At 43.7% G+C, this 57,671-nt stretch carries 49 protein-coding genes and 1 tRNA gene (2 of these 50 cut by a window edge); 21 read left to right on the top strand and 29 right to left on the bottom strand.

Annotated features, from left to right (window positions below; all coding sequences use genetic code 11):
• Positions 1–255, top strand: the 3' portion of a protein-coding gene (locus tag AC3WJC_RS00730) for a winged helix-turn-helix transcriptional regulator (protein WP_492397149.1). It extends 123 nt beyond the left edge of the window; the window shows 255 of its 378 coding nt (coding positions 124–378); its start codon lies off the left edge, out of view; its stop codon occupies positions 253–255.
• A gap of 460 nt (positions 256–715) precedes the next feature.
• Here AC3WJC_RS00730 and bla read toward each other — a convergent pair whose 3' ends face one another.
• Complete coding sequence (gene bla, locus AC3WJC_RS00725; RefSeq protein WP_492398978.1) at positions 716–1,570, bottom strand: subclass B3 metallo-beta-lactamase; 855 nt, start codon at positions 1,568–1,570, stop codon at positions 716–718.
• A gap of 168 nt (positions 1,571–1,738) precedes the next feature.
• On the opposite strand from bla, the gene AC3WJC_RS00720 reads away from it, so the two are divergent.
• The 8 genes from AC3WJC_RS00720 to AC3WJC_RS00685 all read left to right on the top strand — a co-directional run bounded on the left by AC3WJC_RS00720 (position 1,739) and on the right by AC3WJC_RS00685 (position 11,079).
• Positions 1,739–2,089 carry a transmembrane 220 family protein gene (locus AC3WJC_RS00720; protein WP_492397148.1) on the top strand — a complete coding sequence of 117 codons (351 nt, stop codon included), beginning with the start codon at positions 1,739–1,741 and terminating at the stop codon, positions 2,087–2,089.
• Between the two features lie 4 nt (positions 2,090–2,093).
• Complete coding sequence (locus AC3WJC_RS00715; RefSeq protein WP_492397147.1) at positions 2,094–2,819, top strand: EboA domain-containing protein; 726 nt, start codon at positions 2,094–2,096, stop codon at positions 2,817–2,819.
• Between the two features lie 24 nt (positions 2,820–2,843).
• Positions 2,844–3,824 carry a TatD family hydrolase gene (locus AC3WJC_RS00710; RefSeq protein ID WP_492397146.1) on the top strand — a complete coding sequence of 327 codons (981 nt, stop codon included), beginning with the start codon at positions 2,844–2,846 and terminating at the stop codon, positions 3,822–3,824.
• Between the two features lie 5 nt (positions 3,825–3,829).
• A complete protein-coding gene (gene eboC, locus AC3WJC_RS00705) occupies positions 3,830–4,726 on the top strand; it encodes a UbiA-like protein EboC (protein WP_492397145.1) in 897 nt (298 codons plus the stop codon).
• Positions 4,727–4,761: 35 nt separating this feature from the next.
• A complete protein-coding gene (locus AC3WJC_RS00700; protein WP_492397144.1) occupies positions 4,762–5,925 on the top strand; it encodes a 3-dehydroquinate synthase in 1,164 nt (387 codons plus the stop codon).
• A 13-nt stretch (positions 5,926–5,938) separates the two neighbouring features.
• Positions 5,939–7,144: a metabolite traffic protein EboE gene (eboE, locus tag AC3WJC_RS00695; RefSeq protein WP_492397143.1), complete on the top strand. Its 1,206-nt coding sequence runs from the start codon at positions 5,939–5,941 to the stop codon at positions 7,142–7,144.
• A gap of 12 nt (positions 7,145–7,156) precedes the next feature.
• Positions 7,157–8,506 carry an alkaline phosphatase family protein gene (locus AC3WJC_RS00690; protein ID WP_492397142.1) on the top strand — a complete coding sequence of 450 codons (1,350 nt, stop codon included), beginning with the start codon at positions 7,157–7,159 and terminating at the stop codon, positions 8,504–8,506.
• Positions 8,507–8,589: 83 nt separating this feature from the next.
• Positions 8,590–11,079: an AsmA family protein gene (locus AC3WJC_RS00685; protein WP_492397141.1), complete on the top strand. Its 2,490-nt coding sequence runs from the start codon at positions 8,590–8,592 to the stop codon at positions 11,077–11,079.
• Positions 11,080–11,081: 2 nt separating this feature from the next.
• On the opposite strand, the gene AC3WJC_RS00680 is transcribed toward AC3WJC_RS00685, so the two are convergent.
• The gene (locus tag AC3WJC_RS00680; protein WP_492397140.1) at positions 11,082–11,369 is read right to left on the bottom strand and encodes a GNAT family N-acetyltransferase; all 288 of its coding nucleotides are present in this window, start codon (positions 11,367–11,369) and stop codon (positions 11,082–11,084) included.
• 94 nt (positions 11,370–11,463) lie between these two features.
• On the opposite strand from AC3WJC_RS00680, the gene AC3WJC_RS00675 reads away from it, so the two are divergent.
• Together AC3WJC_RS00675 and AC3WJC_RS00670 are read left to right on the top strand one after the other, a co-directional pair.
• Complete coding sequence (locus tag AC3WJC_RS00675; RefSeq protein WP_492397139.1) at positions 11,464–12,033, top strand: Crp/Fnr family transcriptional regulator; 570 nt, start codon at positions 11,464–11,466, stop codon at positions 12,031–12,033.
• A 71-nt stretch (positions 12,034–12,104) separates the two neighbouring features.
• Positions 12,105–12,830 carry an SDR family oxidoreductase gene (locus tag AC3WJC_RS00670; RefSeq protein WP_492397138.1) on the top strand — a complete coding sequence of 242 codons (726 nt, stop codon included), beginning with the start codon at positions 12,105–12,107 and terminating at the stop codon, positions 12,828–12,830.
• A 67-nt stretch (positions 12,831–12,897) separates the two neighbouring features.
• On the opposite strand, the gene AC3WJC_RS00665 is transcribed toward AC3WJC_RS00670, so the two are convergent.
• From AC3WJC_RS00665 to AC3WJC_RS00655, 3 genes are all read right to left on the bottom strand, one after another.
• Complete coding sequence (locus tag AC3WJC_RS00665; protein WP_492397137.1) at positions 12,898–13,479, bottom strand: 50S ribosomal protein L25/general stress protein Ctc; 582 nt, start codon at positions 13,477–13,479, stop codon at positions 12,898–12,900.
• A gap of 116 nt (positions 13,480–13,595) precedes the next feature.
• A complete protein-coding gene (locus AC3WJC_RS00660; RefSeq protein WP_492397136.1) occupies positions 13,596–14,540 on the bottom strand; it encodes a ribose-phosphate pyrophosphokinase in 945 nt (314 codons plus the stop codon).
• Between the two features lie 139 nt (positions 14,541–14,679).
• A tRNA-Gln gene (locus tag AC3WJC_RS00655) sits at positions 14,680–14,750 on the bottom strand.
• 216 nt (positions 14,751–14,966) lie between these two features.
• On the opposite strand from AC3WJC_RS00655, the gene AC3WJC_RS00650 reads away from it, so the two are divergent.
• The gene (locus AC3WJC_RS00650; RefSeq protein WP_492397135.1) at positions 14,967–18,098 is read left to right on the top strand and encodes a DUF2723 domain-containing protein; all 3,132 of its coding nucleotides are present in this window, start codon (positions 14,967–14,969) and stop codon (positions 18,096–18,098) included.
• A 72-nt stretch (positions 18,099–18,170) separates the two neighbouring features.
• Here the strand turns inward: AC3WJC_RS00650 and AC3WJC_RS00645 are convergent, their stop codons facing one another.
• The 9 genes from AC3WJC_RS00645 to AC3WJC_RS00605 form a co-directional block, all read right to left on the bottom strand.
• Complete coding sequence (locus tag AC3WJC_RS00645) at positions 18,171–19,172, bottom strand: acetyl-CoA carboxylase carboxyltransferase subunit alpha (RefSeq protein ID WP_492397134.1); 1,002 nt, start codon at positions 19,170–19,172, stop codon at positions 18,171–18,173.
• 50 nt (positions 19,173–19,222) lie between these two features.
• The gene (locus AC3WJC_RS00640; protein WP_492397133.1) at positions 19,223–19,723 is read right to left on the bottom strand and encodes a hypothetical protein; all 501 of its coding nucleotides are present in this window, start codon (positions 19,721–19,723) and stop codon (positions 19,223–19,225) included.
• Between the two features lie 47 nt (positions 19,724–19,770).
• On the bottom strand, positions 19,771–20,469 hold the full coding sequence (locus tag AC3WJC_RS00635) for a fatty acid desaturase (RefSeq protein ID WP_492397132.1): 699 nt from the start codon (positions 20,467–20,469) through the stop codon (positions 19,771–19,773).
• Between the two features lie 49 nt (positions 20,470–20,518).
• On the bottom strand, positions 20,519–21,295 hold the full coding sequence (locus AC3WJC_RS00630) for a M90 family metallopeptidase (protein ID WP_492397131.1): 777 nt from the start codon (positions 21,293–21,295) through the stop codon (positions 20,519–20,521).
• A gap of 12 nt (positions 21,296–21,307) precedes the next feature.
• The gene (locus tag AC3WJC_RS00625) at positions 21,308–22,999 is read right to left on the bottom strand and encodes a DUF262 domain-containing protein (protein WP_492397130.1); all 1,692 of its coding nucleotides are present in this window, start codon (positions 22,997–22,999) and stop codon (positions 21,308–21,310) included.
• A gap of 123 nt (positions 23,000–23,122) precedes the next feature.
• Complete coding sequence (locus AC3WJC_RS00620; RefSeq protein ID WP_492397129.1) at positions 23,123–24,781, bottom strand: dihydrolipoyl dehydrogenase family protein; 1,659 nt, start codon at positions 24,779–24,781, stop codon at positions 23,123–23,125.
• Positions 24,782–24,803: 22 nt separating this feature from the next.
• Positions 24,804–25,799, bottom strand: a complete 996-nt coding sequence (gene pdhA, locus AC3WJC_RS00615; RefSeq protein WP_492397128.1) for a pyruvate dehydrogenase (acetyl-transferring) E1 component subunit alpha — start codon at positions 25,797–25,799, stop codon at positions 24,804–24,806.
• Positions 25,800–26,019: 220 nt separating this feature from the next.
• On the bottom strand, positions 26,020–27,699 hold the full coding sequence (gene ettA, locus AC3WJC_RS00610; protein WP_492397127.1) for an energy-dependent translational throttle protein EttA: 1,680 nt from the start codon (positions 27,697–27,699) through the stop codon (positions 26,020–26,022).
• A gap of 69 nt (positions 27,700–27,768) precedes the next feature.
• Positions 27,769–28,182 carry a hypothetical protein gene (locus AC3WJC_RS00605; RefSeq protein ID WP_492397126.1) on the bottom strand — a complete coding sequence of 138 codons (414 nt, stop codon included), beginning with the start codon at positions 28,180–28,182 and terminating at the stop codon, positions 27,769–27,771.
• A 498-nt stretch (positions 28,183–28,680) separates the two neighbouring features.
• Here AC3WJC_RS00605 and AC3WJC_RS00600 point away from each other — a divergent pair, with 498 nt between their 5' ends.
• Complete coding sequence (locus AC3WJC_RS00600) at positions 28,681–31,212, top strand: ATP-dependent Clp protease ATP-binding subunit (protein WP_492397125.1); 2,532 nt, start codon at positions 28,681–28,683, stop codon at positions 31,210–31,212.
• 96 nt (positions 31,213–31,308) lie between these two features.
• Here AC3WJC_RS00600 and nadD read toward each other — a convergent pair whose 3' ends face one another.
• The 3 genes from nadD to AC3WJC_RS00585 form a co-directional block, all read right to left on the bottom strand.
• Positions 31,309–31,881 carry a nicotinate (nicotinamide) nucleotide adenylyltransferase gene (nadD, locus tag AC3WJC_RS00595; RefSeq protein ID WP_492397124.1) on the bottom strand — a complete coding sequence of 191 codons (573 nt, stop codon included), beginning with the start codon at positions 31,879–31,881 and terminating at the stop codon, positions 31,309–31,311.
• A gap of 54 nt (positions 31,882–31,935) precedes the next feature.
• Positions 31,936–32,502: a guanylate kinase gene (gmk, locus tag AC3WJC_RS00590; RefSeq protein ID WP_492397123.1), complete on the bottom strand. Its 567-nt coding sequence runs from the start codon at positions 32,500–32,502 to the stop codon at positions 31,936–31,938.
• 89 nt (positions 32,503–32,591) lie between these two features.
• Entirely contained in the window at positions 32,592–33,455 is an 864-nt protein-coding gene (locus tag AC3WJC_RS00585; protein WP_492398977.1) for a YicC/YloC family endoribonuclease, read from the bottom strand.
• Positions 33,456–33,568: 113 nt separating this feature from the next.
• On the opposite strand from AC3WJC_RS00585, the gene AC3WJC_RS00580 reads away from it, so the two are divergent.
• A complete protein-coding gene (locus AC3WJC_RS00580) occupies positions 33,569–34,324 on the top strand; it encodes a hypothetical protein (RefSeq protein WP_492397122.1) in 756 nt (251 codons plus the stop codon).
• 11 nt (positions 34,325–34,335) lie between these two features.
• On the opposite strand, the gene rnc is transcribed toward AC3WJC_RS00580, so the two are convergent.
• Genes rnc through AC3WJC_RS00565 form a run of 3 tightly spaced genes read right to left on the bottom strand, consistent with a single transcriptional unit; the run spans position 34,336 to position 36,583 of the window.
• On the bottom strand, positions 34,336–35,061 hold the full coding sequence (gene rnc, locus AC3WJC_RS00575) for a ribonuclease III (protein ID WP_492397121.1): 726 nt from the start codon (positions 35,059–35,061) through the stop codon (positions 34,336–34,338).
• A gap of 9 nt (positions 35,062–35,070) precedes the next feature.
• Positions 35,071–36,327: a beta-ketoacyl-ACP synthase II gene (fabF, locus tag AC3WJC_RS00570; protein WP_492397120.1), complete on the bottom strand. Its 1,257-nt coding sequence runs from the start codon at positions 36,325–36,327 to the stop codon at positions 35,071–35,073.
• A gap of 19 nt (positions 36,328–36,346) precedes the next feature.
• Positions 36,347–36,583 carry an acyl carrier protein gene (locus AC3WJC_RS00565; protein ID WP_008508386.1) on the bottom strand — a complete coding sequence of 79 codons (237 nt, stop codon included), beginning with the start codon at positions 36,581–36,583 and terminating at the stop codon, positions 36,347–36,349.
• A gap of 146 nt (positions 36,584–36,729) precedes the next feature.
• On the opposite strand from AC3WJC_RS00565, the gene AC3WJC_RS00560 reads away from it, so the two are divergent.
• Positions 36,730–37,155, top strand: coding sequence for an IPExxxVDY family protein (locus AC3WJC_RS00560; protein WP_492397119.1), 426 nt, complete (start codon positions 36,730–36,732; stop codon positions 37,153–37,155).
• A gap of 69 nt (positions 37,156–37,224) precedes the next feature.
• Positions 37,225–38,658 carry a pyruvate kinase gene (gene pyk, locus AC3WJC_RS00555; RefSeq protein WP_492397118.1) on the top strand — a complete coding sequence of 478 codons (1,434 nt, stop codon included), beginning with the start codon at positions 37,225–37,227 and terminating at the stop codon, positions 38,656–38,658.
• Positions 38,659–38,876: 218 nt separating this feature from the next.
• Here pyk and AC3WJC_RS00550 read toward each other — a convergent pair whose 3' ends face one another.
• Entirely contained in the window at positions 38,877–39,569 is a 693-nt protein-coding gene (locus AC3WJC_RS00550) for a response regulator transcription factor (RefSeq protein ID WP_492397117.1), read from the bottom strand.
• Between the two features lie 17 nt (positions 39,570–39,586).
• The gene (locus AC3WJC_RS00545; protein WP_492397116.1) at positions 39,587–41,404 is read right to left on the bottom strand and encodes a sensor histidine kinase; all 1,818 of its coding nucleotides are present in this window, start codon (positions 41,402–41,404) and stop codon (positions 39,587–39,589) included.
• A gap of 344 nt (positions 41,405–41,748) precedes the next feature.
• Here AC3WJC_RS00545 and uvrA point away from each other — a divergent pair, with 344 nt between their 5' ends.
• Entirely contained in the window at positions 41,749–44,613 is a 2,865-nt protein-coding gene (uvrA, locus tag AC3WJC_RS00540; RefSeq protein WP_492397115.1) for an excinuclease ABC subunit UvrA, read from the top strand.
• A gap of 119 nt (positions 44,614–44,732) precedes the next feature.
• Here uvrA and AC3WJC_RS00535 read toward each other — a convergent pair whose 3' ends face one another.
• The 4 genes from AC3WJC_RS00535 to AC3WJC_RS00520 form a co-directional block, all read right to left on the bottom strand.
• Complete coding sequence (locus AC3WJC_RS00535; protein WP_492397114.1) at positions 44,733–46,190, bottom strand: hypothetical protein; 1,458 nt, start codon at positions 46,188–46,190, stop codon at positions 44,733–44,735.
• A gap of 71 nt (positions 46,191–46,261) precedes the next feature.
• Complete coding sequence (gene bshA / locus AC3WJC_RS00530) at positions 46,262–47,395, bottom strand: N-acetyl-alpha-D-glucosaminyl L-malate synthase BshA (RefSeq protein WP_492397113.1); 1,134 nt, start codon at positions 47,393–47,395, stop codon at positions 46,262–46,264.
• A gap of 118 nt (positions 47,396–47,513) precedes the next feature.
• Positions 47,514–48,431, bottom strand: coding sequence for a hypothetical protein (locus AC3WJC_RS00525; RefSeq protein WP_492397112.1), 918 nt, complete (start codon positions 48,429–48,431; stop codon positions 47,514–47,516).
• An 11-nt stretch (positions 48,432–48,442) separates the two neighbouring features.
• Positions 48,443–48,655 (bottom strand): DUF2442 domain-containing protein, encoded by a 213-nt coding sequence (locus tag AC3WJC_RS00520; RefSeq protein WP_492397111.1) that lies wholly within the window; start codon positions 48,653–48,655, stop codon positions 48,443–48,445.
• A 250-nt stretch (positions 48,656–48,905) separates the two neighbouring features.
• Here AC3WJC_RS00520 and AC3WJC_RS00515 point away from each other — a divergent pair, with 250 nt between their 5' ends.
• Positions 48,906–51,173 (top strand): aconitate hydratase, encoded by a 2,268-nt coding sequence (locus AC3WJC_RS00515; RefSeq protein ID WP_492397110.1) that lies wholly within the window; start codon positions 48,906–48,908, stop codon positions 51,171–51,173.
• A gap of 430 nt (positions 51,174–51,603) precedes the next feature.
• On the opposite strand, the gene AC3WJC_RS00510 is transcribed toward AC3WJC_RS00515, so the two are convergent.
• The gene (locus AC3WJC_RS00510; RefSeq protein ID WP_492397109.1) at positions 51,604–51,906 is read right to left on the bottom strand and encodes a hypothetical protein; all 303 of its coding nucleotides are present in this window, start codon (positions 51,904–51,906) and stop codon (positions 51,604–51,606) included.
• A 319-nt stretch (positions 51,907–52,225) separates the two neighbouring features.
• Here AC3WJC_RS00510 and AC3WJC_RS00505 point away from each other — a divergent pair, with 319 nt between their 5' ends.
• The 3 genes from AC3WJC_RS00505 (at position 52,226) to AC3WJC_RS00495 (ending at position 56,500) form a co-directional block, all read left to right on the top strand.
• Positions 52,226–52,687, top strand: coding sequence for a peptidylprolyl isomerase (locus AC3WJC_RS00505; protein WP_492397108.1), 462 nt, complete (start codon positions 52,226–52,228; stop codon positions 52,685–52,687).
• A gap of 82 nt (positions 52,688–52,769) precedes the next feature.
• A complete protein-coding gene (locus AC3WJC_RS00500; protein WP_492397107.1) occupies positions 52,770–53,276 on the top strand; it encodes a DUF5606 family protein in 507 nt (168 codons plus the stop codon).
• Between the two features lie 107 nt (positions 53,277–53,383).
• Positions 53,384–56,500 carry a T9SS type B sorting domain-containing protein gene (locus AC3WJC_RS00495; protein WP_492397106.1) on the top strand — a complete coding sequence of 1,039 codons (3,117 nt, stop codon included), beginning with the start codon at positions 53,384–53,386 and terminating at the stop codon, positions 56,498–56,500.
• On the opposite strand, the gene AC3WJC_RS00490 is transcribed toward AC3WJC_RS00495, so the two are convergent.
• On the bottom strand, positions 56,497–57,414 hold the full coding sequence (locus AC3WJC_RS00490; RefSeq protein ID WP_492397105.1) for a cation diffusion facilitator family transporter: 918 nt from the start codon (positions 57,412–57,414) through the stop codon (positions 56,497–56,499). The genes AC3WJC_RS00495 and AC3WJC_RS00490 overlap by 4 nt on opposite strands.
• A 70-nt stretch (positions 57,415–57,484) precedes the next feature.
• On the bottom strand, positions 57,485–57,671 hold the final stretch of the coding sequence (gene rlmH / locus AC3WJC_RS00485) for a 23S rRNA (pseudouridine(1915)-N(3))-methyltransferase RlmH (RefSeq protein WP_492397104.1). It continues 287 nt past the right edge of the window; 187 of the gene's 474 nt are visible here — the last part of the coding sequence; the start codon falls outside the window, past its right edge — the gene reads right to left on this strand; it ends in the stop codon at positions 57,485–57,487.

The raw sequence follows: 57,671 nt of genomic DNA, 5'->3' as shown, positions 1-57,671 counted from the left end.
GCCGTGTTATGTGATAGCCCGATGCGCTACTCAGATATATTGCGCGAGGTGGACGGCATATCAGGCAAAATGTTGAGCAGGCAGTTGAAGGAGATGGAGTTGAACAAACTGGTTACACGCAATGTTATTAACACCCAGCCTTTAGTGGTTGAATATGAGCTTACCGAATACGGCCTGAGCTTTAAAGATGTTTTAGCCCAACTGGCGCTTTGGGGCGAAAGGCACCGCAAGCATATACTTGCGAATGATAAGTAGTAGTTTAAAGAATACTTTTCGCTCTTTACTATTTATGCGTGACAGATAAAGCATTCGTAATTACGTTTACTCTGATTAATTGAGTAATCAGCAATGCAAATATTCCATAATAAAAAATTGGCAGATTATATGTTATACCTAAAAACAAATATGGCACACTAATAATAGCCCATTCTACAAGCAACTTAGTTTTAAGCCTATTTACTTTTTGAGTAATAAGTAATATATCCAGTATAATTAAACTTAATAGTAGCCCAAACCAAAATAGTATTCCATAAGCTAATACCAAAAACAAAGCGGCTACTATTGATTGAATTATAGTTTTTTGAGTATTGTAATCAGTTAAATTCAAATATATTGCATAAACATACACGATCACAAATACGCCTAACAGATTAATCCAATTTGTTATTATCAATTTCATGGAGCTATTTAATTTGAACAATTGATAGGCAAACGTCTACTTTACTTCACGTTTCTTTTTAAACGCAGCTTCAAGTTCATTGAGGTAGCTGTCATACACGGCCCTGTCCACAAATGCTTCGGGATTGTAGCCATCGCCCGGTTTATGCTTTTTTTGCAGATCAAACTGACTGGCGTGCGATGCCAGCCATATATCAAACGTCAGCTTTTTCATGGCATCAAAAGTATAAGCGTAATCCTTTTCAATCGTTGGATATTCGCTCACCTCGTTAAACGCCTTTTCAGTAACAATACTGGGCATGTTGGCAATCAGCACACGGTAAGTGCGCACGGCATCCTTTATATCAAACAAAAAACTACATGAGCCCTTGGTATGCCCGGGGTGGTGCAGCATTACCAGTTTAGTGCTGCCAAGTACAATGCTATCCTGATCGTGCAATATCCTGTCGGCCTTTACAGGCGCATAGGTACTAACGCCATTGCCTAAAGCATAATCACTGCTGCCGCCATCGGCCATAACCTGCGCATCGGCTTCATCAACCATCATTTTAGCGCCGGTAAGTTTTTTGATGGATGCCATAGCCCCCAAATGATCGTAATGCGCTTGTGTGGTGAGCAATATTTTTGTATCCTTTAGTTTAAAGCCCAGTGTAGTGATATTCTTGCTGATGATATCCGCCGAGTTGGCCAAACCGGTATTGATCAAAATATTGCCTTGAGGAGTTACGATCAAATAGCTCGCCAAATCATACGTACCTACATAATACAAATTACCCGCAATGCGGAACGGCGGATAAGGCTTTGACCATTCGGCCGGCGTATCTTTAGGTTCAAGCACTTTTTGTGCCGATGACGTAAAAGAAACAATAGTACAAAAGACTATCAACAGCATTATTTTATATAGGTAACGTAGCATGCCTCAAATATAAAAGCCCTTGTAACATTTATGAATATTTACATTGGGAAAACTTAATATTCTTTAATTTAGCTTTATTGCGATCGATAACACAGTGCTGACTTAAACTTTATCGGTTCCCCCTTAAGTATGTTTTTAATAATATTGAATATAATATTCTGCATCGCTTTTATTGGCTTTGCTTATTTGAACTTTAATGATATTGACTGGTACCTGTGGGTACCTATTTACCTGAGCGCTGCAGCATGTTGCGGGTTTGCCGCGGCGGGTTCGGTTTTTCCAAACCTGTATATTTTATTGATCGCCTTTTATTTGGTGTATGCTGTATTGCTGTTTTTTCAAAAGGATGGTGTGCGCGATTGGATAAGCAAATACAACAAACCAAGCCTGGTTGAAAGCATGCAAGCCGAAAAGCCTTACATCGAAAAAACACGCGAGTTTTTCGGGCTGCTGATTATTGCCGGGGCATTATTAATTAACTTTTTGGCCGTTTAAAACTATGTTCGGGTACGATACTGAAGCATTAAGAAATTTGCTTGCCACCATCATCCAAAATAATGTTACACCTGACACCTGGGCCTGGTTAAGCCGGCAGGGCGATATTAGTAACACCGCGGCGTTTAACGCGGCGTTTGCCATGATGCCCCGCAAAACAGGCAAGGCAACCATCACCATAACCCCTGAACAGGCCGAACAACTCAATACCATACGCCCCGGTTTTACTGTTAAGGGCTGGAGCGCAGACAGGCTTGGCCGGGTGTACCTGCTGTCGCAAGCGGATGCCAACAACAAGGAACATTATTTCGCCGTAATAGAGAATCTGTTTTTAGCCGCCGAGATGAATGAACTGGTAGCTTTATATTCAGCATTACCAATTTTAGCTTATCCGGATTTTTTGGTAAAACGTTGTGCCGAGGGTATACGTAGCAATATCGGTATTGTTTTGGAAGCTATTATGTACCATAACCCTTACCCTGCCGAATACTTACCGGATGCAGCCTGGAACCAACTGGTGATGAAAGCCATTTTTACTGACAAGCAACTGGATTTGATAACCGGCCTTAACGAGCGCAACAACCCCGAGCTTGCCCGCATACTGATGGATTTTGCCCGTGAGCGCGGTGCAGCAGGCCGCAGCGTTGTGCCTGAGCTATGGCACCTGGCTTCGCCGTTTACCGATGCCGGAATTGTGAACGCCGTTAAACAACAATACAGTACCATTTGATAACTCCATTATAAACAGAAAGATATGTGCTGCAGCCATTCATTTGAAGATAAACCGCTACCGGGCCAAAAACCCGAGGCATTTGATATAAGCGCCGTTAAAGGCATGAAGTTTTTTGACCCGCATGTGCACATGACATCGCGCACTACGGATGATTACCAGGCCATGGCCGATGCCGGTGTGGTAGCACTGATAGAGCCCGCATTTTGGCTGGGCCAGCCCCGTACGGGTATTGACAGTTTTAGAGATTATTACAGCAGCCTTGTTGGCTGGGAACGTTTCCGTTCGTCGCAATTTGGTATCAAGCATTATTGCACCATCGGCCTTAATTCGCGTGAAGCTAACAACGAAGCCTTAGCTGAACAAGTGATGGAAATACTACCGCTGTTTGTTTATAAAGATGGTGTGGTTGGCGTTGGCGAGATAGGCTTTGACGACCAAACCGCCGCCGAAGAAAAATATTACCGCCTGCAACTGGATCTGGCAAAGGAAGCCGGTTTACCCGTGCAGGTACACACACCCCACCGCGATAAAAAACATGGCACCCAGCGTAGCATGGATATCGCCCTCGAGCATGGCCTCGACCCATATACTGTTATCATCGACCATAATAATGAGGAAACGGTAAAAGAAGTGCTTGATCGTGGCTTTTGGGCGGCGTTTACTATCTACCCTTTTACTAAAATGGGTAACCAGCGCATGGTTGAGGTGGTGAAGCAATACGGCTCTGAACGGATCATGATCAACTCTGCCGCCGATTGGGGTATCAGCGATCCGCTGGCGGTACCAAAAACTGCCGCTCTGATGAAACTAAACGGCATCAGTGCCGAATATATTGAACTGGTTACCTACCGCAACGCCATAACCGCATTTGCCCAAAGCGGACAAATTGACGAGGCCGACTTTGGCGTAAACATTGACCAAAGCGCCCGGTTTGAGGGTAATAGCATTTTACGTGGCGGCCAGCAGCCTCGGGTAGATAAATCGTCCATCATCATCAGTTAATTGTTTTGAGTAAAACCATCAGTTACCTGCGCATGATGCGCCCTGCCAACATCGTTACCTCGGTAGCTGATGTGCTGGCGGGCATAGCCATCACCGGTATTTTTGCCGATTCGGGTGCTTTTATGATGCAGGGTTATCTGTCAACTACCCTGCTGTTATGCTTTTCAACCGCCTGCCTGTATGGCGGCGGCATTGTATTTAACGATGTTTTTGACGCCGAACTGGATAAAATTGAACGCCCCGAGCGCGCCATACCAAGCGGAATCATCAGCAAAGCATCCGCCGCTACATTAGGCAGTGTATTGCTTATAACAGGCATTGCAGCCGCTGTATTTTGCGGAGGCGTGTCGGGTATATTAGCTGTGGGCATTGCATTTTTTGCTTTGCTTTATAACAAGGTCAGCAAACACCATCCATTTTTCGGGCCGCTTAATATGGGGCTATGCCGTGGATTGAACCTGTTGTTAGGCATCAGCATATTGCCTGATGTTTTGCAGCATTGGTATCTGCTGGCTGTGGTGCCTGTAATTTACATATTCTGTATTACCATGATCAGTCGTGGTGAGGTACATGGCGGCAGCAAGGGCAACCTGTATATAGCATCGGGTTTGTATGGTATTGTGGCGGGCATCATCGCTTACTTTGGTTATCGCAACGGAACCTTGTTACTAACCGCTGTGTTTCTGATCCCTTTTATATGGATGATATTCCGCCCGTTACTAAAAGCTATTCAGCAACCGGTGGGTAAAAATATAGGCGCGGCTGTAAAGGCTGGCGTAATATCCCTTATATTGATGGATGCGGCATGGGCGGCAACATTCAGCACAGTTTTTGTAGCTTTATTGATAGCCTGCCTGTTACCCTTATCCATGTGGCTGGCAAAAATATTCGCCGTCACCTGATTTTATTTTTTAACGTTTTTTGATTTGGAGCTGTAATGGAGCATTTACAACAGTCGTTCACTGTAAAATTTGAATATAAAGTACTTTTTACCGCCGGGCTTTTTGAAGCCGGCAATAGCATTTTCAACCAATTTTCGTCGCAGGTAAATACTGCCGTTCAGCGTAAAATATTTTTCGTAATTGACAAGGGTGTGGCCGAAGCGCATCCGCAATTAACAGCAAACATCAAAGCCTATTTTGCCGCTAACAATACCGTTAAACTGGTTGATCATATCCTGATTATTCCCGGTGGTGAGCAGGTTAAAAATGATACCCAGTATTTTGATCAGGTGGTTGAAGCGGTAAACACTTACGGCATTGACCGCCACTCGTACATCGCGGCCATCGGCGGCGGTTCGGTGCTGGATATGGTGGGCTATGCCGCCGCGGTATCGCACCGTGGCATTAAACACATCCGCATACCTACTACGGTGCTCTCACAAAACGACTCCGGCATCGGGGTAAAAAACGGCATCAACTACTTTAATAAAAAGAATTTTCTGGGCACGTTTGTTCCGCCGGTTGCGGTGTTTAACGACGAGCAGTTTTTGACCACGCTTAGCGATCGCGACTGGCGTTCGGGCATATCCGAAGCCATTAAGGTGGCCCTGATAAAGGATGCTGACTTTTTTAACTGGATCGAAGCCAACGCTCAAGCCTTAGTTGAGCGTGACATGACCGTAATGAACCAACTGGTTTGGCGCTGCGCCAAGCTGCACATGGAGCATATTGCCGGTGCCGATCCGTTTGAAAGCGGCTCATCCCGCCCGCTAGATTTTGGTCATTGGAGCGCGCACAAACTAGAATACCTGAGCAATTTTGAGGTAAGGCATGGTGAGGCCGTAGCCATGGGCATCGCGCTTGATACGGTTTACTCTAATCTATCAGGCCGCTTATCATCGGCTGAAAGCCAAAGGGTAATTCAACTGTTGCTTGATTTAGGCTTTGAGGTTACCCACCCGCTATTGCAGGTAAACGACGAGGGCAATAGCCCGATACTAGATGGCCTTGAAGAATTCAGGGAACACCTGGGCGGACAGCTTACCATTATGCTGCTTACCGCTATAGGCCAAGGGCAGGAAGTTCACGAAATGAATGCCGCCCTGCTTGAACAGGCCGGCCATATTTTAACAGATACCCAGCAACACCAGTTGCAATAAACGTCATCTACCTATGCAGATCAACAACGCGCATTTAACTTATTGCACCAACATACATCCCGGCGAAAGTTGGGCCGATCATTTCGCTTCCCTAAAGCAAAACTTTCCGGAGGTTAAGGCACAGTTAGCGCCAAAAGAACCGATGGGTATCGGCCTGCGCCTGTCAAACCAGGCCAGTGTGGAGATATTAATGGGCGATAATATACAGCGATTTAAGCAATGGCTGTTTGAAAATAACGCCTATGTATTTACCATGAACGGCTTTCCGTACGGAGGCTTTCATGATACGGTGGTGAAAGACCAGGTGCACGCGCCTGACTGGACGACCAGCGAACGCCTCGGCTACACCTTGCGTTTATTCCATATTCTTACCGCGCTGTTGCCCGAGGGCATGGAAGGCGGCATATCTACTTCGCCGTTAAGCTACAAGCATTGGTTTGATACCGGTGTTGAAATGGAAGATGCTAAATTTGTAGCCACAAAAAAAATACTTTTAGTTGCCGAGGAATTAAGCAATATTTATCAGCAAACCGGCATTTTACTACACCTGGATATTGAGCCGGAGCCGGATGGCATAATAGAAACCGGTCGTGAATTTATTGATTGGTATGAGCAGGTTTTGCTTCCGCATGGCATTACCCATTTCGCGGAGAAGCTCAATTTGTTAGCCCACGAAGCCGAAGCCCTGATAAAGCGCCACATTACGTTATGTTATGATGTTTGCCACTTCGCTATTGGCTATGAGCCGCATCAGGCGGTGATAGATGAACTGGAGGCAAAAGGCATATTAATCGGCAAAATACAGATCAGTGCCGCCCTCAAAGCTACATTTACAGGCGAACCGGATAATAAACAAGCTATATTGAATGAGTTTGCCAAATTTGATGAACCTACCTACCTGCACCAAGTTATTGCCCGGTTGCATAACGGACAACTGGCCCGCTACCCTGACCTGACCGATGCCCTACTGCTTAAAGATGATGCCAGCGAATGGCGGGCGCATTTTCATGTGCCGATATTTTTAGAAGATTTTGGCTTGCTGCAATCAACCCAGAGTGATATAAGCGAGGTGCTCGAGATATGGAAGAACAAGCCGTTTACCAAACATCTGGAAGCCGAAACTTATACCTGGAGCGTATTACCGTCCGAACTAAAGGTACCCATGGCACAATCTATCAGTCGCGAACTGGCCTGGGTAAAAATCAAATTGAGCATTTAATACATCGTACTTATGAATAAAACGGTTGTTATTGATATTGTTGGCCTCTCCACTTCGGTTATAGGCGAGCATACCCCTTTCCTGAAACAATACATCGCTAAAAAAAACCTCACTACCATTGAGCCGCTTTTACCCGCGGTTACCACAGCGGCACAATCGGCTTACCTAACCGGCAAGTGGCCAGCAGATAACGGCATTGTAGGCAACGGCTGGTATGACCGTGTGGATAGCGAAATAAAATTCTGGAAACAATCGAACAAACTGGTTAACGGTGAAAAGATATGGGACAAAGCCAAAAAGGAAGACCCATCCTTCACCACCTCCATGATGTTTTGGTGGTACAATATGTACTCTAATGCCGATTATTCGGTTACCCCTCGCCCTAATTATTTGGCGGATGGCCGTAAAATGCCGGATTGCTATTCGCACCCGGCCGAACTGCGCGATGTATTACAAACCAAGCTGGGCCAGTTTCCGCTATTTCAATTCTGGGGACCGGGTGCTAGTATTAAATCAACCCGGTGGATAGCCGATGCATCTATGCATACAGATGATCTGCATAACCCTACCCTTACACTGATCTATCTGCCACATTTAGATTACTGCCTGCAAAAGTTCGGACCTGATACCGCGAAGATCGCCCCTGAATTAAAGGAAATAGATGAGGTAGTAAAAGACCTGGTTACTTTTTATGAGCAAAAAGGTGCAAAGATCATCCTGTTATCTGAATACGGCATTGCCCCGGTTAACAATCCGATACACTTGAACCGCCTGCTGCGCCAACACGATATGCTGGGCATACGTATTGAGCGTGGTCTGGAATTACTGGACGCAGGCGCATCAAAAGCGTTTGCCGTGGCCGATCATCAGATTGCGCATATCTATATTAATGATCCGTCGGTTACTGAAAAAGTAAAAAGCCTCATTAAATCGGTTAAAGGCGTTGAACTGGTGCTTGACCGTGAGGAACAGGCCAAATACCATATTGACCATGAACGCGCCGGCGACCTGGTAGTAATGGCTGATAAGGATAGCTGGTTTACCTATTATTTTTGGCTGGATGATGCCGTTGCGCCCGACTATGCACGGGTAGTCGACATCCACAAAAAGCCGGGGTATGATCCCGTAGAAATGTTCATGACCTCAAAGGCTCGCGCCGGTTATAAACTACTGCGCAAAAAAGCCGGTTTCCGCTACGTAATGGATGTAATACCGTTGGATGCCACGCTCATTAAAGGATCGCATGGCAGGGTTAACATTGATAACCAGTACAAGCCGGTGCTCATAACCGATCATGCCATTGCGGGCACCTTAAACGCGCCTGACGTTTTTGATGTAATATGGCAGCATCTTAAAGGATAAGTCTATTCTTGAATGGTTTAGGCCGATTGATTGGAATGCCTTTTGTATTATCAGGCGTAATATATTCTAATCATCTGTAACATATGCCTAAATGGTTTAAAACTACCTTAAAAGTATTGGGTGGGATAATAACACTTATACTGCTTTTATTTATTGCCGCAACACTATATATCACCTTTAATAAACAAAAGGTGTTAATCCTTATTACCCAAACCGTTAATAAAAGCATTGACGGTAAGCTGGTAATTGGTGAGCTCGACCCAACTTTTTTTTCGGCGTTCCCTAATGTTGCAGTATCATTAAAGAATGTATCCCTCAAAGATAATCAATGGCAAAAGCATAAGCATACGCTGCTACAGGCGGGCGATGTTGAAGTGGCAGTAAACGCCTTGTCATTGATTGGCGGCAGCGTTAATATTCAGAAAATCAGCATAAACAACGCCTCAATAGACTTTTTTACTGATAGCACCGGCTATAGCAATACCGCAGTGTTTAAAAAAGGCAAGCCTAAACCAGAGGATGATAAAAAAGAAAAAGATGACGATGAAGGTGCGGCGGCAATCATTAAACGGATTGACCTGAACAACGTAGCCTTTGCGCTTAACAATCAAAAAGCTAACAAATTATTTAGTTTTTACGTCAATTCCCTAAAAGGTAAAGTTGACTACCCGAGCGAAGGCTGGAAAGCTAAGATTAACCTGGATACAAAAGTAAAAAGCCTGGCCTTTAACACCAAACGGGGTAGCTTTATTAAGGACAAACAATTGCGCGGACCGTTCGATATTCAGTACACTGAAAAAGATGGCGTTATCACTGTAGCACCTAACAAATTAAATATTGGTGAAGATCCTTTTATTATCGGTGCAAAATTTGAAACGGCTAAAGATCCGGTTAAATTCACGATCAACATAAAGGTTGATGAACTGCTGTGGAAACACGCAGCCGACCTGCTGGCTCCTAACATTTCAGCCAAGCTTAATATGTTTGCTATATCCAAACCATTGGAAGTAACTACATCATTGGTTGGTGATTTTGGCGGTGGCGGTGATCCGGCCATTAACGTACATTGCAAAGTAAGCGATGCTACTCTGAAAACACCAGGCGGCGTAATGAGTAATTGTAGCTTTAACGGCATATTTACCAATGGTTTTGAAAAAGGGAAGGATCTGGGCGATGAGAACTCCGCTATAGGCTTGTATAATTTCACCGGTAACTATCAGGGTATGCCTTTTACTATGGATACCACCACCATTGTAAACCTGATCAAACCTATTGCTTCGGGCGCGTTTCGTTCAAAGTTTAATGTAGCCAAGCTGAATAATGTATTCGATTCAGATCAGCTTAAATTTAACAAGGGAACCGCCGACCTGAACCTGCACTACAAGGCTGATATTGTTGATTATCAGCTTAACAAACCGGTATTTAGAGGAGCTGTTCATGTAAAGGATGCAGACATGACCTATGTACCCCGCGCGCTTAACCTTAAAAACTCATCACTCTCGCTGTACTTTACCGATAACGATCTGGTGTTTAAAAACATACGCTTGCAAAGCGGCCATAGTATAGTAAATATGGACGGCCGGGTGAACAACTTTTTGAACCTTTATTATAAAGACCCTGAAAAAATGGTACTGACTTGGTATGTGCGCAGTCCGCAAATGTACCTGGGCGAATTTTTAAGCTTCTTGAACAAAAAGGTTAACGTACGTAAAAAGCCGGTGAAGAAAACCAATAACGGTAACCTGGCCGATCAGTTGAATGATGTATTCGAAAAATCGAACGCGGAATTACATATGCTGGTTGAAAAGGTTTATTATAAAAAGTTTGTGGCTACAGATGCTATTGCCAGCGCGGAGCTTACCAATAATGGTGTTACCATTAACAGCATCAGCCTGAAGCACGCCGGTGGCTCGCTCAACATAAGCGGCCGTGTGCAGCCGGAAGGCAATTCAAACTCCTTTGATATTAAAACAAAGGTGAACAATGTGAACATCAGCACATTTTTTTACGCGTTTGATAATTTTGGATTGAGTAGCCTTACCAGTAAAAACCTAAGCGGTTACCTAACCTCAAATGCCAGTGTAAAAGGACGTATTACTAATGATGGCAGCCTGGTGCCACGGTCGGTGTTCGGTACGCTGTCCTTTGATCTTAAAAATGGCGCTCTAAAATCGTTCGCACCCATAAAGAGCGTGGGTAAGTTCGCTTTTCCGTTCCGTGATTTGGATAATATTACTTTTCCGCAGCTTAGCGGCACATTTGATCTACGTGGCGAAAAGATCAATATCCGGCCGATGCAGATCAGCTCGAGCGTGTTAAATATAGATATGGAAGGTGTTTACTCTTTAAATAAAGGAACCAACATCGCTATTGACGTGCCATTGCGTAACCCGAAGGACGATTATAAAATAACCGACCCTGCCGAGCGCAGCAAAAAGCGCATGAAAGGCATCGTGCTGCACCTGCTGGCCGCTGATGGCGACGACGGTAAGATCAAAATAAAGCTGAACCGGAACCGTAACAAGGACAAAGAAAAAAACGACGATAAAGATAAAAAAGACGAAGCGAAATAGCTTTATGCCACTATCCTGCTCCACTCCGGGTGGCGTTTTAAAAAGCTTTGTATGTATACGCACAGCGGTACTATTTTGCCGTTGTGCGCTTCAATATAGTTCAATGCCTTATCAACCAACGCTGATGCTACGCCCCTACCCTCAAGCTCCTGCGGAACCTCGGTATGCACCAGGTAGTATTTATCGTTTTTCCTGATATAATCAATAAAGGAACGGTGGCCGTCTACAACCATTTCAAAATTGTGCATGGCTTCGTTATTAACCAGTTCAACATCAGTATAGGATGACATAAGCAGATAATTTTCTATCATTCAAATTTAACAATGTTATGCTTTTTGCCAAATGGCAAATTAGTTTACATTCGCCCATTGTATCTTTACTTGTATGGAGCAGATCATTAATTACCTTTTACGCTTTGGCCATTTAACCCCGCAGCAAATTGAGCTGATCAGATCGAGGCTTACACCGCTTTACCTCAATAAAGGTGATTACTTCTCTGAAGCTGGGACCATAGCCAACCGTGTTGGATTTATAACCGATGGAGTTATGCGGGTTTGTTATTACAGCAACAAGGGCGAAGAATTTACCCGCTGCTTTGTTCCGGAAAATCGTTACGTGGTTGATTTAAACAGCTTTCATAATAAAACACATACTGCTGAGTACATTGAGGCACTAACCGACTGCGAACTGTTAGTGCTGAGCCGTGAAGCTTTTACTGAATTTGGCACTATTATACCCAACTGGAATGATATGTTTGTACGAATAGGTTCATCCTCGCTGATGACCAAGGTACAGGCTGCCCAAACCATGATCAATCAGGATGCAAAAACACGCTATCTTGGTTTTTTAGAGCAATTCCCCGGAGTAGCTAACCGGGTACCGCTGTCTGCCCTGGCCTCTTACCTGGGTATTACGCAATCATCATTAAGCCGGGTACGTAAAGCGGTTTCTTAAACACTTTTTGCCATTTGGCAAATGCTTTATGCTACCGGCTAACCATATTTGCATCAAATAAAACAACAAAAATGAAACAGACCGTATTAATAACAGGTGCTAACAAAAGCCTCGGCTTTGAAGCCGCCAAACAACTTTTAGAAAAGGGTTACTTTGTATACATAGGCAGCCGCGACCTTAGCCGCGGAAACGAAGCTGTTGAAAAGCTGAAAGCAGCCGGATATCAGGATGTAGACCTACTGCAACTTGACGTAACCGACAGCGCATCCATCGCGAAAGCAAAACAGGAGCTGGAAAGTCAAATACCTCACCTTGATGTATTGATCAACAATGCCGGCATTCCGGGAAGTTACCCACAGGATGCTTTGGTTGTAGATCAGCCTACCCTGCGCCAGGTATTTGATACCAACTTTTTCGGGGTGATTGAAGTTACACAGGCCTTTTTGCCGCTTTTAAGAAAGTCGGCCGCGCCGCGCATTGTCAATGTCTCAAGTGACCTGGGTTCACTGGGCAACCAAACCAACCCAAATTATGAGCACTATGAAGTGAAACCGGTAGCTTATTGTTCATCCAAAGCCGCATTGAACGCCTTTACCATAACACTGGCTTATGAATTACGGGATACCAACTTTAAGGTGAACAGTGTCAACCCCGGTTATACCGCTACAGACTTTAATAATCACAGCGGCCCTAAAACTGTTGAGGAAGGTGCAAAAGTACTGGTTGACTATGCCATTATTGGCGAAGACGGCCCCACAGGCAAATTCTTTAGCGACTATGGTGAAACAGCCTGGTAGTTATTAATAAACAAAAAAGGGCCTTGTTAATTAAAACAAGGCCCTTTTTACATCTTAACAAAAAGGATTATTTACCTTTTGCAGCTTCCTGCTCTGCCTGGCGTAACGCACGTGATGTAGTTACTGATACGATAGTATCTTCCTGGGCATTGGTAATTTGCAGGTTTTCCAGTTTAATATCGCTAACGCGAACTGATTTACCAACTTCAAGCTCCTCAATGCTCACTTCAATGTTATCAAGGTGATCTTTAGGTAAGCCTTTGATACGAAGTTTACGTAATTTTTGAACTAATTTACCACCTACTTTTACACCCGGAGAAGTACCGGTTAATTTTACAGGGATCTCGATGGCGATTGGTTTGTTCTCATCAAGTTGTAAAAAGTCAACGTGTAAAAGTTGTTCAGTTAACGGGTGGAACTGAATGTCTTTAATGATAGCCTGTGTTTTTGTACCGGCAATGTCAAGGTCGATGAAATGAACAACCGGTGTGTAAATAACGGTTTTCAAATCAGCTGCGGATACTGAGAAGTGAGTTTGAGTTTCACCTCCGTACAGAACTGCAGGCACCTGGCTTTGGTAGCGCAGCTCTTTAGCATCTCTTTTCCCTACGTTCTCTCTCAGAGAACCGCTAATAGCAAATGATTTCATTTTTATATTTGTTTATTTATTGTTAGTTCATGGCGTATGGATCATTGTTCATAGCGCCATAAATTCTTTTATTTAGTTAAGGCTGATTACTATCAACCATGAACTATATACTATTTTTAATCTACCTTGAACAACTGGCTTATTGAGCCATGTTCGTTCACGTTTGTTATGGCCTTAGCAAAAAGCTCAGCGGTTGATAGTACCCTGATCTTATCGCTTTGGTATTTAAGCGGTATGGTATCGGTAACAATCAGTTCTGTTAAAGCTGATTTTTCAACCGTTTCATAAGCCTTGCCTGACAATACCGGGTGTGTACATACCGCCCTTACGCTGCGTGCGCCACGCTCCATTATAAGTCCCGCTGCTTTTGACAGGGTTCCGGCGGTATCACAAATATCATCAATCAATACAATATCCTGGTCAACCACATCACCTATCACCGTCATTGATTCGATCTCGTTGGCGCGTTTACGGCGCTTATCACAAATCACTACCTCGGCGTTAAAAAATTTGGCAAAGGTGCGTGCGCGGTACGAGCCGCCCATATCCGGCGAGGCAATGGTAAGGTTGCTTAACCCCAGGCTTTTGATGTAAGGCACAAATATAACTGAGCCATCCAGGTGATCAACCGGGATATCAAAAAAGCCCTGTATCTGCGCTGCGTGCAAATCCATGGTCATGATGCGGTTAATGCCCGCTGCTACCAATAAATTAGCAACCAGCTTGGCACCAATGGCTACACGAGGCTTATCTTTACGATCCTGGCGCGCTAACCCAAAATAAGGTATTACAGCCGTTACATAGTGAGCCGAAGCGCGGCGGGCCGCATCAATCAGCATCAAAAGCTCCATCAGGTTATCCGTAGGCTGGTGGGTTGATTGTATCAAAAATACATCGCAACCACGTACCGACTCGTTAAAGTGAGGTTGAAACTCACCATCGCTAAAACGTGAAAGAACTACCTCGCCAAGTTCACGGCCATAGCTTTCCGATATTTCGGTAGCCAGTTGCTTTGAACCTGAACCTGAGAATAATTTAACAGGGTTAAACTGTAACGGCATTTTATTTGGATTTCGAACATCGGGCAGCATCTGTTACAATGCGCTTTTATTCGTATAAAACCTTAAAAACACAATTCGGATTTCAAATTCTCTATCGGTTTAACCGAAACTGAAAATTCAAAATCCGAATTTTTTGTTGTTGCCCGACCTGGATTCGAACCAAGACAAACGGTACCAAAAACCGTCGTACTACCATTATACTATCAGGCAATCTCCGTTAGATAATTGCTTTTCTGAACGGAATGCAAATGTAAGACGTTTTTTGAAATGGTAAAAATTTTTTTGAAAATAATTTAAGCGGCTTATTTAGCCCTTACCCTCCCGGCGTTAAAAAATGTTAACTACTAAGTTTTTAATAGTAACATTAAGGATTGTTTGTTATTTTCGGCAGCTTATAAAGCTGTATAGTATTTATATCATTTCACGATGAATTACAACAAGATAAACAATCTTTTTGGCTGGCTTGCCTTTTTGATAGCCACCGTTACCTACGTTTTAACGCTCGAACCATCAACCAGTTTTTGGGATTGCGGCGAATTTATTGCCTGTATATACCGTTTGCAGGTGGCTCACCAGCCCGGCGCGCCGCTGTTTACTATGATCGGCAAGGTTTTTTCGCTCCTATCCATGGGCGATAATACCAAGGTAGCTTACTTTACCAACATGGCATCGGCCTTATCAAGCAGCGCTACTATACTGTTTTTATTTTGGACGATAACCGCCCTTGCTAAAAAGCTGCTGGTTAAACCGGGCGTACAAATAACTACCGCTAACATCATCCTGATTATAGGTTCGGGCCTGGTAGGTTCACTGGCTTATACATTTTCTGATACATTCTGGTTCTCGGCCGTTGAATCTGAGGTATATGCCGAATCATCGTTATGTACAGCTATCGTATTTTGGGCCATCCTGAAATGGGAAGCCCATGCCGATGAGCCGCACGCCAACCGCTGGATCGTATTCATAGCCTACATCATGGGCCTTTCTATCGGCATTCACTTACTAAACCTGCTGGTTATACCGGCCATAGCTTTAGTTGTTTACTTCCGTAAGGCAAAAGTAGCCACCGCTTCGGGAGCATTGTTATGGTTTTTTGGTGGTGTAGTTGCCGTGGCATTTGTGCTATGGGGGGTAATTCAGTTTACCGTTAAGGGAGCCGCCTTCTCTGACCTGTTATTTGTAAATACGCTGGGCATGGGTTTCGGCTCGGGTGCCATTACCTTTTTTGTATTGCTGATAGCATTACTGGTTACAGGTATATACTACACCATTAACCCGGTTAAACCCGCTATAATAGCCACGGCAGTATTTTTTGTACTGCTTGCAGGCATAAGCAGCGGCATTGTGGGTGCCATTGTAGCCATAGCGGTGTTGGCCTTCCTTGAGTATGTGGTTAAAATCCGTGAAAAACGCTTCGCGCTGAACAGCTTTTTAGTTTGTCTGGCCTTTATACTATTCGGTTACAGCTCTTTCGTGATGATCGTGATCCGTGCTAAGGCAGGCACTAACCTGAACAACAGTGATCCGCAGGATGCATTCGCCCTTAACGGTTACTTAAACCGTGACCAGTATGGCGATACGCCATTGCTATACGGCCAGTTCTTTGATTCACAAATTACCGATCAAAAAGAAGGCGCTAAAATATACCGTCGTGGCAAGGAGAAATATGAGGTAGCCGGTAAAAAGATCAAAAATATTTATGATCGTAATACCTTGTTCCCGCGTATGTTTAGCGATAAACCTAACCATGCGCAGTTTTATCGCCAATGGACCGGCCTGGGTGCTGAAGAGCATCCTAACTTGGTTACCAACTTAAAATTCTTTATGAGCTGGCAGGTTACGCAAATGTACACCCGCTACTTTTTATGGAACTTTGTTGGCCGTACCAACGAGTTGGATGGGCAGGTTGATGCCGGTGGTATTGATGGTAATTGGGTAACCGGCCTGCGGCCAAATCAGCCATTGCCTTACTCGGTGACCAAAAGCAAATCCTACAATCGCATGTACGCGCTGCCGTTGATCATCGGCCTGATGGGCGCGGTTTACCATTTCCGCCGTAACCAAAAGGATGCGGGTATTGTGGGCGTACTATTCTTCTTTACCGGTCTGGCTATTGTGCTTTACCTTAACCAGGACCCACTACAACCTCGTGAGCGTGATTATGCCTACGCCGGGTCATTCTACGCATTCGCGATATGGATAGGCCTGGGGGTATTATTTATTGCGGAGATATTAAGCCGGTTGAACGCCAAGACGGCTGCCATCATATCAACAGTAGTATGCTTATTGGCGGCACCTGCACTGATGGCCAGCCAGGAATGGGACGACCATGACCGCTCGACCAAGCTTACCCCTCATGATATGGCTTACAATTATCTAAACTCATGCGAGCCTAATGCCATACTGTTTGTTTACGGCGATAACGACACTTATCCCCTTTGGTACATTCAGGAGGTTGAAGGTGTAAGGCCTGATATACGCATTGTCAACCTGAGTTTGCTGGGTACCGATTGGTACATCCGCCAGATGAAGGGCAAGATGAACGAGTCGGCACCGCTGCCGATCAGCATGGCAAATGACAAATTTGAAGCCGGCGTTCGTGACGTGATCTATTACAGCGATGGCAACGTACCGGGATACACTGATGTTAAAGAGTTATTTGATTTTATAACCTCTGATGATCCGCGTGCCAAGGCTGAACTGCAAAGCGGCGAAAAAACCAATTATCTGCCCACTAAAAACTTCAAGCTTTCGGTTGATGTTAACGAGGCGGTAAAATCAGGTGCTGTACCTGCTGATAAGGTAGCACAGGCTGAAAGCGCCATTGAATGGAAGTATCCGGGTAATTACATCACTAAAGATAACCTTGCCCTGCTGGATATACTGGCACATAACAACTGGAAACGCCCGATCTACTTTGCCGTTACCGTAGGCAGCGAAAATATGATCGGCCTTGACCGTTACCTTTACAACGAGGGCTTCGCATACCACCTGATGCCAATAAAACCGGATACCACCGTTACACCGCTTGAGGCTACTAACAGCCAAAAGATGTATGATAACCTGGTTAACAAGTTTAAATATGGCAACTTTAAAACGGCAAAATATCTGGATCACGAGTCGCTGACGATGTTCTATCCATTGATCTCGCGCATGTATATGAATTTGGCTGATAACCTGATCAAAGAAGGTAAAAACGACCAGGTTAAAAAACTGATTGCCAAGTATGATGCCGAAATGCCATCAGACATACCGGTGCAGGAAGTAGCTGTACGCAAATATTACCTGCTGGAAAGCGCTTACCGTGTAGGCGAAACCAAGTTAGGTAACAAACTGGCCGGACAAATTGACGACTACCTGGTTAACATGCTCGACTTTAAATACGCGCAGTTACAGGATGGCAATGCAGCCGCCGATGACAGGGATATACAGTTCACCATGTCGTTATTAAACGGGCTGGTAGGCCTTACTAAAGATTTCCATCAAACCACATTAAATAAAACTTATAGCGATCAGCTTAAAGGCTTCAGCAGTAAGTTTGGGGTACCGCAGCAATAATTGCGGTACCGATATTAAACAAGAAAAGCGGCGTATGGCCGCTTTTCTTGTTATAAATAGTTGTTACTAATATTATTCTGTTGCTTTTACCGGAGCAGGGGCTTCGGCAACTTCAGGTTCATCCTCAATAACTACACCCATTGAGCAGAATTTATCAATACGCTCAGATACCAGTTGAGTAATGTCCTTTTGTTTAAGCTGGTTAAGTTCCTTAACCAATTGCTTTTTCAGGATGTTGGCCATAGCTACCGGGTCTTGATGCGCGCCGCCAAGAGGCTCTTTTACTACGCCGTCAATCAGTTTATTTTTCAGCATCTCGGTCGAGGTTAATTTTAATACCTCTGCCGCGCGTTCCTTGTTTTCCCAGGTTTTCCAAAGGATGGTTGAGCAATTTTCAGGCGAGATCACCGAATACCATGAGTTATCCAGCATCAATACCCTATCGCCAATACCAATACCCAATGCGCCGCCCGATGCACCCTCGCCTATGATCACGCAGATAACCGGCACTTTAAGTACCGACATCTCCAGCAGGTTGCGCGCGATGGCTTCACCTTGTCCGCGTTCCTCAGCTTCCAAACCCGGATAAGCTCCCGGCGTATCAATCAAAGTAACAACAGGCTTGTTGAATTTCTCAGCCAGTTTCATCAGGCGCAAAGCCTTGCGGTAACCCTCGGGGTTGGCCATGCCGAAGTTACGGTACTGGCGCTCCTTGGTGTTACGGCCTTTTTGATGGCCGATGATCATCACCGTTTGGCCGCCAAGGGTAGCAAAGCCGCCTACAATAGCCTTATCATCGCCTACAGTACGGTCGCCGTGCATTTCAATAAAATCGTCGCACATCAGCTCTATATACTGCAAAGTATAAGGCCTTTCCGGGTGGCGTGAGATCTGCACCTTTTGCCAGCCGGTAAGGTTGCCATATATGTCTTTTTTAGCTTGTTCAAACTTGGTTTGCAGCTCCGCAATGGTGGCCGACATATCAAGCTTGTTCTTATCTTCTATTTGTACAACCTTGTCAATCTGCTGTTGCAGTTCGGCTAACGGTTTCTCAAAATCAAATGAAATTTTCATACAACTCTATCAATCAAGTGCCAAATTTAAATAAAACCAACGGCAAATTGCTACTTGTTATCCTGGAAACGCTCAAACTTACTTATTTGCTTTGCAGTGAGCAGCTTTTGTGTTTTTAAACATGCCTGTAAAATGGCATTCCTGAGTTCGCCCTGGTATATGCCATAGCGATTGGTATAATAAATCAGGTTGCCGTCGTTTATCTTTTTTATCCTGAAAAGGCTGTCGATAGCCCGCTCGTTACGGATGATAAATACGCCCATCTCTTTCTTTTTACGGATCAGCTCGGTACTGATGGCGGTTATTTTACTTACCTGCGCGTCATCCAGCTTTAATTTATCTTTCGCGGCAAGTACTTTATCTGGTGCCGGGTAATGGTTCAGTTCCGCGGCCCAACTCATGTTATACAGGTCGTCGCCCTTTTGCAAGGCATCGTATTGTTTCAAACTTAGTGTTTTTACTGCGGACGGCTTGGTGGTGCTGTCTGTTTGCGCGAACGCGCTTGCTCCTAAAAGAGATATAAATACAAATGATAGTATGGTTTTAAGCATAAGCGATTGTTTAGTTCAAAACGGCCTAATATGGCGGGTAGTATATATTATTTATTAGTTGCCTGCGATTGGGGCGGCAACGGTGCTTTCCAAAGTTTCCACCACGGCGTTGCCGGCGACTCGTGATGCTCATAGTGATAACCAAAAAAATAACAGCTTAAAAAAGCCCACACATGGTTACGCCGCTGGCTGCGGGATTGGTGATGATTATCATGCTCGCCCTTATGCGGCAGGTAAGTGCCGAAGTAAAACAGTTGAAGTGTGCTCAATAAAGACGGAACTACCCAAAAGAGGAGCAGGTTGGGCTGTAGTATCAATAACTTTAAAATATTGAACAAGGCCGCCATAATAACGATCTGCCAGATGGATAAATAGTTGCGGATAAAACGCACATACCAGCTTAAAAAACTGCCGTGATGGTAATCCGGGTCATCGTCCGTATGTACATGCCGGTGGTGCATGTGGTGTTTTTTATACAGATGCGGGTACCAGAACGAAGCGTATAAAAAGGTGCTGGTAAAGCCAATAGCGTTGTTAATAGTTTTGTTGGAAGAAACCGTGCCATGCATAGCATCGTGCGCGGTAATGAACAGGCCGGTATACAAGTGCATTTGCAGCAATATGAACAGGTAAAGCAGTGGGTTAGTAAAATCCACAGTCCATTGCATCAGCAGGGAGATAGACACCGCCCAGAAGCCAATAACAATAAGCGCGATGATGATGCCTGTGTTCGATCTGTTTTGCATAGTTACGGTAATTATACAGCAAATATGTGTCCAAGATAACTAATTGGGGTTAATTAGCGGCCGGGTGCTGCCCGAAAGCCTTGCTCAGCAGGTCATACAGTTCCGGGTGGCGGGCCTGCAGTTTGTCGGGCTTCTCAAAAAAGTATTCGGACACTACCGCGAAAAACTCCGCCTCGTTAGTAGCGGCGTATGGGTTAATGTCCGATTTTCCTTCTTCTATTTTCCGGATTTCCTGGTGCATCATGCGTATCCAGGGTTTGATAAATTCATGCGGCAGCAATTGTTCCGGGATGCCGTCGGTAGCGCCATCCACCTTATCCAACAAGTGTACAAACTCGTGGATGCCGGTATTCTCAGCACCCGAATTTTTGGAGAAGCCTTTTTGCAGCGCCTTGCGCGACAGGATCATCTGCCCGTTCATGTAACCGCTGCCCACCATGCCCATAATATTGCGGCCGCTGTCGCCCTCAAACTGGTACTGCTCGTCAAAAGTATCAGGGTAGAGCAGCACGTTGGTCACGTTGCGATAGCTCCAGCCCTTAAAAGCGAAGATGGGTATTACCGCACTTGAGGCCACCATCAGCCGGTCAACATCATTAACCTCCAGCTCAACCCCTTCAATATGCACCGTATCCAGAAACTGCTCTATCTTGTCCTCAAAATAAGGCTTATCGGTATCGTTCAAGGTGTTATAAAAGTCGATGTGCTGCGCAAGCAATTTTTTTTGTGCAACCGTAAGGATAACCTGTGTAAGCGCCCTTTTATGCTTCCGCTGGAACAGGATATAGGAAATGATAATGGCAGCGATGATGGCGATGTAGAGCATGGGATGTTTAAACTATAATTTCCATATAGCTGTCGCTATTTTAGCTAACTTAGCTTGTCTGTTTCTAATTGAGTTAGGCGTCCAGCTATCACTATTAATTGAATTAGTTAAATGATACTGACTTGTTGTATAAACCTCTTTTTTATGTTCAAAATCTAAATCGGCTGCTTCCTTATTATTTTTTGATGGCTCAAGTAATGTTAAATTACCTAATAAATAAAGATTACGATTAAATTCATCCTCTGTAAAATCATCTTGCCATGTAACCGGGTAACTTTCAGGCAATATATGCTCTATAGTACCATTGTCACTCTCAAAATCATAAGATTTTCCACTCTCCTGATGTTCCAGTTTATAAAGCGTATACCTGAGCAGTTTTTTATCCGCACTATTACCGGTTTTAAATTGTTTGATTTGGAAGTAATTTTTAAACTCATCATCATTAAGGTAAAGCACCCTAATGTCGTTAACGGCTGAATTAAATGTTGGATTTGGGTTTTTAAAAAGGTTTATAGCAGATTTACTGTAAACTTTCTCCATTTCATTGGTTTGCAACTTAGCTATAACGTTATATCTGAATGAAATAGATACGATTGCGAACAATAACCGTTTAAAGTCGGAAAGGTTCAATTTTTCATATCCCACCATAGCTAATGGTTTCCATTGAGTAACTCTGAATATCTTGAGTGCATTTATGGAATTTCTTAATTCTTTGTCTACAAGCCAAAGTTCATCATCAGAAGAACCTAATGCTATATAGATATAAGCATATTTTTCCAAGTGGTCGAGCAGATCAAAAACATCAGTATCTGTTTTTACATATTGTTTAATTACCTTGAATAGAGATTCTTTAGTAACCATCTGTCTTGTTGCTTGTAGATAATATCTTAAAAAGATCGGGAAGTCTTTTAAACCTATTGAATCAATTATTTTTTTCCACTGGTTCTTCACTTGGTCCAAATCGGTTCTGCTTTTTGCAACAAGCGAAAACAGAAAATTTTTAAGCAAATCAGTAGAAGTTAAATCTACACCTCTTGAATTAAGCGTTTCAAATACTGTGTAAGCGTTTAATTCATCTTCGACTGTTATTTGTATAAACATTAGTAAATCACCAATACTTTTATTTAATATATTGGCTAATCCTTCTCCTGATTCTGATTTGAAATCTTTATCTATACTTTTCTGAAAAAACGTATATGCCTCCCACATTAGTTTTTCCGAATCAGATAATTTACTCACATTAACAGGTGTCCTGAAAGATAAAAGCCGTTGTTGATAGAAACCGTCATTATTTTCGTTTAAGAAAATCTTACTTGAGTATCGTAAAGATGCCGGATCTTTTTGACCTATATACTGTTTCATAAGTATATCAACCCGTTCGTTATTTGCTTCAATATCTATTCCGTCATCTGCTAACTTTTTAATTCTGGAAATAAAAGCCAACGTCAAAATACTTAATGTTGTGAATCTTTGCTGACCGTCAATTATCAAAAATTGTTTTGGCCCGTTGTTTTGTAAAACAACAGATCCCATGTAATGCGGATGTCCGCTGCTTCGAACTATTGATATATCAGTCCATAAATCTTCCCAATTATCTTGATCCCAAGAGTAATCACGTTGAAATTGTGGAACACTATAGATTTTACCATTCCCTAAAACATCATTAAGATTTACAGTTTTTGTATCTAATAAATTGGATGCCATTTGTTACTCATTTAAAATTAAAGGTACATACAATTGCCTTATTAAAAACAAAAAAGCGATGAGCCTAAACCCATCGCTTTTTAAATTCCGAAATCGAAAAATCCGACTTCCGAAATCAAATAATTATATCAGTAACCTTACCGGTTCTTCTAATAGTGCTTTAAGCGTTTGCAGGAAGGCGGCTGCTGATGCACCGTCAACTGTGCGGTGGTCAGAGCTTAAGGTAACCTTCATTACGTTGCCCGGTACTACCGCGCCGTTTTTAACAACCGGTACCGCCTGTATACCGCTAACGGCTAATATACATGAGTTAGGGGTGTTAATAATAGCGGTAAACTCCTCAACACCAAACATACCTAAGTTTGATATGGTGAAGGTTGAGCCTTCCATTTCGTTAGGTTGAAGCTTTTTGTCCTTCGCTTTTTTGGCGTATTCTTTAACTTCAACAGAGATGTGGCTTAATGATTTACCATCAGCAAATTTAATAACCGGTACCAGCAGGCCTTCGTCAACCGCTACGGCTACTCCGATGTGTACATGCTCGTTAAAGCGGATCTTATCACCTAACCATGATGAGTTGATAACCGGGTGCTGTTTCAATGCAACGGCACAGGCTTTAAGCACCAAATCATTAAATGATAATTTAACCGGCGCAATGTCATTCATTTTGGTACGTGCGGCTATAGCTGCATCCATATCAATAGCCATGGTTACAAAGAAATGCGGCGCGGTAATCAAGCTTTCGGCCAAACGGCGACCGATAGCCTTACGCATTTGCGTAACCGGTTTCTCGGTAAATTTCTCTTCGCCGGTATAAGTTGGCAATGAGATAGCTTTTTCGGCTTTTGCCGGAGCAGCAGCCTCTTTGGTAGCGGCTTCCTGAATTTCTTTAGTTGATGGGGTAAAGCCCTCAATATCTTTCTTCACGATGCGGCCACCATCAGCACTGCCTTTTACCTCGTTAAGGTTGATACCTTTATCCTTAGCAATTTTACGTGCTAATGGAGAAGCTTTAACGCGACTGTCGTCGTCATTAGTAGTAGTTTCTTCTTTAGTAGCGGTTGCAGAAGCAGTTGCAGTTTCGGCAGATTTCTCTTCACTGCTACCGCCGGTGCTACTGCTACCAGCGTCGGCACCACCATCCAGCAATGGCTGTATGTCGGTACCTTCTTTACCTACAATGGCAATGATGTCGTTAACCTTGGCGGCTTCGCCTTCTTTAACGCCTATGTAAAGCAGGGTGCCTTCTTCGTAACCAACAACTTCCATGGTAGCTTTGTCGGTTTCAACATCGGCTAACGAGTCGTCAGATTTTACTTTGTCACCAACTTTAAAATTCCATTTGTTGATCACGCCCTCGGTCATGGTATCGCTCAGTAAAGGCATACGTATAACCGCGGCAGGTATGCTTGAAAGATCAACCTTTGGTTTGCTTTCGCCCGCCGGTTTGCTATCTTCTTTCTTTTCTTCGGCCGGTTTTTCTTCTTTCTTCTCACCCGGTGCGCTACCGCCTTCAGCGTCAAGAGCAGCTTTGTAGTCTTCGCCCTCTTTACCTAATACGGCAATAACAGCATCAACCGGTACGGCGGCACCTTCTTCAACACCGATGTAAAGCAGGGTACCATCCTGAAACGATTCAAAATCCATCGTGGCTTTATCAGTTTCAACCTCAGCCAATACATCGCCTGATTTTACCTGATCGCCAACTTTTTTATGCCATTTAGCCAATACCCCTTCAGTCATGGTATCGCTCATTTTTGGCATTTTAACTACTTCAGCCATATTATATTTGTGTGTATAATGGTTAGTCTAAAATGTAAGGATAATCTTTTTGCACATAAACATCAGTATAAAGCTCTGATGCTTCAGGCCATGGCGACTCTTCAGCAAATTGTACCGCTTCGTCAACCGTAGCTTTAATTTTGGCATCAATCTCCTCAAACCATTTCTCATCGGCATAACCTTCTTTTACGATGGTTTGTTTCACTACCTCGATAGGATCTTTCGCTTTGTAGCTCTCCAGCTCCTCTTTGGTACGGTACTTTTGCGGGTCAGACATGGAGTGGCCTTTAAAGCGGTAAGTACGCATTTCTAAAAAGGTTGGGCCTTCGCCTGCACGGGCGCGTTGCACGGCCTCGTCCATAGCGTTGTGTACAGCAACCGGGTCCATACCATCAACAGGTGATGAAGGGATGCCATAAGGTATGCCTAATTTAAATATATCCGGTTCAATAGTAGTACGCGCTACTGATGTACCCATGGCGTAACCATTATTTTCGCAAATAAAGATAACCGGCAGTTTCCAAAGGGCGGCCATGTTAAAAGTTTCATTTAAAGCACCCTGACGTACGGCACCATCGCCCATGTAGCAAATGTTTACGTTATCAGTACCTTTATATTTTTCGGCGAAAGCAACACCTGCACCTAACGGAATTTGTCCGCCTACGATGCCGTGGCCACCATAAAAATGATTTTCCTTGTCGAACATGTGCATAGAGCCTCCTTTACCTTTTGAGCAACCTGTAGCTTTACCGTACATCTCGGCCATGATAGCTTTTGGAGTTGTACCTTTTGCAAGCGCGTGAGCGTGATCACGATAAGCGGTGATCATGCTATCCTCATGGCGTATTACCGACATGGCACCGGCAAGCACAGCTTCCTGACCTATATACAAGTGGCAAAAGCCCCTGATTTTTTGCTGACCATAAAGTTGTCCGGTTTTTTCCTCGAACTTGCGCATCAACTGCATTGACTCGTACCACATCAGGTAGGTGTCTTTATTTATTTCGATTGAACTCATGTTTATTAAAGAACCTTTTTTTAAGATGCGCAAATCTAATTATTGATTTTATAAAATGGAAATACATTACGATTGTTACCTGAATTATACTCATTTTTTACAAACGAATACTTATTACAGGCCTTTGGCACCGTACAATTATTAAAAAGGCATTATAAATTTGGGATTAAGCCGCCACGTGCAAATAAAAAATGCCGGCATATACCGGCATTTTAAAGGGTTAACCCAATTTTTTATATTTAATGCGTTTCGGCGCCACATCACCCAGGCGTTTTTTGCGGTTCTCCTCGTACTCACTATAGTTACCTTCAAAAAAGTACACCTGCGAGTCGCCCTCAAAGGCCAGTATGTGGGTACATATACGGTCGAGAAACCAACGGTCGTGACTGATCACTACGGCACAACCACCGAAATTTTCCAACGCTTCCTCTAACGAACGCAGAGTATTTACGTCGATATCATTGGTAGGCTCATCCAGCAGCAATACGTTACTCCCTTTTTTCAGGGTGATGGCCAGGTGAACGCGGTTACGCTCACCGCCTGATAGCACGCCTATTTTTTTCTGCTGATCGGCACCGTTAAAATTAAAGCGCGATACGTAAGCCCGCGAGTTAATGGTACGGTTACCTACCACTATATTATCAGTACCGCCGGTAACGTTTTCCCAAACGGATTTGTTGGCATCCAGATCGTCGTGCATCTGGTCAACATATCCTAAAGCTACGGTTTCGCCTACACGGAAAGTGCCGGCATCCGGTGTTTCCTGCCCGGTAATCAGGCGGAAAAGGGTGGTTTTACCCGCGCCGTTAGGGCCTATGATGCCCACAATACCCGCAGGCGGCAACGAGAAGCTCAGGTTCTCGAACAATACACGGTCGCCATACGCTTTGGTAACATTGCTGGCCTCAATAACCACATTACCCAAACGCGGGCCAGGCGGAATAAACAGCTCCAGCTTGTCTTCTCGGTCTTTAGTTTCTTCGGATGCCAGTTTCTCATAGTTTGATAAACGGGCCTTGCCTTTTGCCTGGCGGGCCTTTGGTGCCATACGCACCCATTCCAGCTCACGCTCCAGGGTTTTTTGGCGTTTGCTTTCGGTTTTTTCTTCCTGTGCCAGGCGTTTGGCCTTTTGGTCAAGCCACGAGGAGTAGTTACCTTTCCAAGGGATTCCTTCGCCGCGGTCAAGCTCCAGTATCCAGCCGGCTACATTATCCAAAAAGTAACGGTCGTGCGTTACGGCAATTACGGTACCTTTATATTGTTGCAGGTGTTGTTCCAGCCAGTCAATTGATTCAGCATCCAGGTGGTTGGTCGGCTCATCCAGCAGTAACACGTCCGGTTCCTGTAGTAACAGGCGGCACAAAGCCACGCGACGACGCTCACCACCTGATAATACGGCTATTTTGGTATCAGGTTCCGGGCAGCGCAGCGCATCCATGGCGCGCTCCAGCTTGGTATCCAGTTCCCAGGCGTTAACGGCATCTATCTTGTCCTGCAATTCACCCTGGCGGGCCATCAGCTTATCCATTTTATCGGCATCGCTGTAGTACTCTTCCAGTCCGAATTTTTCGTTTATATCTTCATACTCTTTCAGTATCGAGGTTATTGCGGCAACGCCTTCCTCAACCACTTCACGTACGGTTTTTTCAGGATCGAGCTCCGGCTCCTGGCTTAACATACCCACAGTATAGCCTGGCGAAAACACCACCTCGCCCTGATAGCTTTTATCAACCCCGGCAATAATTTTTAGTAACGATGATTTACCCGAGCCATTCAAACCGATAACACCGATCTTGGCACCGTAAAAGAAAGAGAGGTATATATTTTTAAGAACCTGTTTTTGCGGCGGGAATATTTTATTTACCCCGGCCATCGAGAATATTATTTTTTCGTCTGCCATTATTTGCTTGTTAAGAGGGGCAAATATCTGCTAATGAATATTAATAAGCCAAAAAAAAGCAACAAAGGTTTAGCAGCTTGCTTCGGCTCCCCTTATAATCACCTTTCCGTCATCAATACCAATAAAAATTTTTATTACTGATGTATTGGGCAACGCGGTTTTAAAGTAAGGCATGTTTACAGCCGGTGTTAACTTTACCGATCTCAGGTAGCTTTCGGGCACGCGTATATTGGCAGTATCGGTTAACAGCTTGTCATTCCATACATATATCACCGGCTGTTTCTTTGTTACCGCTATGCCCTTCATGCGTAAAATATCGTTTATGGATAACAGCTTATCGGCAAGCATGCTTTTTAAATAATCCGGATTTTTAAGGCTGATGTAAATAGCTCCTTCAGGATGCTCTTTGTCAGTTTTAGTGACGTGTATTTCCTTTATACTATCCGGCTTAATAAAATCGAAATAAGCGCGATGAATAATCATACTATCAACATAATAAACGGGCTGTTTGTTGTGCTGTGGTTTTGCGAGAATGCAAGGTTTACTGTAAAAAGCAGGCAGGCTGCAGCTAATAGCATAACTTTTTTCATAACTGGCTTTGTGTGAGTGATAAAGTTAAATATATAATTTAGCAAACCATGCTATTGCAAAAAAGCATGTCTTTCTGTCACAAATGCTGACGATTTTACCATCTGTCATATTTCATACTCCAACCGGTTGTCATTATTAAACTTTTTGGAATTATGAGCATCAAAACATTGTTATTCAACGTATTGTAAAAAAGGAAAGAAAAACTTTCTTTTTGTTGTTATAAAATTGTTGGGTATGGTTAAAATTGATAGATTGCATTATCATCACAATGTCTGTTTTAATAACCCTTGAATTATTGGCAACGTTGTTGATAAAATGTAATTAAATCACGTCTTTAAGTATTAATGCGAGTTGAGAATTAGGGACGTTCACTCATAAGAAAGGTATATAATGGAAGCTAAATTTTCGCCGCGCGTTAAGGATGTGATACAATATAGCAGAGAGGAGGCCATTCGCCTCGGGCATGATTATATTGGTACGGAGCATCTTTTATTAGGTTTAATTCGCGATGGTGACGGGGTAGCAATAAAATTGCTTAGAGGTTTCAGCGTTGACACCGCTAAACTACGCCGTGCTGTTGAAGATGCTGTTAAAGGCACCACCGGAACAAACGTAAACATTGGCAGCATACCGCTGACCAAACAAGCAGAAAAGGTATTGAAGATAACTTACCTCGAAGCTAAAATATTTAAAAGCGATGTAATAGGTACAGAGCACCTGTTACTTTCAATTCTTCGTGATGAGGATAATATTGCCTCGCAGATACTGTCGCAGTTCAACGTTAACTACGAGGTGTTTAAAGCGGCGGTTGAATCGCACAAAAATGACATTACCGACGAAATGCCGGGCTCATCAACAGGTGGCGATGACGACTTTAAGGATGAAGAATCATTCAGCCAGCCTAAAAAAGTATCTGACATTAAATCAAAAACCCCGGTACTTGACAATTTTGGCCGCGACCTGACCAAGGCTGCCGAAGAGGGCCGCTTAGATCCTATCGTAGGCCGTGAAAAAGAGATTGAGCGTGTATCACAGATCCTGTCTCGCCGTAAAAAGAACAATCCTATTTTGATAGGTGAACCGGGCGTGGGTAAATCAGCCATTGCCGAGGGGTTGGCACTGCGTATTGTACAGCGCAAAGTATCGCGCGTACTGTTTAACAAACGCGTGGTTACGCTTGACCTGGCATCACTGGTGGCAGGTACCAAATACCGCGGCCAGTTTGAGGAGCGCATGAAAGCCGTAATGAACGAGCTTGAAAAATCTCCGGATGTGATCCTTTTCATTGACGAGATCCACACCATAGTGGGTGCCGGTGGTGCCTCAGGCTCATTGGATGCCTCAAACATGTTTAAACCGGCTTTGGCCAGGGGTGAGATACAATGCATCGGCGCGACCACGCTGGATGAGTATCGCCAGTATATTGAAAAAGATGGCGCATTGGATCGCCGTTTTCAAAAAGTAATGGTTGAACCGGCTACGCCTGATGAAACCATTGAGATATTGAACCGTATTAAGGAGAAATATGAAGAGCACCACGGTGTAACTTATACTCCTGAGGCTATCGAAGCCTGCGTTAACCTGACCACCCGCTATATTACCGACAGGTTTTTACCTGATAAGGCGATTGACGCGCTGGACGAATCGGGTTCACGAGTGCACTTAACCAACATCCACGTACCACAAAACATACTGGATATTGAGCAAAAGATAGAGCAAATCAAGATCGAGAAAAATAAGGTAGTTCGCAGCCAGAAGTATGAGGAAGCAGCTAAACTACGTGATACTGAAAAGCATTTGCTGGAAGAACTTGACCAAGCAAAATCAGTTTGGGAAGCCGAAACAAAATCAAAACGCTACACCGTTAGCGAAGATAATGTTGCCGAGGTAGTAGCCATGATGACCGGTATACCGGTACAAAAGGTTGGCCAGGCTGACAGTGCCAAGCTGCTTGCCATGAGTAATACCATCTCCGGTAAAATTATTGGCCAGGAAGACGCGATCAAGAAACTTACACGTGCCATACAACGTACCCGCGCAGGGTTGAAAGATCCGAAGAAACCAATTGGTTCATTCATCTTTTTAGGCCCTACCGGCGTTGGTAAAACCGAGCTGGCTAAGGAACTTGCCCGATTTATGTTTGATACTGAGGACGCGCTGATACAAATTGATATGAGCGAGTACATGGAGAAATTCGCGGTATCACGCTTAGTTGGAGCGCCTCCGGGCTATGTGGGTTATGAAGAAGGCGGACAGTTAACTGAAAAGGTACGCCGTAAACCATACGCGGTTGTATTGCTTGACGAGATCGAGAAAGCACACCCTGACGTATTTAACATCCTGTTACAGGTGTTGGATGAAGGCCAGCTAACCGACTCATTAGGCCGTAAGGTTGACTTCAGGAATACCATCATCATCATGACCTCGAACATTGGTGCACGCCAGTTGAAGGACTTTGGCCAGGGTGTAGGCTTTACTACCGCTGCCAAAACTATTCAGGCCGAAGCACATTCAAGAGGTGTGATAGAGAACGCGCTGAAACGTGCTTTCGCGCCGGAGTTTTTGAACCGTATTGATGACGTGATCGTGTTCAATTCACTGGGTAAAGACGAGATATTCAAAATTATCGACATCGAGTTGGCCCACCTGTTTAGCCGTGTTAACAGCTTAGGCTATAAAATTGAGCTTACCGATAACGCCAAAGAGTTTATCGCCGAAAAAGGTTACGACTCGCAGTTTGGTGCACGTCCGCTTAAACGTGCTATTCAGAAATATCTGGAAGATCCGATTGCTGAGGAAATTCTGAAAGGCGAACTGAATGATGGCGATGTGATGGAAGTGGATTATGACAAGGAAGCCGACCAGATCAAGATCATCGATAAAAAAAGTCAGGATAAAACAACCGAAGAGGAATCTAAGTAATTAGTTCCACTATAATAGCAAAGCCCGTCGTTTAAAGCGATGGGCTTTTTGTTTTTATATATGTATGATTGGCAACTTAAATGCCGGTTAGCCTGATTAGCTATATAAGTTTTTATTACGGATAAACTCCAGCACAGCATCCGGTACAAAATACTGCACGTTCTTTTTTTCGGCGATGGATTTACGGATAAAGGTTGCTGAAAGTTCCATTAAGGGAGTCATGGTGATGGTTACGGAGGGATGCGATGCCAGTTCGGCATTTTCATAACCCGGCCTTGGATAAACATAAACCCGGTAATCCCGAAGGATGAGCTTGTAGTTTTTCCACTTGGGCAGCGAGATCAAATTATCCGACCCCATAATTAGCGCGAACTCATGCTGCGGATATTTTTCTTTTAAATGAGTTAATGTATCAATAGTATAGGATGGTTGCGGCAAGCGCAACTCCACATCGTTCACTTCAATTGAATTAGAATTGTCAGTAGCCAGCTTAGCCATCTCCAGCCTGTCGTACATATTGATCAGGTCCCCGTATTTTTTAAGCGGATTTTGCGGCGACACCACTAACCATACCTTATCCAGGTTAGTATGATTGGCCATATAATTGGCTATAATTAGGTGCCCTATATGTACAGGGTTAAATGAACCAAATAACAAGCCTATCTTCATCAGTTTTTCAGTTTTCAGTTGAGTTAGGCCCCAGATATTATTCCCCTTTAGGGGTTAGGGGTTAATAAAATTTCTCACCAGTTCTTCTGCCTCGGCACAAGCTGTATTAAGATCGTAATTTTTTAGGATAACATCAAATTTTGGCGCGTAGCTCAATTCTTTTTCCGCTTTGGCAAAGCGCTCGTTCAGTTTTTCCTGGCTATCGGTACCGCGCCCGCTAAGGCGTTGTTTAAGGACTTCCATTGATGGCGGCTGTACAAATATGGCCAACGCCTGCTCGGCATACTTACGTTTAAGGTGAAGGCCGCCTTCCACGTCAATATCAAATATTACGGTTTTGCCTTTGCTCCATATCCGCTCTATTTCGGTACGCAGCGTACCATAAAACGTGCCGGTATAAACCTCTTCAAACTCTACAAAATACTTTTTGGCAATAAGGTGTAAAAACTCCTCTTTGCTGATAAAGTAGTAATCTTCGCCATGCGTTTCAGTACCACGGGGCTGCCTGGTGGTGGCCGAAATAGAAAACTCCAGTTCGGGCATTTTACCCAGCAAATGCTGTACTATAGTAGTTTTACCTGCTCCGGATGGTGCGGAGAATATAATGAGTTTACCTTCCATGTGGTCACTTGGTCAGTGGTCATTTGTCATTAGTTATTGGGAAACATTGGATAACATTTACCAATGACTAATGCCTGATGCTCTAATGACTATAAAATATTGAGTAACTGTTCTTTAATCTTTTCGAGCTCTTCTTTCATACCAACTACCAGTTTCTGTATGTTGGCATCATTGGCTTTTGAACCAATGGTATTTATCTCGCGGCCTATCTCCTGGGTTATAAAGCCGAGCTTTTTACCGCTTGCATCATCAGCCGCCAGGGTTTCCAAAAAATAATCGCAATGGCTTTTTAACCTTGTTTTTTCTTCGGTGATGTCGAGCTTATCAATATAATAGATCAGTTCCTGCTCAAAGCGGTTTCTGTCTATAATTTCTACACCCGCCGCATCCGCTAAAAACTGGTTTAAGCGTTCGCGAATAACAGGTACACGTTTTGGATCTTCTGCCGCAACAGCATCCAGGTTATCAAGTATAATACCTAAACGTTGTTTAATATCTTTTTCAAGTACACGGCCTTCGTCTTTACGAAACTGATGAAAACCATCTAAAGCCTGTTTCAAAGCTTTTTCAACCGTTTTCCATTCCTCTTCAGATACGGTTTCTTCGCTATATTTTACAACTTCGGGCAAAGTAAGGGCTAACTGCAGCAAGTTACCGGCTGGCTCACCCAACTCGTTACTCACCGCTTTTAATTGCTGGTAATAATGCTTTAACAATTCGTTATCAATACCGGCCGCTTTAACCGCCGAAGAGGTTTGCTCAACGTTTATGCTCAGGTTTACCTTGCCACGCTCAACACTTTTACTGCAATCATTACGTAGCTGAAACTCTTTTTCAGCAAACATTTTTGGCAACCGTAATGATAGTTCGAGGAATTTACTGTTCAGGGATTTGATCTCTACGGTATATTTTGTACCGCCGGAATCAACGCTGGCTATTCCATACCCTGTCATGGATTTTATCATGCGCAAAGATATGCTTTTTCGGGTAATAACCGCTTTAACACTTTTTAGCATCTGCATACAAAATACTATCAGTAAGTTTACGTTCATCTACATATCAGTAAATGAGCATCAAAAAACACTTATCATATATCATTTTGTGCCTGCTGGCCATCAGCGCCCAGGCACAGCAAAACACCGTGAAGGGTATTGTTTACCGTAACAACACCTCCACACGCATGGCACAGGTAGTGGTAACCAACCTTAAAACCAACGCGGTGATGATGAGTGATGATTTGGGCATATTTACCATTAAGGCTAATCCCGGTGATACGTTGCTATTTGATAAAAGCGAATTTGCCGACCTGCGCCATGTGGTAGGCGCCGAAAAGGAAATGGTGATCTATATGCGCCTGATGACCAGCACTGAACTGGATGAGGTAAAAATAAAAGCGACATCAAAACAACAGGAATTGAGTGAAGTTATGCGTGATTACCGCGCGCAGGGCACCTATTATAATGGCAAACCACCGGCACTGGCCTTATTATTTTCGCCTTTAACCGGACTGTACGAGCTGTTTGGTAAAACACCGGGCCGGGCAAGGCGCTTTGCCAGGTTTACTAAGGCCGAGCTGGAGCAAAACGAGATCAACCGGCGTTATAATGTGGCATTTGTTAAACGTATACTAAATATTGGCGACAAAGAAGCAGGCGATTTTATTGACTACTATATGCCCGCGTATGAGGATATACGGGTGTGGAATGATTACGATTTGGTTAAACACACCAAACGCCAGTACGAATATTTCAAGGCTAATAAAAATCCACTCAGGGTTAATCCGTTTCAGGTTAAACCCGCAGATACGGCCAGAAGAAATTAGTTGATCTGTTATTAGATACCCAGGGCTTCGCAGGCTTTTTCGGCAGAGAGTTTCTCGGCATTCTTTTTACTGAACTCCTTACCAAGCCCTAACGGCTCGCCATCAACAATGGTTTGTATGGTAAAAAGCTTGGTACTCTCCCCTTCCTGGTTACCGATCAGGTCAAAGCTGATATCCTTACCATGGCGCTGGCACCATTCAATCAACTTACTCTTGAAGTTGGTTTCCGTCATCTCCAGCGTATGAATATCAATATGCGATTTGATGATGTGGTTGATCAGGAAATCTTTGGTAAACTCATAGCCTTTGTCCAGGTAAACGGCACCTATAAGTGCCTCAAAGGCATCACCAAGCAGTGAACCTTGCCTGCCTGAGCTTAGTATGCGGGTATCATACTCCACCAATTGCTCAAAGCCAAGCTTACGGCCTAACTGGTTAAGGTTAACACGGCTAACTATTTTTGAACGCAGCTCAGTTAAAAAACCTTCGTCCTTATATGGGTATAGCTTAAATAGTACTTCGGCAACAACGCTACCTAATACAGCATCACCCAAAAACTCCAAACGTTCGTTGCTGTTCTTTACGCCTGTTTTAACATTTTGCGCAACCGACTTATGCCGGAAAGCCATACGGTATAAAGACAAATTGCCCGGCACGAAGCCGAGCAAATTCTTTAGTGTTTTAACGTATTTTCTGTTAGGCGATAGATAAAGCTTGTAAAACCGATTTATAGGCATTCAAAATACTTAATCTTCGTACTTTTTAAAAATAACAGAGGCATTGTGGCCACCAAAACCAAAACCATTACTTTGTACCGCCCTCATGCCTTCGCGTTTTTGAGCCGTGTTAAAAGTAAAGTTAATGCGAGGGTCAAACGCCGGGTCATCAGTAAAGTGATTGATGGTTGGCGGGATGATACCATTTTTAAGCGCTAATATAGAAGCAATAGCCTCTACAGCACCGGCAGCACCCAGTAAGTGCCCTGTCATTGATTTGGTTGAGCTGATGTTGATACGGTAAACATCATCGCCATAAGTATCTTTTATGGCTTTAACTTCCTGCGGGTCACCAATCGGGGTTGATGTGCCATGCACGTTTACGTAATCAATATCAGCCGGGGTCATTCCTGCATCTTCAAGCGCGGCTTTCATTACACTGGCAGCACCTAAACCTTCAGGGTGAGGGGCCGTCATATGGTATGCATCGGCACTCATGCCGCCGCCTACCATTTCAGCATAAATTTTAGCGCCGCGTGCCAGTGCATGCCCAAGCTCTTCCAAAATAATGGTACCTGCGCCTTCGCCGGCTACAAAGCCGTCGCGGTCAAGGTCAAAAGGCCTTGATGCGGTTGCAGGATCATCATTACGGGTAGAGAGTGCGTGCATAGCGTTAAAGCCCCCAATACCGGCTTCGTTAATAATCGCCTCAGATCCGCCGGTTATAAACATGTTCGCCTTACCCAGGCGGATGTAATTAAAGGCATCAATAAGCGAGTTATTTGATGAAGCACAGGCTGATACGGTTGAGAAGTTCGGACCCCTCAAGCCGTATTTTATTGAGATGTGGCCGGGTGCGATATCCGCTATCATCTTAGGGATGAAAAACGGATTAAAGCGCGGTGTACCGTCGCCCTTTGCAAAGTTGGTAACCTCGTCTAAAAAAGTTTTAAGGCCGCCAATGCCTGATCCCCAAATAACACCGATACGGTTGGTATCCAGTTTTTCAAAGTTCAGTTCGGCATCCTTAACCGCTTCTTCGGTTGAGAAAAGTGCATACTGTACAAAAGGGTCGAGCTTACGCGCGTCTTTACGGCCCAAAAAAGCATCGGCATCAAAGCCTTTAACTTCGCAGGCAAACTGAGTTTTGAAATGCGTGGCATCAAAACCCTTTATCAAGGCAGCGCCACTTACTCCATTGATCAGCCCGTTCCAGTACTCTGCAACGTTATTACCAATCGGAGTAAGTGCTCCAAGCCCGGTTACTACTACTCTTTTAAACTCCATTTAACAGATTTGGGAGCGCTTATTTAACGTTTTTTTCAAGGTAAGCTATAGCTTGACCTACTGTGCCGATAGTTTCTGCCTGATCGTCAGGAATAGCTACGTTAAATTCTTTTTCAAACTCCATGATCAGTTCAACGGTATCTAAAGAGTCGGCACCAAGATCGTTGGTGAAGCTTGCTTCAGGTGTTACTTCACTTTCATCAACACCTAATTTTTCTACAATAATAGCCTTTACTCTTGACGCGATATCAGACATAGTCTTAATAATTTAATGATTAAATAATTTTTTCGATGCAAAGAAAAATAAATTCTGTTAAATATCAAATGTAAAACTTTTGCACAATATGAATAACAAAATTTTAACTCAACAGTTTGATTTACTAAATTTACACCGCAAAAGTAATGATTTTGAACAGGAAAATATTAAAGTTTGAGATCGATCTGGATTTTGTTCTGATTGCTGTAACCACTTCACTAAAGGATTACCGCACCTGCTACCTTATAAATAAGCACCTTAATTTTAATTTTACCAAGGGAAATGAACTTGAAGTTGACATTAATCCGGGTAAAGAACCTGCTTATTTTTCGCTCTACACGGATAGCTGGGAAGCCAGCGAAACTGATTTTTATTTTATCGCCAATAAGGGCACCGAGGGTTATTTGATACCCGAAATGCGCAAAACCGACTATTTTATAATGATAAAGAATTATATAGATAGCGAAGACCTTGACGCGCTTATAACCGCACTGAATAAAATACCCGAAATTGTAGCAGCCGTAAAGATTGACCCTAAAAAGTTAAAATCCCGTGAAAATCTACTATTTTAGCGCCGGATTTTTGTGCGTGTTCAAATAACACCATAGAGTATATAAACGATATAATAAATCAACCCATATATGAAATTAAACTACAACCGAACAAAGATTGTTGCCACGATGGGCCCCGCATCGGCACAAAAAGACGTACTGTTGTCAATGATAAAGGCAGGCGTTAACGTTTGCCGACTGAATTTTTCGCACGGTAAAACCGAAGACCACAAGAAAACTATTGACCTGATCCGCGAGATCAACGAGCAATATAAAACCAATGTGGCTATTCTGGCCGACTTACAAGGCCCGAAAATCCGTATCGGTTTGGTAAAGGATGGCGGTATACACCTTGTTAACGGTACCAAAATTAAAATGACCACACATGAGTGTATAGGCGATGATGATCAGATCTACATTACTTACGAAACTTTTCCGCAGGATGTAAAAGTTGATGAGATTATTTTGTTGGATGATGGCAAACTGCAATTGCGCGTGCTTGAAACCAACCGCGTTGATACCGTAATTTGCGAAGTAGTACACGGAGGCATACTTACTTCACGTAAAGGCGTTAACCTGCCAAACACCAAAGTTTCTATCCCAAGCTTAACTGAGGAAGACCTTGCAAACCTGCATTTCGCGCTTGATAACGATGCCGAGTGGATCGCCCTTTCATTTGTGCGCGAAGCGGAAGATATTTTGCACGCACGCCGTGTAATTAACTCACGCAATAGCCCTGCACGTATCATAGCTAAGGTTGAAAAACCGGAGGCTATTGATAACATCGACGAAATTATTGCCGTTACCGATGCCGTAATGGTTGCCCGTGGTGACCTTGGTGTTGAAATGCCGATGGAGCAAGTGCCATTGCTGCAAAAAATGATCGCCAGCAAATGCCGCGCGGCTTCAAAACCGGTTATTGTGGCTACACAGATGCTTGAATCAATGATAACCACCCCGCGCCCAACCCGTGCCGAGGTGAATGACGTTGCCAACTCCGTACTTGACGGTGCCGACGCGGTGATGCTTAGCGGTGAAACATCGGTAGGTGAATTCCCGGTTATTGTTATTGAAACCATGGCTAAAATAGCCCGTAATGTTGAAGAGCTGGGTTATCCGTTCTATAGCAAAAAAGGCAAGCTTGATAACCAGGAGCCCACTTTTTTAAGCAATGCCATTTGTGGTTCGGCCGTTTACCTTGCCGAGCAAACTGAGGCTGCCGGTATTGTTGCTATGACAACCTCGGGCTACACCGCTTTTGAAATTTCAAGCCACCGCCCTAAAGCACCTACCTTTATCTTTACATCAAACAAACAGCTTTTAAATTCATTGAGCCTTGTTTGGGGTGTTAAGGCATTCTACTACGATCAGTTAGAAAGCACCGACTTAACCATCAGTGATGTAAACAAAGCGCTTAAAACCTTTAACCTGGTACAAAGCGGCGATATTGTTATCAATACGGCATCAGTGCCTATTGTAACTCAAGGTAAAACCAATATGCTTAAAGTAAGTGTTGTTGAATAAGCAACCATCGCTATAACAAAAAAAGAGCTGCAATTAATTGCGGCTCTTTTTTTTGTTAGTAAACTCCGGCTGCGCAAACCTTTTCAAAAAGTTTATCGAGGCTGCCGAAATAATAGTCGTAATACGTCCTCATTATTTTCATGGCAATTAAATTTTCACGTTTTGTATATGCAATATAACAAAAACGTTACCAAAACAAAAATATTTTGTTAAATCACTTAGTTGATAAGTAGCTTATAGCCACGGCCGTGCACGTTAATGATCTCCACGTTGGTATCATCTTTTAAGTACTTGCGTATTTTGCTTAAAAAAACATCCATACTGCGGCCGTTAAAATAATTATCGTCATGCCAAATATGCAGCAGCGCTTCCTCTCGGGTAAGCACCTCATTTTTGCGCAGGCACAGCAACCTTAACAATTCAGCCTCTTTGGTTGAAAGTTTTTGCTGATGCTCCCCTATCGCTATTAACTGGGCCTTGTAATCAAAATCATACCGGCCTATTTTAAATTGCGTTTGCTGTTCTTCGGTTTTCTTCTCACTGTTTTCTGATCGTTTTAACAGCGCGTTTATGCGCAGCAGCAATTCCTCAATACGAAAGGGCTTAGTTATATAATCATCACCACCCAGGTTAAACGCTTCGGTCTTATCCTCGATCATCCCTTTGGCGGTAGCAAAAATAATGGGTATATGCTGATTGATCTTCCGGATATCCTTACCCAGTGTAAAGCCGTCCTTTTTAGGCATCATCACATCCAGTATCAGCAGGTCGTAATTGCTTTTGGTAAACGCCTTCAGCCCTTCCTCGCCGTCCTTACAAAGCACAACATCAAACTTTCCCTTCAGTTGCAGGTAATCCTGTAACAGCATACCCAGGTTAGGGTCGTCTTCAACAAGCAATATTTTTTTCATTGTGGTGGTAAGGTATGTTATGCTAACGGAAATTTCAACTCAAACTCCGAGCCTTTTTCTCTTTCTGATCGTACGCTGATGGTGCCATTCAGCTTTTTAACTATTGAATTTACGTAACTCAGGCCTAAACCAAAGCCTTTAACATCATGCAAATTACCGGTGGGTATACGGTAAAACTGTTCAAATATTTTAGCCTGCTGCTCGCGGCCCATGCCAATGCCCTTATCGGCCACTTTTATAATAATGCTGCCGTTTTTGTTAAGCGTACTGATAGTAATAACCGGCGCGTTACTGCTATATTTTATGGCATTGTCAATCAGGTTATATAACACGTTTGAAAAATGCAGTTCATCAGCAATAATCATCGGCTTCTCGGCATCCAGGTTAACCGTTACATCGGCAGCGCACTTTTGCAGCTTTAGGGCCATGCTATCCAGTACCAGGCTTACCATCTCGTTAACGTCAAGCGGCTTGGTATCGAGTTTAAAATCATCCTTTTCTAAACGGGCAATATTAAGCACCCGTTCAATATGGCTGCCCAGGCGTACATTTTCCTCATAAATAATATTAGCCAGGCGGGATACACGGGCCTTGTCGCCGGTCATTTCATCATCTTTTAGTGCCTCGCTGGCTATCATGATGGTTGATACCGGTGTTTTAAACTCATGCGTCATGTTATTGATAAAATCGATCTTCATCTCCGAGATCTTTTTTTGGCGCAGTATAGAGAATATGGTATAGCCAAAACAAAATACCAGTACAAAAAGCAAACCCGCGGTTGTGGCCATGCTTGCCCCCATGCGGCCGAGTATCAATGAGCTTTTTTGCGGGAAGGCGATCCTGATCTTACCCGGATCATTCACCATCTCGTTGCTAAAAATCGGGGTTTGGTAGGTATTAGCCGCTACAAAAATTGGTTTTGTTGCCTTACCCATATCCATGGCATTGGCAAATATCAGCGAATCGTTATTGGCCGTGAGCACTTCATAACTAAAAGGAAGAAAAATGCCTTTGTTATGCAGCTCGAAACGCAGCAGCGAATCTATCCAGAACTTGCTTACGCGTTTGGTAAGAGGCTCATTTGTTTTGCTGTACTCCTCGGCCAGGTTTTCAATAACAGTTGTTTTTGATGTACTCTTAACCTCCGGAGTTTGCGGCGCTACGGCCAGGCTTTGTAAAGAGTCAACCTCAAGCAGGCGTTTAATTTTAGCCAACTGCTGCTCCTTTCTTAAACGATCCTGCTCCTGCTGCCACAACGGGTTTACACGGGGTACGGAGATGATCTGCTTGCCAAACTGGGGATCAAGATAAACATAACGCAGCGTATCATACTTTTGCAGTTTTTTTGGCCGCTTTTCTGGCTTAATATCCCGGCGTACCACTTCGGGTATCATACGGCCATACACATCACCATATTCATCGGTATACTCCTCTACCCGTATGCGAAAGTTATAGGCATCCCGCAACAGTTCATCCTGCGTTTTACGCAGGCGCATCCTGTTCAGGCTATCGCGCAGTTGGGCACGTTTTTTTTGGTTGAGCTTTTTAGTATTTTTTTGAGGAGCAGGGGCCGTAATGTTTTGCGTAATGGTGAGTTGCTTTTGCTTGATAGCCACTACCCGGTCGTTATCGTTAGCCTTGGCATTTAAAAACTTCATAGCATCCTGCTTGGCCACCTTGTGCGCTACGTTGTTAAGCGCCTCGTTCACCGTTTGATCAAACAGTTCGGACTGCATAAGGTATGATTGCCGCAAAAAATAAAATTGCATGGCCATTACCCCCAGCAGCGCGAAACCCATTAAGCCAATAATTAATCCGATACTCCTTTTCTTCATCCTTATTGCAAATTTATTTTAATTACGCCTTTGGTTATGCCATTTAACAATATTTAACAATTGATGTATTTTGTTTAATCCTTTGGTGATTAGCTTATTTATCAGGAATAAATAACCAACAATACCTATATAATGGCTGCTTGCAAAACTAATCAGCCAAATAAAAAACATCCAAAACTGGCTTGTTAAACAAATGACTTTTACATACATCAATTCATTTGCTTTTTGCTAAACATTTTAGGATTTTTGCACTTTCTTATTTTAGTCGATAGCCGATAGACCATAGACCATAGTCTATGCCATATCTTCACCATTGACTATGGACCATTGACCATAAGCAGCTAATGATAAACGAAGCCGAAAAAGACGCTCAACAAAATATCATCATAAAAGGTGCACGTGTGCACAACCTTAAAAATATCGATGTTGCCATACCTAAAAACAAACTGGTATTGGTTACGGGCATGTCAGGGTCGGGCAAGTCGTCGCTGGCGTTTGATACGCTTTATGCCGAGGGGCAGCGCCGCTATGTGGAAAGCCTTTCATCATACGCCCGCCAGTTTTTGGGCCGCATGAACAAGCCCGATGTGGATTATATTAAAGGTATAGCCCCGGCTATCGCTATCGAGCAAAAGGTGATCACCTCCAACCCGCGCTCCACCGTAGGCACCTCAACGGAAATATATGATTACCTGAAACTGCTTTTTTCGCGCATCGGCAAAACTTATTCGCCTGTTTCGGGGCAGATCGTGAAAAAAGACAGCGTTACCGATGTGATCAACTTTATTATGGCTTTGGCCGATGATACACAGGTAACCATTTTGGCTCCGCTGCATCCGCATAACAACCGCAGCCTGAAGGAAGAACTTGCCGTATTGTTGCAAAAAGGTTTTGTAAGGGTGGAGTACAATGGCAAACTGGCTCGTATTGAGGCTTTGTTGGAGGATGAGAGCATCGCTGCCGATAAAGAAATTGACGAGAAACCTAAAAAAGGTAAAGCCAAAAAAGCAGAGCCGGAAACAGCAGATTTTGTTGTGCGGATAGTAATTGACCGCGTAACCAAAAATAACGAAGATGAAACGGTAAGCCGCCTTGGCGATAGCATACAAACCGCCTTTTTTGAAGGCAAGGGCGATTGCTTTGTACGCTGGCAGCAGCCGGATGAAGATGCTGAGCAGGAACGCTTTTTTTGCGACCGCTTTGAGCTGGATGGGATTCGGTTTGAAGAACCTTCGCCAAACTTTTTCAGTTTTAACAACCCTTACGGTGCCTGCAAAAAATGCGAAGGCTACGGCAAGGTGATCGGCATTGACGAGGACCTGGTTATCCCAGATAAAAGCAAAACCGTTTACGAGGGTGCCATTGCGCCATGGCGAGGCGAAAAAATGCGCGAGTGGAATGACCGTTTGGTAAAGAACGCCATCAAATTTGATTTCCCGATCCATCGCCAGTACAACCAGCTAACGCCCGAACAGCAGCAACTGCTTTGGAAAGGCAATAACCACTTTCAGGGGCTTGACGCTTTTTTTAAGGAACTGGAGGAACAAACCTATAAGATACAATACCGAGTGTTGCTTTCGCGCTACCGCGGTAAAACTACTTGTCCGGAATGTAAGGGTAGCCGCTTACGCCAGGATGCATCGTATGTTAAGATTGATGGTAAGTCGATCACCGATATTGTGTTGATGCCGCTGGATACAGCCTACCAGTTTTTCAGCAACCTGCAACTATCTCAACACGACGAAACCATTGGCCGTCGCCTGCTTACCGAGATCACCAACCGCTTGAATTTTTTGAACGATGTGGGCTTGAGCTATCTAACGCTTAACCGTTTATCCAACACGCTTTCGGGCGGTGAGTCGCAGCGTATAAACCTGGCAACTTCGCTGGGTAGTAGTTTGGTGGGCTCGGTTTACGTATTGGATGAACCAAGCATCGGCCTGCACCCCCGCGATACCAACCGTTTGATCGGCGTATTAAAATCACTGCGTGATGTGGGCAACACCGTATTGGTGGTTGAGCACGAAGAGGAGGTAATGAAAGCCGCCGACCATATTATTGACATTGGCCCCGAAGCCGGCACTCATGGAGGCCAGTTAGTTTTCAGCGGCAATTACAGCGAGATCATCAAGGATGAAAACAGCCTTACCGGAAAATACCTGAGCGGCAGGGAAGAAATTGCCATCCCCGCACACCGCCGTAAATGGAGCGACCATATTACCGTAAAGGGTGCCCGCGAAAATAATCTGAAACACGTAACCGCAAAATTCCCGTTAGGGGTATTAACGGTGGTAACGGGTGTATCAGGCTCGGGTAAAACCAGTTTGGTAAAACGCATACTGCACCCGGCACTGCAAAAAACCCTGGGCAATTACAGTGGCGAACAAACCGGTACTTATGATGGCATTGAGGGCGATTACAACAAAATTGAACAGGTTGAACTGGTTGACCAGAACCCGATAGGCCGTTCGTCGCGCTCAAACCCGGTTACTTATGTTAAGGCATGGGATGAGATCCGCAACCTTTTCGCCTCACAACCGGCAGCTAAAGCCGGTGGATTGAAACCATCAGCCTTCTCCTTTAACGTAGAGGGCGGCCGCTGCGATGTTTGCCAGGGCGAAGGCGAGGTAAAGATAGAGATGCAGTTTATGGCCGATATATTCCTGACCTGCGAGGCCTGTAACGGCAACCGCTTTAAGCAGCATATATTGGATATTACCTACAATGAAAAGAATGTAGCCGAAGTATTGAACCTGACCATTGACGAGGCGCTGGAATTTTTCGCCAAGGAAACCAAGATCATCAACAAAATAAAACCTTTGGTTGATGTTGGCTTAGGGTATGTGCAGTTGGGGCAATCATCAAACACCCTGTCGGGTGGCGAAGCGCAGCGGATCAAGTTGGCATCATTCCTGGTTAAAGGCAACAACACCAGCAAAACCATGTTTATTTTTGATGAGCCAACCACAGGCCTGCACTTTGCCGACATCAAGAAGCTGTTAAAATCATTCGACGCGTTGCTGGAGCATGGCAACACCATCATCGTTATAGAACACAATATGGACGTAATCAAGTGTGCCGACTGGGTGATAGACATTGGCCCCGAAGGCGGCGACAGGGGCGGTAATGTGGTTTTTGAAGGCCTCCCGGAAGATTTGATAAAGCAGAAAAAATCTTACACGGGTGAGTACTTAAGGGAAAGGTTCTAATTAACGATCGCTATCCTTATCCGCGAATAGTTTATTTAAATAAAGCGAAGAAGCCGTGCTACTTTCAATACAAATAGCACGGCTTCTTCGCTTTATACGTTTCAGTCTATCGTACCGCTTTACAGGAAATTTTGCTGCAAATGCACATCATATTTAATACCAAATACTCCGTGAACCGACATATAAGGCACTATATAGTTGTTTTTAAACCACATAACATTACCTGCATAAGCCGCGTTTTTTAACTTCTTTTTTGAAAGCACCTGCATTACCGACCATTTACCGTCAGCAATATTAAGTTTAGCATAAACCCCTTCTATACTTGCCATGCCGGCACTTTGGTTAGATACAACGTGTAAATTATTTCCCTCGGCATAAAACGCAGTATTGATATAACCAATGGTATTGCCATGTTCAACAGGCAGAACCTGTTGAAATTTCATTTTGAGAGATGGATCATAGCCATTGATCACCATGGCCTGCTCAACAGCCCATGAACCATACATACCCCTACTGAGATGCCTGTTTGAGAGTGCTACCAACAACGTACCATTATACTCATATATGCACCTTACATCTAAATCGCCGGAGTATCCTATTTCAGGTTTATTGATATCCTTATTTAGCTTTACAAAGCTTTTTTCGATTTGCTTTTTGTGCGATTTATCAAAAAGTTCAACTACCAAATTTTTTGTTTTCTTCTCCAGGTCAATTTTACCAACCGATAATTGTATATCCTTGTCACTATTTTTATGAACAACGCTAAAATAAGCGACACCGTAATCCGTATTAGATGGAATTACCCTGATGTAACTTCCCGGTGAATTAGTGCCCATACTTCCGCGCACATCAATATCCTGCCCTAACTTAGCCGAAGCTGTACCGGAATTGGCAGGATACCTGGTTATTTCAACAGTTTTGCTATTATTAAAAGCAGATACAAATACGTCACCCGCGTTATTATTATTTATACTGAAAACTATACCATTTGTAAATTCAGGTTTTAGGGTTGACGTTGCCACAAGCGCTTCATTAAAGTCGATAACAGCTATATTTTGAGTTGTATTAAAATCCTTATTAGCTGTAAATGAGATGCTGGTTGATTTTTTGATATTAGTTTCGCGTACGGCCAGTTTAAAAAAGCTGCTGTTACCGCCTATATTATGCAAAAACGAAAAGTCTTCGTAAAAAATACTTTTAGATGTGTAGAGCACTTTTTCAAGCACTACTTTACCTGTTTTAGGGTCAATCAGATAGCCTAAGATATCGCCTGTTATTAGCTGTGTGTTTTTATTGACCTTTGATGTTAAGACCAATACCTTATTTTTGAATTTCAAACATTTTAAAGATTGACCTTTAACAATTGCCGACCAAACCACGTTCATTTTGTCGTCCATGGCCATAATCTCGCTATCGTCATTACCTGAGTAAACCTGAACAATATTCAGATGTTCGTCCCATATAAAGGGGCTGAATGCTTTAACGTCCTCTCGAAAATCTTTCAGTAAAAAAGGCTCATTTTGAGCATACGACAGCATGGGGGCTACCCATAAAAGCAGGAGTAGAATTTTCTTCATGTGATAAAATTAGTATGCCGCTAAATTACAAAAGGCAACTAATCCCTCAACTTTAAATAATAAAATTCTTTTTAGGCTTTGCTTCTGTTTATGACTTCCTGGTAGTAGTTTTCATACTCAGGCAGAATGTTTTTAAGATCGAATATTTTGGCGCGGGCCAGGGCATTGTCTTTAAAGGTTTTCAGGCGGTCATCATCCTCTAAAATATAGATAGATGCCTCGGCCATACCCTGTACATCACCAACATCCTTTAAAAAGCCGGTTTCGCCATCAACATTCAGTTCAGGCAAACCGCCGGTATTGCTGCTTATCACGGGTACCTTGCAAGCCATAGCTTCCAGCGCTGCCAAACCAAAACTTTCCGACTGTGACGGCATCAGGAAAAGGTCGGCTACAGAAAGGATCTCCTCAATAGCATCCTGCTTGCCTAAAAAGCGGGTCTGATCGGCTACGCCAAGATCACGTGCCAGTTGCTCGCAGCCGGAACGTTCGCCGCCATCCCCTACCATTAATAGTTTGGCAGGTACCTTTTTAATTACCTCCGCGAATATGCGCACCACATCTTCAGTACGTTTTACTTTACGAAAGTTAGAGGTATGCACCAGTATTTTTTCGCCATTAGGGGCTATCGCTTTACGAAAATGATCCTTGGCTTTAAAGCTGAAACGATTAAGATCGATAAAGTTAGGGATCACCTTGATCTCATTCTGTATCTCGAAAAAATCGTAAGTATCTTTCCGTAATGATTCAGAAACGGATGTTACCCCGTCGGATTTATTGATAGAGAAAGTAACTACGGGTTTAAATGTCCTGTCCTTACCTACCAACGTAATATCAGTACCGTGCAGGGTAGTAACCACCGGTATGCTGATGCCGTAAGTAGCTAAAATTTGCTTGGCCATAAAGGCTGCCGAAGCATGAGGTATGGCATAATGTACGTGCAATACATCCAGTTTTTCAAAACGTACCACATCAACCAACCTGCTGGCCAAGGCAAGCTCATAGGGTTGAAACTCAAATAAAGGATAGTTTGATACCGATACCTCGTGGTAAAACAGGTTCTCGGAGAACAGGTCGAGGCGAACCGGTTGGTTGTAGGTAATAAAGTGCACCTGGTGACCACGCTCGGCAAGTGCCTTGCCTAATTCTGTGGCAACAACCCCGCTACCGCCAAAGGTTGGATAACAAACGATTCCTATTTTCATTTCTACTGCAATGTTAACAGCAATTTATGTCAAATGTGTTATCGCTTTGTAAAATCGTTGGTACAGGCTTTGGGCGTTAAAAAATGGACGATTAAGTGTTTAAACAATCTTTAAATACTTAATTTTCATTAGGCTTACTGTCACCTTCGCCAGATGAACTTGCCGCACGGAAACGTGGCTTGAATCCAATTTTAGGAGGAGCCGGTTGTTCATCTGCCGGTTTGTCGTTGGCAGCGGTTTCCTTCTCAACCGGTTCATCTGCTTTTGGCTGCGTCGCATCCTCAACAGTCTTAGGCGCATTAGCCGCCCTGAATTTCGGCGTAAAGCCTATCTTCGGTTTAGCTGCCGGTACATCGCCTGCTGGTCTATCCTCAACAGCAGGTGTTTCTTCCGCTTTAGGCTGAGTAGTTTCTTCAACAGGCTTAGGCGGATTAGCCGCCCTAAATTTCGGCGTGAAGCCTATCTTAGGTTTAGCCGCTGGTGCATCTTCCGCAGGTTTATCTTCAACAGCAGGAGCTTCCTCTGTTTTAGACTGAGCGGTATCCTCAACAGGTTTAGGTGCGTTAGCTGCCCTGAATTTGGGTGTGAAGCCAATTTTCGGTTTATCTGCCGGTGCATCTTCTGCCGATTGCTCTGTTGCCGGAGCATCGGCTTTGGGTTGTGCCGCATCATCCGCAGGCTTGGGCACATTCGCTGCCCTGAATTTTGGCTTAAAGCCTACTTTGGGTTTGGCAACCGGTATATCAGCCAGGCCATCGGCTTCCTTCGGGGCTTGCGTGGCCGGGGTAGTCAGGGTTTCTACAATGGTCTGTTCAGCGAGCTGGTTTTCCTCACGCAGCCTTTCTGCCTTAACTTCGGGTGCTAAATGATATTGGCGGCGTAGTTTATTAAACCAGTATTTCTTGGTATGGTCAAAACTCTTTTCGCCCATGGCCTCGTAATGGCTCCTGAACTCGCCATACAAAGCCGGTTCGCCCTGTTGCAGGGCGGCAATATCTATTTTCTTCTTTTTAAAAAAATCTTCAAACGTTAGCATCCGCCTGCAAATTAAAGCAAAATATCCACATCCAGTTTATTCCAGCGAATACCATTGCCGGTCATTTCCCAGTCTGCCTGCTCCTCCTCCGTTGCATTAAGCAGCTTCGGGTACCAATCCAGCGGAAAAGCCTGGCTTTTGCCATCGCTCTCTACATATAATAACCCGGCATTAAAGGTTACTTTAATATCTTTTTTTTGCTTTCGCGATGTGAATAGTGCCATAAGCTTCTCGTTATCTAACCTGAACAATTATTTGATGTAACGTATAACCGCCCTTATTTGTTGATTAAACGCGATCCGGTAACACCGCCCTGGTACTGCTTTACTAAACAAATCATTAACTATTTAGAATATATCCAAATAACATTTGTACAAACCGCTGACGGCTTTTAGTGTTTATATTTTGTAAATTCGCCGCTAAAAGCAGCGAGCATTGCACCTGCTACTTTACTCACCTTTAAGATCAAATATAATGGCTTTTGATATTGATATGATCAAAAAGGTTTACGAGCGCTACGGAAGCCGCGTTGAGGCTGCCCGTAAAGCTACAGGTAAACCACTTACATTAACCGAGAAAATTTTATACGCGCACCTTTCAGGCGGAGAAGCAACAACAGCCTACACACGTGGTACTGATTATGTTGACTTTGCACCTGACCGTGTTGCCATGCAGGATGCTACCGCCCAAATGGCGCTGTTGCAATTTATGCAAGCCGGTCGCCCGCAGGTGGCCGTACCTTCAACCGTACATTGCGATCACTTGATTCAAGCCAAAATTGGCGCTGTTGATGACCTTAACACGGCCAATAATGTAAATAAAGAAGTTTACGATTTCCTTTCATCAGTATCTGATAAATACGGTATCGGTTTCTGGAAAGCCGGCGCGGGTATCATTCACCAGGTAGTGCTGGAAAACTATGCATTTCCCGGTGGTATGATGATCGGCACCGATTCACACACGCCTAATGCGGGTGGTTTAGGTATGATAGCCATCGGTGTTGGTGGCGCTGATGCCTGCGACGTTATGGCCGGCCTGCCATGGGAGCTAAAATTCCCTAAACTGATCGGTGTTAACCTAACCGGTAAACTATCGGGTTGGGCTTCTGCCAAGGATGTTATATTGAAAGTTGCCGGTATACTTACCGTTAAAGGTGGTACAGGCGCTATTGTTGAATACTTTGGCGAAGGTGCACGTTCGCTTTCAGCAACCGGTAAAGGTACAATCTGTAACATGGGAGCTGAGATTGGTGCTACTACCTCTATATTCGGTTACGACGAAAAATCTGCCGCTTACCTTAAAGGTACTCAACGCGAAGATATTGCCGCCCTGGCTGATGCTATTGCCGAACACTTAACCGGCGACGAGGAAGTTTACGCCAACCCTGAACAATACTTTGACCAGGTGATCGAGATCAACCTGAGCGAGTTGGAGCCACATGTAAACGGCCCTTTCACTCCAGATCTGGCATGGCCTATCTCCAAATTCGCTACAGCGGTTAAAGAGAACAACTGGCCTACTACCCTTGAGGTTGGTTTGATCGGCTCATGTACCAACTCATCTTACGAGGATATTACCCGCTCGGCATTTATTGCCAAGCAGGCTATTGATAAAAAGTTAAAAACCAAAGCTGAGTTTACCATTACACCGGGCTCGGAGCTGGTACGTTATACGGTTGACCGTGATGGCTACCTGGATACCTTCGCCCAGATGGGCGGTGTGGTATTGGCTAATGCCTGCGGTCCGTGTATCGGTCAGTGGGCGCGTCATACTGATGATCCTACACGCCGCAACTCAATCATTACTTCCTTCAACCGTAACTTCGCTAAACGCCAGGATGGTAACCCGAACACACACGCGTTCGTGGCATCGCCTGAAATTGTTACCGCATTCGCTATTGCCGGCGACCTAACGTTTAACCCGCTTACCGACACGTTAGTTAACGAGAACGGCGAAGCTGTTAAATTTGACGAACCACAGGGCATTGAATTACCGGTACAAGGTTTTGCTGTAGAGGATGCCGGTTACCAGGCACCTGCCGAAGATGGCAGCGGTGTTGAGGTAATTGTTAGTCCTACATCAGCACGTTTGCAATTGCTTGATCCTTTCTCTCCATGGGAAGGTACAGACCTGAAAGGCCTGAAACTGCTGATCAAAGCAAAAGGCAAATGTACTACTGACCATATTTCAATGGCTGGTCCATGGTTAAAATTCCGCGGCCACCTGGATAATATATCAAACAATATGCTGATCGGCGCTATCAACTATTTTAACAATAGTGCCGATAGCGTTAAGAATGCCATAACCGGCGAATACGGCCCGGTACCTGCTACCCAGCGCGATTACAAAGCGCACGGCATCGGTACTGTAGTGGTGGGCGACGAAAATTATGGCGAAGGTTCATCACGTGAGCACGCTGCTATGGAGCCACGCCACCTGGGTGTACGTGCCATACTGGTAAAATCATTTGCCCGTATTCACGAAACCAACCTTAAAAAACAAGGCATGCTGGGTATCACCTTTGCTGATCCTGCTGATTACGAAAAAATTCAGGAAGACGACAAGATCGATATCATTGGCCTGACCGAGTTTGCACCGGGCAAGCAACTTACCGTTGTATTGCACCATGCTGATGGCACACAAGACAGCTTTGCGGTAAACCACACTTACAATGCACAGCAAATTGAGTGGTTTAAAGCAGGCGGCGCGTTAAACATCATCCGCAAGCAACAGAGAGCTTAATTTTTTAGCTGAGATCTGAAAAAACCAAAGCATAAACTTTATAACAAAAACGCCGCTCAATTTGAGCGGCGTTTTTTTGTTATTTACTACTTGCAATCTTTTTTACTTTCCTGATTATTACCAACAACACTATTAAAATTACAGCTAAAAGAATTGTTAAAATACTGGCAGCAAAGTTCAAAGCAAGGGGTCCGTAGGCAAATATTTTGACTTTAAAAATCTGTAACAATATGAGTATTGTCAATGATACAAATTGAAACAGAACCACCATTATCAGCTTTGGTAAAAATGCAAATCCTCTATAAAACAACCATAAAAATGGTAACAGAAACCAAATGATTTGAATAATTGCAATAACAAATACCATCAGGATTAGGTTAGTTTCAGCATATCAATGCTAAGATAATAACCTTATTGATTGCGAAACATATCAACCATTAAATTTCTCCGCAAACTCTATAGCAATCTTCCAGCTTACGATTATGCAGTTGTGGTTTGTACTTATCAAAGTCTGTTCACAGGATGCCGCTGCGAACAGAAGTGCCCATTTCAACGTAGTTTTTGCCAACTCCGACCGGCATACCGCCTTGTACCGCTCCTTCGTAAGCCTGTTCGTCGGTAAATTCAACCCAAGGCAGTTATAGGTTTGCCAATAGCTGCGCTTAATATTTTTGGCTATATCGGCTGCGATACGGTCGTCGTTTGTTAAAATAGCAATTCCCTTGAAATTCATAAAGATTTAAATATATCATCGCTGCAATAAAACGGGCGGCCAAATCGCTCATCATCTACAACAAGAAAATATTGACTAAAAACTGCGGCATGACTAACCCCCATGCCGTATTTTTTGGTATTGGTTTTAAGTATCCACAATAATTTTTTTAACCTTAACATGCAACCACAAACAAAATTTGATGTCGTTATTATTGGCGGCAGTAATTCGGGGCTGTCGGCCAGTATGGCTTCCTTTCACCCTCAATAACTACCTTTCCGCTTTCGCCTCTTTACCCTTCACCCTTTTTTACTACCTTTGCAAACTATTTAATAAAGAGATGAGTAAAGCGATTATAAAAACCGAAAAGGGCAACATGACCGTAGAGTTTTACGACAATGATGCACCTAATACAGTAGCTAATTTTAAAAAGCTGGCCAAAGAGGGCTTTTACGATGGTATAGCCTTTCACCGTGTTATCCCTAACTTTGTGGTACAGGGTGGCTGTCCGTTTTCAAAAGATCCGGCAACCGCTAACAGGGCGGGTTCCGGCGGTGCAGGTTACCATATTGACTGCGAACTGACCGGCGATAACCAATATCACGACCGTGGTGTACTTTCAATGGCACACGCGGGCCGTAACACAGGCAGCTCACAATTTTTTATCTGCCACAGCCGCACCAATACCGCGCACCTTGACCGTAACCACACTTGCTTTGGTAAGGTTATAGAGAATGTTGATATTGTTGACGATATCCGCCAGGGCGATAAAATAACAACTATCGAAGTAATAGAGGAATAATTTAGTGATCAGAGGTTAGTGGTCAGTAATTAGTAATAGTTCATTTACTGATCACTAACCTCCGATCTCCAATAACCAACACATGAATTTATACGGAATAGTAGCGGTATCAGGCAAGCCGGGCTTGTGGAAAGCGCTGGCACAAAACAAAACCGGTTTTGTACTTGAAAGCCTCGACGCGCAAAAAACAAAACTGGTAGCAAACCTGTCAACCGCTAAACTGGCGGCTTTAGAGGAAATTACCGTTTTTGGTTTGGATGATGATATTAAGCTGAAAGATATTTTTGAGCTCATGAAAACATCTACCCCGCCGGATGCGAAGGCCGACGGTAAAAAACTGCGCGAATACTTTAGGGAAGTAGCACCCGACCATGACGAGGAAAAGGTTTACGCATCGGACATGAAGAAGATCGTATCCTGGTTCAACATCCTGAAAGATCTGCCGCAATTTAACGAGGCTGAACCAACTGCTGAACCTGTTCCCGCTGAGGAAGAAGCGCCCGCACCGATTGCCGAAGCTGAAGTTACAGAAGCCCCTGCCGAAGAAAAACCAAAGGCTAAAAAAGCCAAGGCTAAAAAGGCCGAGTAATTGATATAAACTTATTGAAAAGCCGCTGCTGATATTTAGCAGCGGCTTTTTGTATATACAAATATTGATAAATGTTGGTAATAACTATATTTAGGCATTGAAATAAAATGACACCTACAACCTTTATCCATTGTCTTCGTTGCCTCTTTCTGCTATTTATACTTAATCTGTCTTCATTTACCAGTTATGCTCAGGATGTGGACCTTACTGTTGGCAATCACTTTTTTAAGGGTGAAAACATTATCAAAATAAAACGAAACCATGGAGATAACTATGCCTGGGCGTTAACAGATAATAATCACATTTATCGTATAAATACAGATATCCGTTTGCTGAGTGTAGAAGATTTTACGTCTAAATTCAGTAGTTACAGTAGCGAAAAATTTATTGATATAGTTGGAACCGAAAAGGATGAAGTGTTCGTAGCCACTAAGTCGAAAGTTTTGGTTTTAAACGAGAATACTTTAAAAACAGTATATGAAAATAAAGGTTCAAGCGGAGAAGTAAATGCAGTCGGGCGTTTTAGCGGTAGCTTTAATGCCGGCGAACCTGAATACAGTGAGTTCGTGCTTATCGCTACTGACAAGAGTGTGTTAACCTATAATTTTAAAACTAAACTTCTTTTTTCATCGCCGGAGGAATTTAATGGCCGTATATTCTTTGATATGTACAGAGGAAGTATGGCCAGCAGATTTGAAAGAGATAAATATGACTGGGATGGAGTAAAGTTTTTTCCTATGTATTACCATATAACCTCAGTCTATTTAGCTTATTTATGGTTGGGAGATAAATTTGGTTCGAATGTTAATACAGCTTATTTTACCCGTACAGATCTTGATATGTATCCTGAAGATGGATCTTTAACAAATTTATACTGGACTACGGATGACGGTTTTTTTCAAATGAATGCCAACGCAAGCAGCCATCCTGCAACCTTTTATAAAAAGCATTTAACAGGGATCAAAGTTAATAAGATTACATCTATCTATGGATTATCAGCTTTTTGGGATCGACAAAACGAGCATCGAGTCAAAGAGAATTTGCTTGTAGGAACCAATATAGGTTTATATTATACTAATTCCATTTTCATGCAGTATGATAAAGGGTTGAATAAATTAAACTTTAATAGATTTACTCCTCTTAACGGAAAAAAAATCAATGATATAGCGATTAATCACTTGCAGCCATATAACACACGTTTTTGTGAAAACGGAGTTTGGGTTGCAACAGTTGATGGCTTATATTTTTTGAAGGCTGATTATAGTAAAAATATAGATCCTCTTTTAACGGCAACATTAGCGTTCAAAGATACTGACCATAAAATAACCGAAATCAATTTATGCGGGCAGCAAAGTGTTATTGCAGACGTTGACGGTTACTCAGACCTGATACATGAGTGGTATAAAGATGATATATTAATTTCTGATGCTAAAAAGAATCAATATCAAATTACCCAACCGGGCCGATACAAAGTGATTTTACGGGATCTATGCTCGGGTATAAAATTAAAAACTAATATACTTACCGTTACCCAAACCCTCGGCCCGGCATTCACCTTGAATTATCCTGACGAAATAAATATTTGTGATAAACAGCCTTATACTTTAAAAGCTACAGGCAGCGCCGCGTATAATTACCGCTGGTATAAGGATGGCGTGCTGACAGGCAATACCACTAATACACTATCAGCAACTGTAAGCGGCAAGTATAAGGTTGAGGTAAGCGCCTGCCCGGATAGTTGGATATCATCTAAGGAAGTGCAGGTGAATTTTATCGATCTTCCCGTGGCCACGTTAACAGCCGATAAAGCGGTTTATTGCCAGGGTGAACAAGCTCGATTAACCATTAATATACCGGTAAACCCTAAGTATAATATCTATTGGTTTCGCGATGGCGTGGTGGTTGGTGAACTTACTAACGAAAAAGAAGCCATAACCAGCATAGCAGGCACCTACACTATTAGTGTTAAAAGTACCGCTGATGCCGCATGTGTGCAACCGTCACAATCTTTACAACTGCAGTTTATATCAGCCCCCACTTTTAATTTTAATTACCCCGACGTGATAGCAACATGCGCCGGCCGGCCGTTTGAATTAAAGGCTGAAGGTAACCCGGCATACAATTATCGCTGGTTTAAAAATAACGTTCAGCTTAATATAACTGCCAATAGGCTATCTATTACCGAAAGCGGAAGTTACAGGGCAGAGGTGAGTGCCTGTTCAGGCAGTTGGGTGCCCTCAAAAACGGTACAGGTGAATGTAATTACTGTGCCGGTGATCCGGTTGTCAACAGATAAAGTAGCTTATTGTGATGGAGATAACGCTACGCTATCTATCAATACCTCATCAAGCAGTGATTATATGATTCGCTGGTGGCATAATGGCGATCCGTTGATCGAAGCGACTGACAAAACAAGCATTAACACTAATAAACCCGGCAACTACAACGTAACCATTGAGGGGCGCAATGTTGCTGCATGTACGCAAGTGTCAAATATGCTTACATTGTCTTTTAGTCCGCAGCCTACATTAAGCATTCAGCAGGTTGCCAGTACTACACTATGCGAAGGGGCAACGGTTGAACTAAGGGCTTTATATCCGGCAAATGTAAACGGCACGATTAATTGGTCGTCAGGCCAAACAGGAGATGTGTTGCGAATAACCAGGTCGGGGACTTATACTGCCGAATTACGAACAACCGCGGGATGTATAGTAAGCGAGCGCATAAATATAAACCTGTTACCCAACCCTGTACTTAATATCACCGACGCGGAATTATGCCCTTACGATAATGAATCGGTCACGCTTACTGCGCCGGCCGGTTATGTTAACTACTTGTGGAACGGACTGCCTGGTGGTGCCTCCTATACCGTAAACAGGGTTGGGAATGTTAATTTAACGGTTACTGATTTTAATGGCTGCACAGCCACGCAAATTATCAAAGTTGCCAATAAATGCGATGATATAAAAATCCCCAATACCTTTACACCCAACGGCGATGGCATTAATGATACCTGGAGCATTAGCGGCATACAAGGCAATACAGCAATAGTTGTAAAGGTATATAACCGTAACGGCATGCTTGTTTTTGAAAGTACCGGTTACCCGATGCCATGGGATGGCACCTCAAGAGGGCAGCAACTACCTGCTGGGAGTTATTACTATATAATCAGTATAAAAAATAATAATCAGGTTTTGAGCGGTGCTGTGGCAATATTACGCTAACAGCATACCGGATCGTCGCATTTTTTCTCGCTAAACTCAGGTTCAAAGGTGCTGTGGTTTATTTCCAGGTGCTCCAGCCGGTGGCGTAGGTCGTGTTTGATCTGATCAAAGCGGCTTACCGCTTCAGGGGCAATTACCAGGTGCGCCGTGAGCGCGTTTTCGGTAGTACTTAATGCCCATAAGTGCATGTGGTGAACATCCAGTACGCCATCAGCTTTTAATAATTCGGCTTTAATAGCGGCAATGTCCATATCGTTTGGTACACCGTCCATCTCCAGCCTCAGGCTGTTTTTAAACAAGCCCCAGGTGCCTAATAATATCACAATGGCTATAACAATACTCACCGCGCTATCCAGCCAAAACCAACCGGTGTAAGCAATTATAATACCCGATAGCACTACACCTAATGATACCAGTGCATCAACCGCCATATGCAGGTAAGCGCCTTTAACGTTGAGGTCTTTTTCCTTGTCCTTCATAAACAGCCAGGCCGTAAAGCCATTAATGGCTATGCCGGTAAGCGCCACCCATATAATGGTATCACCGGCTATGGCTTGCGGCTGAGTAAAACGTTCAATAGCTTCGTACACAATAACGCCAATAGCGGCAAATAAAATTACCGCGTTAAAAAAAGACACCAGTATGGTTGAGCGCTTGTAACCATAAGTATACACCTTATTGCTGGTTACTTTGGTAAGCTTGTAAGCCAGTAGTGCAAGGGCCAAACTTGCCACATCGCTCAGGTTGTGCCCGGCATCGGTAAGCAATGCCAGCGACCCGCTATACAGGCCTGCAATTACCTCAACCACCACAAAAGTAAGGTTAAGGGCGATACCCCAGATGAATGCCTTATTCAGGTGGTCAAGCTTTACGCTATGATCGTGATGATGCGAATGATCGTGCCCTGCGCCCATGTATCTGCAAGTTAGTGGTTTCTGAATTTACCTATCAATACTAAAACGTCCGTAAATGTTTTAATTGTATTTATTCGTGATGATATGGCTCGCCCTTGATAATGGTAAAGGCGCGGTATAGCTGCTCAATAAAAAACAAGCGAACCATCTGGTGCGAAAACGTCATCCGCGATAACGAAAGTTTATCATTTGCCCGCTGGTATACAGTGGTATCAAACCCGTAAGGGCCACCCACAACAAATACCAGGTGGCTTGCC

This window comes from Mucilaginibacter sp. FW306-07-L, from assembly GCF_058782065.1.
Note: the sequence above shows the minus strand (reverse complement) of the source record. Positions and strands in the feature narration are given on the sequence as shown.

Excerpts from the sequence above, each read along its gene's own strand:
- AC3WJC_RS00560 (WP_492397119.1), top strand. The coding sequence starts at position 36,730 with ATGATTTTGAACAGGAAAATATTAAAGTTTGAGATCGATCTGGATTTT.
- AC3WJC_RS00580 (WP_492397122.1), top strand. The coding sequence starts at position 33,569 with ATGAGCATCAAAAAACACTTATCATATATCATTTTGTGCCTGCTGGCC.
- bshA (WP_492397113.1), bottom strand. The coding sequence starts at position 47,395 with ATGAAAATAGGAATCGTTTGTTATCCAACCTTTGGCGGTAGCGGGGTT.
- AC3WJC_RS00685 (WP_492397141.1), top strand. The coding sequence starts at position 8,590 with ATGCCTAAATGGTTTAAAACTACCTTAAAAGTATTGGGTGGGATAATA.
- AC3WJC_RS00525 (WP_492397112.1), bottom strand. The coding sequence starts at position 48,431 with ATGCTAACGTTTGAAGATTTTTTTAAAAAGAAGAAAATAGATATTGCC.
- AC3WJC_RS00635 (WP_492397132.1), bottom strand. The coding sequence starts at position 20,469 with ATGCAAAACAGATCGAACACAGGCATCATCATCGCGCTTATTGTTATT.
- eboE (WP_492397143.1), top strand. The coding sequence starts at position 5,939 with ATGCAGATCAACAACGCGCATTTAACTTATTGCACCAACATACATCCC.
- uvrA (WP_492397115.1), top strand. The coding sequence starts at position 41,749 with ATGATAAACGAAGCCGAAAAAGACGCTCAACAAAATATCATCATAAAA.
- bla (WP_492398978.1), bottom strand. The coding sequence starts at position 1,570 with ATGCTGTTGATAGTCTTTTGTACTATTGTTTCTTTTACGTCATCGGCA.
- pyk (WP_492397118.1), top strand. The coding sequence starts at position 37,225 with ATGAAATTAAACTACAACCGAACAAAGATTGTTGCCACGATGGGCCCC.
- AC3WJC_RS00520 (WP_492397111.1), bottom strand. The coding sequence starts at position 48,655 with ATGGCACTATTCACATCGCGAAAGCAAAAAAAAGATATTAAAGTAACC.
- AC3WJC_RS00620 (WP_492397129.1), bottom strand. The coding sequence starts at position 24,781 with ATGGCTGAAGTAGTTAAAATGCCAAAAATGAGCGATACCATGACTGAA.
- AC3WJC_RS00640 (WP_492397133.1), bottom strand. The coding sequence starts at position 19,723 with ATGCTTAAAACCATACTATCATTTGTATTTATATCTCTTTTAGGAGCA.
- AC3WJC_RS00515 (WP_492397110.1), top strand. The coding sequence starts at position 48,906 with ATGGCTTTTGATATTGATATGATCAAAAAGGTTTACGAGCGCTACGGA.
- gmk (WP_492397123.1), bottom strand. The coding sequence starts at position 32,502 with ATGGAAGGTAAACTCATTATATTCTCCGCACCATCCGGAGCAGGTAAA.
- AC3WJC_RS00710 (WP_492397146.1), top strand. The coding sequence starts at position 2,844 with ATGTGCTGCAGCCATTCATTTGAAGATAAACCGCTACCGGGCCAAAAA.
- ettA (WP_492397127.1), bottom strand. The coding sequence starts at position 27,699 with ATGGCAGACGAAAAAATAATATTCTCGATGGCCGGGGTAAATAAAATA.
- AC3WJC_RS00505 (WP_492397108.1), top strand. The coding sequence starts at position 52,226 with ATGAGTAAAGCGATTATAAAAACCGAAAAGGGCAACATGACCGTAGAG.
- AC3WJC_RS00495 (WP_492397106.1), top strand. The coding sequence starts at position 53,384 with ATGACACCTACAACCTTTATCCATTGTCTTCGTTGCCTCTTTCTGCTA.
- AC3WJC_RS00490 (WP_492397105.1), bottom strand. The coding sequence starts at position 57,414 with ATGGGCGCAGGGCACGATCATTCGCATCATCACGATCATAGCGTAAAG.
- AC3WJC_RS00690 (WP_492397142.1), top strand. The coding sequence starts at position 7,157 with ATGAATAAAACGGTTGTTATTGATATTGTTGGCCTCTCCACTTCGGTT.
- AC3WJC_RS00600 (WP_492397125.1), top strand. The coding sequence starts at position 28,681 with ATGGAAGCTAAATTTTCGCCGCGCGTTAAGGATGTGATACAATATAGC.
- AC3WJC_RS00545 (WP_492397116.1), bottom strand. The coding sequence starts at position 41,404 with ATGAAGAAAAGGAGTATCGGATTAATTATTGGCTTAATGGGTTTCGCG.
- AC3WJC_RS00680 (WP_492397140.1), bottom strand. The coding sequence starts at position 11,369 with ATGTCATCCTATACTGATGTTGAACTGGTTAATAACGAAGCCATGCAC.
- AC3WJC_RS00715 (WP_492397147.1), top strand. The coding sequence starts at position 2,094 with ATGTTCGGGTACGATACTGAAGCATTAAGAAATTTGCTTGCCACCATC.
- AC3WJC_RS00700 (WP_492397144.1), top strand. The coding sequence starts at position 4,762 with ATGGAGCATTTACAACAGTCGTTCACTGTAAAATTTGAATATAAAGTA.
- AC3WJC_RS00670 (WP_492397138.1), top strand. The coding sequence starts at position 12,105 with ATGAAACAGACCGTATTAATAACAGGTGCTAACAAAAGCCTCGGCTTT.
- AC3WJC_RS00645 (WP_492397134.1), bottom strand. The coding sequence starts at position 19,172 with ATGAAAATTTCATTTGATTTTGAGAAACCGTTAGCCGAACTGCAACAG.
- AC3WJC_RS00500 (WP_492397107.1), top strand. The coding sequence starts at position 52,770 with ATGAATTTATACGGAATAGTAGCGGTATCAGGCAAGCCGGGCTTGTGG.
- AC3WJC_RS00675 (WP_492397139.1), top strand. The coding sequence starts at position 11,464 with ATGGAGCAGATCATTAATTACCTTTTACGCTTTGGCCATTTAACCCCG.
- AC3WJC_RS00605 (WP_492397126.1), bottom strand. The coding sequence starts at position 28,182 with ATGATTATTCATCGCGCTTATTTCGATTTTATTAAGCCGGATAGTATA.
- AC3WJC_RS00535 (WP_492397114.1), bottom strand. The coding sequence starts at position 46,190 with ATGAAGAAAATTCTACTCCTGCTTTTATGGGTAGCCCCCATGCTGTCG.
- AC3WJC_RS00630 (WP_492397131.1), bottom strand. The coding sequence starts at position 21,295 with ATGCTCTACATCGCCATCATCGCTGCCATTATCATTTCCTATATCCTG.
- AC3WJC_RS00660 (WP_492397136.1), bottom strand. The coding sequence starts at position 14,540 with ATGCCGTTACAGTTTAACCCTGTTAAATTATTCTCAGGTTCAGGTTCA.
- AC3WJC_RS00625 (WP_492397130.1), bottom strand. The coding sequence starts at position 22,999 with ATGGCATCCAATTTATTAGATACAAAAACTGTAAATCTTAATGATGTT.
- nadD (WP_492397124.1), bottom strand. The coding sequence starts at position 31,881 with ATGAAGATAGGCTTGTTATTTGGTTCATTTAACCCTGTACATATAGGG.
- AC3WJC_RS00665 (WP_492397137.1), bottom strand. The coding sequence starts at position 13,479 with ATGAAATCATTTGCTATTAGCGGTTCTCTGAGAGAGAACGTAGGGAAA.
- pdhA (WP_492397128.1), bottom strand. The coding sequence starts at position 25,799 with ATGAGTTCAATCGAAATAAATAAAGACACCTACCTGATGTGGTACGAG.
- fabF (WP_492397120.1), bottom strand. The coding sequence starts at position 36,327 with ATGGAGTTTAAAAGAGTAGTAGTAACCGGGCTTGGAGCACTTACTCCG.
- AC3WJC_RS00650 (WP_492397135.1), top strand. The coding sequence starts at position 14,967 with ATGAATTACAACAAGATAAACAATCTTTTTGGCTGGCTTGCCTTTTTG.
- AC3WJC_RS00565 (WP_008508386.1), bottom strand. The coding sequence starts at position 36,583 with ATGTCTGATATCGCGTCAAGAGTAAAGGCTATTATTGTAGAAAAATTA.
- rnc (WP_492397121.1), bottom strand. The coding sequence starts at position 35,061 with ATGCCTATAAATCGGTTTTACAAGCTTTATCTATCGCCTAACAGAAAA.
- AC3WJC_RS00585 (WP_492398977.1), bottom strand. The coding sequence starts at position 33,455 with ATGACAGGGTATGGAATAGCCAGCGTTGATTCCGGCGGTACAAAATAT.
- AC3WJC_RS00510 (WP_492397109.1), bottom strand. The coding sequence starts at position 51,906 with ATGAATTTCAAGGGAATTGCTATTTTAACAAACGACGACCGTATCGCA.
- AC3WJC_RS00550 (WP_492397117.1), bottom strand. The coding sequence starts at position 39,569 with ATGAAAAAAATATTGCTTGTTGAAGACGACCCTAACCTGGGTATGCTG.